Here is a 50869-nt window from a genome sequence, read left to right as displayed (position 1 = left end):
GTCTTGCCGTGGTCAACGTGCCCGATCGTGCCGATGTTGCAGTGCGGTTTGTTCCGCGCAAACTTTTCCTTTGCCATCTTCTAAAGACGCCTCGCCTTTTTCAGGGGCCCTACGTGACCCGGTTTCGCATCGCGGGCCGTTTATTTGCTTGCAATGGGAAAATCAAGCGTTTGATGCATCGCCCGCTCGCAAGATTAGCCGGCGGTTGCCGTCGCGTCCGGCGCGGAGTCGGAAAGCACCGGCTTGCCCGCGTCGGGCCCGCCGAACCAACCCTCGGTTTTCTGCATCCGGCGCATCCATTTTTCGATCTGCAAGGCGACATTGGCCGACAGGTTGCGCATCTGCTCTTGTTTGGACTGGGTCAGGCCAGAGCCCACAGCGGTTTCCGCCGACAGGCTTTCCAGCGCGGTGATCTGCTCGGGCTCGGCGTTGAGCTTGGCCTGAGTCGCGTCGTCCCAGACGGTGACATTCACGATCAGCGCCGATTTCGGGCTGAGCACCAGCGGGATACCCGGCTGCGCCAGCACGTAGCCTTCGACACTCACGCCAAGGTGATAGAACTGATCGCCGTCCTGTCGACGAAACCGCTCTTCGAGCGCGCTGTCCACCGAAGCGATCCAATCCTCGGTGCTGGCCTCGCGCGACAGCGGCCCCATGACCATGTTCGGTGCCACCACCATCGCGTGCCCCAGCTTGAAATCGCCGATCGGCTCCGTCGGTTTGTCCAAGTCTGACTGGCCGTTGGCGCAGGCCGCAAGACCACAGACAAGCGCAAGCGCGGGGAAAAGGCGTGTCAGGGGCATGTTGGATCTCGCTGGGCAATCGGCGTTGTCTTCGCATAGCCCAACCGGCCCCTTGCGCGCAACGCCCCGCCCGGTGCACTGCGTCCTCGCGGCAACGCCTCTGCCCCGCCGCACAGGATTCCTCTTGCCCGCGCCGCCGCGCATGCCAGTTTGCCCGCCGTACCCAGCAGCCGAGACTTCGCCTTGCCCAGACTCCCCCGCCTTGTCGCCGCGCTTTTGTTTGCGCTGACCGCCGCCGCCTGTTCCGTTCCCGACCCGCAGGACCTGCCGCGCCCCGCGCCGCGCGATGTCGCCGCGCTGGCGCAGGCGATCACCGACCTTGGCCCGCAGGTCGACCCCGACGAAGCGCGGCGCATGGCGCGCATCGCCTATGATTACCCGCTGCGTCTGGCCGTCGAGTATCAGGTCGAGGACAGGCCGATCATCCACAACATGAAGGTCAATCAGGGGCTGAAGCCGCGCGGGCTGTGCTATCAATGGGCCGACGATCTTGAATCCCGGCTGAGCGCCGAGGGCTTCCAGACGCTGGAGCTGCAACGCGCCATCGCCAATTCCGAAAGCGCCATCCGGATCGAGCACAGCACCGTCATCGTCACCGCTCCCGGCGCCAGCCTGTATGACGGCATCGTGCTGGACCCTTGGCGCAATGGCGGCGTCTTGTTCTGGGACAAGGTGCGCGACGATACGCGCTACCCGTGGCTGCCGCGCGAAGAGGTGTTCAAGCGCAAGCGCGCCCGCTTTGGCGAAGCGCGCGCGCAGTGATTCAGCGCAGAACGTGCACGCCGCATTTGGCGTGCCGCACCACCGTGGTCGCGGTCGAGCCTATGAGGATGTCGCTCATTCCCGGCCGGTGCGAGGCGATGACGATCATGTCGACCCCATTTTCCTCGGCATAATCAAGGATGGTGCGCCCGGAGTGGCCTTCGACCACAACGCCGCGCGCATGGTCCAGCCGCGCCGCCAGCGCGTCCAGTTCGGCCTGCACCGCCTTGCGCGAACTGACCTGATAGTCAGGAGGCATGTAGCTGATGGCATAGCCCGGAATATGCTCCATCACATGCAGCAGGGTGATGGTCGAATCGTCATCTGCAAGGCGGCGGGCCACGGCAAGCGCGGCTTCGGCCTTGGCGTCGCTGTCAAAGGCGATGGGCACGAGGATGGTCTTGTACATCTGGGGTCTCCTGTTCTCTCCACCCGCAGGGATGCCCTATTCCAAAAAAGACAGCATTGATCCAAATCACCCCGGGCGCGGCGATGGCCGACCACCTTTGCGCCACAATTGATGTCTAGAACCGGTTTCACTGACGCAGAACGCGCTGCATCCCGACTTGGAACAATTCGAAAAGAATGTTCGTAAACAAAAGGTTGAGATGACCGGCAGACGGGCCTTAGGGCCCGGGCCGATGTAGCCAACGACAAGCGTTCAGGAGCACGAAAGATGCGTTATCTCATTGCCGAAACGAGCTGGAAGATGGTGAGCCTTGCCAAGGCGGTCTCGGATTGCGGAACCCTCGTGACGCATTGCGAGGCCGGCGACGCCATCGAGGATTTCCACAAGATCGGCGAACATGACCTTGTCGCCCTCGATGCCAGCCAGCTGCTGCGCGGCACCTCGCTGTGTCGCCTGCGCGCGCTGCACCCCCACACCCCCATCGTGCTGATCGCCCGCGACCCGGTGCCCGAGCAGATCGCGGCATGGCTGATGGCCGGAGCCGACACCGTCATCGACGAAGCCGCAGCACTGCCCGAGATGATCGCCCAGATCGATTGCGTGGCGCGCCGGGCGCAGGGCATCGCCCGCCCGCTGCTGGAATGCGGCCCGCTGACCTTCGACCTCGAAGCGCGGCGCGCTCATCTGGGCGATGTCACCCTGTCGCTGTCGCCGAAGCTCTATGAGATTCTGGAATACCTGGTGCTGCGTCCGGGTCGGCTTGCGTCCCGAGAGGCCCTGCTCAGCCACGTCTATGGCTTTGAAAACGAACCGGCCCCGCGGGTGTTCGATGTCTACATGTGCAACCTGCGCTCGCATCTTTCGGGCATCGCCGGAACGGTCCGGATCGCGACCGTGCGCGGCGCGGGCTACCGGCTCGACGTGCAGGATCCATCGCGCTCGAACAACCCCCTCGCGGCCTGACCCGATCCCGCAGCTGCCGCACGGCCCTGCGTGCGGCAGCCCTTCGCAGGAGGCTCAGCCGTACACCGCCGCCACGTCATACATCACCGGCTCGAAGCTGCGGCACATCTCGTGGATGCGCCGGTTGCGTTCCCGCATCTCTGCGCTGCGCAACATGGCCTGGAAATCCTCGCGCCGCTGCCATTGCGAATAATTCGCGATCCGGGTCTGCGCGTCGTTCACATGCAGCCCCGCGCTGATGAACCCCGGCTGTTTCGAGATAAAGGCGGCATAGGCGTCCTGCAGCGCCTCGAGCAGATCATGACAGGTGCCGGGCGTGGTCTCGAAGGTGGTGATCACGGTCTGGCACCCGCTGGGGTGGGTGATGTCGGGCATTATAGCTCCTCCTCTTGCCACGCCAGTCTGGCACGGCGCGCGCGCGGCTCCAAATGCCGTGATCGGGCCGATGCGCAACAATCGGATGAAAGCTGGCGACCGGTTTCGCAAAAAAGGGCGCGCGGCGGCGGGGGCTCTGCTACGGTCGGGTAAAAATCGGCATAAAAATAACAAGCAGACGGACAGGCCATGAGCAGCAGCACCCTGACGATCGACGATTCCCTGCGCGAAGAAATCATCTTGCGCCCGGACATGATACTGGATGACCGCGACCTGATGCAGGCGCTGATCGCCGCCAATGAACGCGCGATGGGCGGCAATATCGTCGATCTGCGCGGCATCGCGATGGAACGACTCGAAGCGCGGCTCGACCGGCTCGAAGACACCCACCGCGGCGTCATCGCGGCGGCCTATGAGAACCTTGCGGGCACCAACCAGATTCACCGCGCCGTGTTGCGGATGCTCGATCCGCTGGAATTCGAACCTTTCCTGCGCGATCTGGGCGGCGAAGTTGCCGACATCCTGCGGGTCGACCGCGTGCGCCTGCTGCTGGAATCGGCGCAAAACGACAGCGACCCGGCGATCCGGCGGCTGGGCGAGGTGCTGTCGGTGGCCGAGCCGGGGTTCATCGAAAGCTATGTTTCGGACGGTCGCGGCGCGCCCCGCCGCCCGGTGGTGCTGCGCCAGTTGGCCGAGGGCGACCCGGCGATCTTTGGCGATGCGGCGGCATGGGTGCGCTCCGAAGCCTGCCTGCGGCTTGATTTCGGCGCGGGCCGCCTGCCGGGGCTGCTGGTGCTTGGCTCGGAAGATCCGCATATGTTCACCCCGCAACAGGGCACCGATCTGCTGGCCTTTTTCGCCGGGGTGTTCGAGCGCGCCATGCGGCGCTGGCTGTCATGACGCTGATCATCACTCCGGCGGCGCGCGACGCGCTGGAGACATGGCTCGAACAGGCCCGCGCGCTCAAGGGCACGTCCGAGAACACCATCACCGCCTATCGCGCCGACGTGGTCGAATTCATCGCTTTCCTGACGGCGCATCATGCCGAGCCGCAGGGGTTGTCGCCGCTGGCGAAGGTGACGACACCGGACATGCGCGCCTTCATGGCGCATCTGCGCGGCACCGGCATCGGGCCGCGCTCGGCGGCGCGCAAGCTGTCGGCGGTCAAGACCTTCTACCGCTGGCTGGCCGAACGCGAAGGCTTCGAGCCGACGGCGGTGCTGCTGGCCCGCGCGCCGAAATTCCAGAAAAAGCTGCCCCGCCCGCTGGAGATCAAGGATGCGCGGGCGATGATCGACACCGTGTCGCTGCAATCGCAAAAAGCATGGGTCGGCGCGCGCGATGCAGCGGTGGTGACGCTGCTATACGGCTGCGGGCTGCGGATCTCCGAGGCGCTGGGGCTGACCGGGCGCGACTGGCCGATGGGCGACAGCCTGCGCATCGTCGGCAAGGGCAACAAGGAACGCATCGTGCCAGTGCTGCCGGTGGCGCGGCGGGCGGTCGCGGCCTATCTCGAGATCGCGCCATGGGCCGTCGAGCCGGACAAACCGCTGTTTCGCGGCGTCAAGGGCGGCGCGCTGAACCCGCGCATCGTGCAAAAGGCGACCGAGCGCACCCGGATGCAGCTGGGCCTGCCCGCCAGTGCGACCCCCCATGCCATGCGCCACAGCTTTGCCACGCATCTGCTGTCGGCGGGCGGCGATCTGCGCGAGATTCAGGAATTGCTCGGCCATGCCTCGCTGTCGACAACGCAGGCCTATACGGCGGTCGATCAGGTGCATCTGATGAAGGTCTACGAGGCGACGCATCCCAAGGCTGGCTGAGTTGCGGGCCAGAACCCCTGGTTAAAAAGCCAGGACGCCCCGCGACCGCGACAAACCGCAAATCTTTTGCAAAAGGAATTGCTCCGCCCTGAGCGCGCGCCTACCTTCCGCGCAAAGCAAGGAAGCCACCGATGAAACTGCTGAAATCCCCCGCCTCGCCCTTCGTCCGCAAGGTCATGGTGACATTGCACGAAACCGGTCAGCTTGACGAGGTCGAGCTGATCGACGTTGCCAACACCCCGCTGTCGCCCGACAGCGCCGTGGCCGCCGCCAACCCTGTCGGCAAGATCCCCGCGCTGATCCGCCACGATGCGCCGACGCTTTACGACAGCCGCGTCATCTGTCGCTTTCTCGACCAGCGCGCCAAGGCCGGGCTGTACCCGGACAAGCGCCTGTTCGACACGCTGACGCTAGAGGCGACCGCCGATGGCATGCTGGAAGCTGCCGTGTTGATCATCTACGAGGAACGCTTCCGCCCGCGCGAGCAGGTGTCGATGGACTGGATCGAAGGCCAGTGGCTCAAGGTCTCGCGGGCGCTGGACGCGCTGGAAACCCGCTGGATGAGCCATCTGGCCGGGCGGCTCGACATGGGGCAGATCGCCATCGGCTGCGCGCTTGGCTATCTCGATTTCCGCCATGACGCCCGCAAATGGCGCACCGGGCACGATTCGCTTGCTGCATGGTACGAAGGTTTCGCGCAGCGCCCGGCGATGATCGCCACCACGCCACACGGCTGAGCAGGGCTTGCAAGCGGGGCCAGCGGCCCCTATCCCGCCCCAATACGCCAGAGGAGGCCAGCCCATGCGGATGCGTGACACGTTCATCAAGCCAATGCACCCCGAAGGACGCAAGTTCGTCGCGATCTTCGCCGTCATATCGCTGATCCTGTTCCTGATCTGGGAGCCGCTTGGCTGGATCGGCGTCGGGCTGACGGTCTGGTGCTATTACTTCTTTCGCGACCCCGAGCGGGTCACCCCCACCCGTCCCGGCCTTGTCGTCAGCCCCGCCGATGGCGTGGTGTCACTGATAGAACCGGCGATCCCACCTGCCGAGCTTGGCATGCCCGCCGAGCCGCTGACCCGCGTGTCGGTGTTCATGTCGGTGTTCAACTGCCACGTGAACCGCTCGCCCGTCGAAGGCGAGCTGGTCACCATGGCCTATCGCCCCGGCAAATTCCTCAACGCCTCGCTCGACAAGGCCTCCGAGGATAACGAGCGTAACGCCCTGCGCATCCGCCTTGCCGACGGGCGCGAAATCGCCGTGGTTCAGATTGCGGGGCTCGTGGCGCGGCGCATCATGTGGTGGAAGAAGGACGGCGACTTCCTGCACCGGGGCGAACGTTTCGGGCTGATCCGCTTTGGCTCGCGGCTGGATGTCTACCTGCCGCACGGGGTCGAGCCGCTGGTGCGCATCGGCCAGACCATGTGCGCCGGGGAAACCGTTCTGGCGGATCTTGGTTTGCGCGATGAATGAACCCCAAGCCACCGAAAAGCTGACGCTGATCCAGCTGCTGCCCAACATGCTGACGGTGATCGCCATTTGCGCCGGCATGACCGCCGTGCGCTTTGGGTTGCAGGGCAGTTACGAGATCGCGGTGCAGCTGATCCTGCTGGCCGCCGTGCTCGATGGCATGGATGGCCGCCTCGCCCGCGCGCTGAAATCGGAATCCGGCATGGGGGCAGAGCTCGACAGCCTCGCGGATTTCTTCAACTTCGGCGTCGCGCCGGGGATGTTGCTGTATAATTGGGCGCTCACCGACAGCCGCAGCTTTGGCTGGCTCGCGGTTCTGGCCTTTGCCGTCTGCGCCTGCGTCCGGCTTGCCCGTTTCAACGTGCAGCGCAAATCCGAAGACAAGGCGCATGACAATGCGTTTTTCACCGGGGTGCCCTCGCCTGCCGGGGCGCTACTGGTGATGCTGCCGATGTACCTGTCCTTCGGGCTGGGCACCGGGCCGCTGCTGCCCGATGTCATTCTGGCGCTGTGGATGGTGATCTGCGGACTGTCGATGATCAGCCGCTTTCCGACATGGTCGTTCAAGACCACCCGCATTCCGCGCAAAAGCGCCAAGTTCTTCCTTGTCGCGGTGGCACTGGCCGGGGCGGCGGCGGTAACCTATGCGTGGATCACGCTGGTGATCTTTTGCATCGCCTATATTGCGGCGGTGATCATCATGCTGCCGCGCGCACGACGCCGTATGGGCAAAGGAGCACCCGAGTGATGTCAGACGAAGACTGGGTCTACAACGAGACAACCGGCGAATGGGGCCCTGCCTCTGACGTAGCCGAAGCGCCGGTGATCGAGGTCCGCGATGCCGCCGGAACGCTTCTGGCGGATGGCGATCAGGTGGTGCTGGTCAAGGATCTGAAGGTCAAGGGCGCGCGGCAGACGCTCAAGCAGGGAACGGTGATCCGGTCGATCCGGCTGACCGACAACCCCGATGAGATCGACTGCCGTCACGACGCCATCAAGGGCCTTGTGCTGCGCACCGAATTCGTCCGCAAGCGCTGAATTTAAAATGAAAAAGCGCCCCTCGCAGGGGGCGCTTTCAACATCGCCGGATGGCGTCAGAATTTCATGGTGATGCCGACGTTCAGCGCGTTGGTCTTGACGTCGACATTCATCGACCCGTCGCCATCAAGATCGGCCTCGTTGCTCGAATAGGTGAACTGGTATTCCCCAAACGCGGCAAAGCGATCGTTGATCGGATAGCTCACGCCCGCGGTCAGACGCATCGCCGGGCCGGTCAGCTGATAGCCATAGGTCTTGTCGCCGCTGGTGGTTTCCACATCGACATGCGGCACTGCGATACCAAGGCCACCGCCGACATAGGGCGTCGCCTTACCCCATTGCATCGGCCAGCGCTTCATCGCGTTCACCGTGACGATGTTCAGACCATCGGTCAGCTCCATCCGCGAAAAGCCGATATCCTCGCGCTCGTCCTCGGGGGCGTAGACCTTGTCATGAGAGAATTCGAGCCCGAAGCCGAGGGTGTCGGTGGTCCACCACGTGCCACGAATACCGTAGTAGATCGGCATCGAGAAGCTCTTGCCTTCCCAGCCGATCAGCTTGTCATAGCTCCCGCCCCCCGGATAATCGCCGGACACCCGGCTGTGCGGCGAGGTCTGGTAGCCGGTGTAGATCGAAAGTTCGAGGTCCTGCGCGGCGGATTGCGACGCAGCAAGGGCGGCCATGGAAACGGTCGCGGCGAGAATCAGTGTTTTCATGGAGGCGCTCCGGGAGCTGTGAGGGCGGGGACAAGGGCACATAACCCCTACCCACTCCGGGTTTCAATTGCGACACATGCGCACGAAAGGCGATCACAACTTCATGATCGCTTTACGGACACATTTCAGACCGCTAAACACGCTGACGGAAAGCCGTATCGGGACGCGGCTACCTAAGGGATTCCGGCCTTGGCCGGAACTGAGGATTGGAGAACACCCCGTGACACAAGCTGAAGATCACGAAGGCACTCGCAGAGACTTTCTGTACTACGCCACCGCCGGTGCCGGCGTCGTGGCAACCGGCGCCGCCGTCTGGCCGCTGGTGAACCAGATGAACCCGTCGGCGGACGTGCGCGCGCTCAGCACCATCCGGGTCGACGTGTCCGGTGTCGAAACCGGCACGCAGCTGACGGTGAAATGGCTCGGCAAGCCGGTGTTCATCCGCCGCCGCTCCGAGGTTGAAATCGAAGCCGCACAAGGCGTCGAGATGAGCGCGCTGGTCGATGCGCAGGCGCGGAATGCCAACGTGCCCGACGGATCGGACGCCACCGACGCCAACCGCACGCTGGATGAGGCCGGCGAATGGCTGGTGATGATGGGCGTGTGCACGCATCTTGGCTGCGTGCCGCTGGGCAACGCTGGCGATTTCACCGCTGGCGGCACGGGCGGCTGGTTCTGCCCCTGCCACGGCTCGCATTACGATACTTCGGGCCGCATCCGCAAAGGCCCGGCGCCGCAGAACCTTCCGGTTCCCGTCGCGGAATTCGTCGAAGAAACCACCATTCTTCTGGGATAAGGGAGGGGCGAATGTCCGGTATTCCGCACGACCATTACGAGCCGAAGACAAGTGCCGAACGCTGGCTGCACAAGCGGCTTCCGATTGTCGGTCTTCTTGTCGACACCATCATGATCCCCACGCCCAAGAACCTGAACTGGATGTGGATCTGGGGCATCATCCTGACCTTCTGTCTGGCGCTTCAGATCATCACCGGCATTGTGCTGGTGATGCATTACACGCCGCATGTGGACATGGCCTTTGCGTCGGTCGAACACATCATGCGCGACGTCAACGGCGGCTATATGCTGCGCTATCTGCATGCCAACGGCGCATCGCTGTTCTTTGTCGCGGTCTACCTGCACATCTTCCGCGGGCTGTATTACGGCAGCTACAAATCCCCGCGCGAGGTGACGTGGATCGTCGGGATGCTGATCTACCTGTGCATGATGGGCACCGCCTTCATGGGCTACGTGCTTCCCTGGGGGCAGATGTCCTTCTGGGGCGCGACGGTGATCACCGGCCTGTTCGGCGCCATCCCCTTTGTCGGCGAGGCGCTTCAGACATGGCTGCTCGGCGGACCGGCTGTCGATAACGCCACGCTCAACCGCTTCTTCTCGCTGCACTATCTGCTGCCCTTTGTCATCGCGGCGCTGGTGGCGGTGCATATCTGGGCCTTCCACACCACGGGCAACAACAACCCCACCGGGGTCGAGGTGCGCCGCGGGTCCAAGGCCGAGGCTGAAAAGGACACCGTGCCGTTCTGGCCCTATTACGTCATCAAGGACGTGTTCGCGCTGGCGATCATCCTCGCGGTGTTCTGGGCCATCGTCGGCTTCATGCCGAACTACCTCGGTCACCCGGACAACTACCTCGAAGCGAACCCGCTTTCGACGCCGGCGCATATCGTGCCCGAATGGTATTTCCTGCCGTTCTACGCGATCCTGCGCGCCTTCACCTCGGAAGTCTGGGTGGTGCAGATCGCCAGCTTCGTCACCGGCGGCATCGTCGATGCCAAGTTCTTTGGTGTGCTCGCGATGTTCGGCGCGATCATTGCCATGGCGCTGGCGCCCTGGCTCGACACCTCGTCGGTGCGCTCGGGCAAGTACCGCCCGCAGTTCAAGTGGTGGTTCTGGCTTCTGGTGATCGACTTCATCGCGCTGATGTGGCTTGGCGCCATGCCCGCCGAAGAGCCCTATGCCAGCTTCTCGCTGATCGGTGCGGCCTACTGGTTCGGCTATTTCTTCGTGATCCTGCCGCTGCTGGGCGTGTTCGAAAAGCCGCTGCCGCAGCCCGCGACCATCGAGGAAGACTTCGAAAGCCATTACGGCAAGTCCTCGACCAAGACACCGGCCGAGTGAGAGAAAGGACAGAAATCATGTTCAGAAAACTTGCCCTTTCGTCCGCAGTGGTCCTCGGCCTTGCCGGCAGCGCCTTTGCTGCCGGAGAAGGCGGCCATGTCGAGGATTTCGACTTCTCGTTCGAAGGCCCGTTTGGTGCCTTCGATCAGGCCCAGCTTCAGCGCGGCTTGCAGGTCTTTACCGAGGTCTGCTCGGCCTGCCACGGTCTGCGCTACGTGCCCTTGCGCAGCCTCGGCGACGAGGGCGGCCCGCATTTCTCGGAAGACGAGGTCCGGGCCTACGCGGCGCAGAACTTCGAGATCTTCGACGCCGAGCTGGATGATTACCGCCCCGCGACCCCGACCGACCATTTCCCGGTCAATGATGGGGTAGGCGCACCTGACCTGTCGCTGATGGCAAAGGCACGCGCCGGCTTTCATGGCCCCTATGGCACTGGCCTGAACCAGCTGTTCAAGGGCATGGGCGGGGCGGAATACATCGCGTCTATCCTCACCGGCTACACGGGCGAGGAAAAGGTCGAAGCAGGCACCACCTTCTACGAGAACACCGCCTTTTCGACCGGATGGATCGCCATGGCCCCACCGCTTATGGGCGAAGACGTGGAATATGCCGACGGCCATTCCAACGCGCTGGACCACGAGGCGCAGGACGTCGCGGCCTTCCTGATGTGGGCGGCAGAGCCGAAAATGATGGCGCGCAAGCAGGCAGGCTTTACCGGGGTGATCTTCCTCGTGATCCTCGCCTCGCTGCTATACCTGACCAACAAGCGTCTCTGGCGTCCGATCAAACACAAGCTCTGAGTTCACGTGAAACAAGATGTCCTGCCGCGCGGCGGCAGGGCATGACCTGAAGCTGGCGCGCGCGCCGCGCCAGTTTGCCCCTCAGCATTTTCGCTGGTGCGACGCTGTGACGGCCTGCCAGCGTTCAGCCACAACAGCCCTCCTCCTCAGTCCTGCCGCCAATGACGCGCTGTCCCGGCACGCCCGTCACCGGATCAACCACCGATCCAAGCGCCAATGTCGATGCGGCTGGCATTCCTGCAAAACCTGTCGCGCCAGCCCCACCTGCATCACGCGGCAGACCGTCCGCACCGTGCCACAGCGTTTACCGGCCCAGATAGGCGCGCAGCGCGTCGGGCGGATCGGCGAACAGGCGCTGCGTGTCCATGGGTGGCTGCGCAGCGCCCTCCGCCACCAGCACCGTTTCCTGCGCAAATCCCAGCGCATCGCCCGGATCATGGCTGACCAGCAGCACCAGCGCGCCCAGCTCTTGTGCCACGTCGCGCACCAGCGCCAGCATCTCGGATTTGAGCGCCGGGCCAAGCGCCGCGAACGGCTCGTCAAGCGCAATCACCGGCCGCGCCTGAAGCAGCACCCGCGCCAACGCCGCGCGGCTTTGCTGACCGCCCGACAAGGCGCCCGGCTTGCGCCCGCTCATGCCGTCGAGCCCGACGCGGGCCAGCGCTGTCTCGATGGCATCGCGCTCGGCCTGCCGCAGCCCGCCGCCATCTGGGCGCAGGGCCAGCCCGAGATTGCGCAGCAGATCGAGATGCGGGAACAGGTTATTTTCCTGAAACAGCATCGCCACCGGTCTCTGGTTCGGCGGCGCGGCGGTGATGTCCTGCCCCTGCCACAGCACCCGCCCCGATACCGGTGCGAGAAACCCGGCCACGAGGTCGAGCAGGGTCGATTTGCCCGCCCCGGACGGCCCGACAATCGCCACGCGCCGCCCCTGCGGCAGGGCGAAATCGGCCCCGATGGAGAAATCGCCCGTCTGGTAGTGCAGCGCCTCAAGCGTCAACATTCACCCGCCCTCCCCTGTCAAAGATCCAGAACGCCCCGAAGCTGAGGACGAGCAGCAACAGCGCCGCCCCCGAGGCCGCCTCCATCCGGTAGGCCCCCATCAACCGATAGACCTGCAACGGTAGCGTCGCGCGGTTCGGGTCGGCGAACAGCGCGATCACCCCGAGATCGCCCATCGACAGCGCCGCCGTCAGCCCCGCCGCAAAGCCCAGCGGGCGGCGCAGCCGGGGCAGCAGGACCAGCCGCAGCCACGCCAGCGGCGTCAGCCCCAGCGCCTGCGACAGGCGCGCATAGTCATGACGCACCGCCTCGGCCTCGGGGCGCAGGATGCGCAGCGCAAACGGCAGCGAGACCAGCGCGTTGACCAGAACCGTCACCGGCAAGGCAACCGACAGCGGGTTGACGAAGGGCTGCACGATCAGGAACAGGCCGGTGCCCAGCACCAGAGGCGACAGCGCGATGCCCAGAATCCCGATCATCTCGCCGCGCCGTGTTGCCAGTGGCAGCGCCCAGCCGATGCACAGCACGGTCGAGGCCAGCGCCACGGCAATCGAATTGCCCGCCGCCTGCCACGTCCCCGCCCCCAGCAACGCCAGTCCCGGAAGCCCCTTCAGAACCACCATCCCAAGCGGCAGCATCAGGAAAAGCGCCGCCAGTGCCAGCCACGCCGCATCCAGCACCGCGCTTCCGTCCCAGCGCTGCTGCGCCCGGTCGAGGCCAGCGCCAAAGCCCGCCCCGGTGCCCAGCTTCAGCGCCACCAGCCCGGCACATAGCGCCAGCACCAGCTGGATCACCGACAGCAGCGCCGCCCGCCCCAGATCGAAATCAAAGCGTACAGCCTGATAGATCGCCAGCTCGACCGTGGTGGCCCGCGGGCCACCGCCAAGCGCCAGGGCGACGGCAAAGCTCGACAGGCAGATCACGAAAATCACCGCAAAGGCGCCGGGAACGATGCGCAGCAGCATCGGCCATTCGAGGGTGCGGAACATCGCCATCGGTGTCAGCCCCAGCGAGGCCGCCAGCCGAAAGCGTTCTGACGGGATCGCCAGCCACGCCTGAAGCAATAGCCGCACCGCCAAGGGCAGATTGTAGAACACATGCGCCACCAGAACGCCTTGCAGCCCGTAAATCTTTACGCTCGGCAGGCCAAGCAGCCCAAGGCCATCGTTCAGCACGCCGCTGCGACCGAACACCGACAGCAGGCCCAGCACCGCCACGATCACCGGCAGGATGAACGGCGCGCCCATCAACGCCACCAGCGCGCCGCGCCCGCGAAACCGGCGCCGCGCCAGCGCCCGCGCTACCGGGATCGCCAGCAGCACGCTCAGCCCCGCCGACAGCAGCGCCTGCATCAGGGTGAACCGGACCGCCAGCCAGTCGGCGGGGCCGGGCGCGCCGAGGCCTTCGGCCCGCCAGAGCACCGCCGCCACCGGACCAAGGGTCAGCGCCGCCACGGCCAGCCCGGCAACAAGGGCGGGGCCCCGCCCCTGCCAGATCGTCAACGCCAGCCCTTACTGCGACAACGCCGCGCGCCAGGCCTCGATGGCCTTGTCACGCAGATCGGCGGCTTCGTCCTCGGAATAGAACAGCACCGTCTCGGGGATCTGCAATTCCTTGAACCCTTCGGGCCATTTTTCCTGCGGCAGCGCCGCCGGGAACGACCAGTCGCCGGTGGCGATCATCGTCTGAAACGGTTCCGACAGGACGAATTGCATGAAGTCATCGGCCAGTTCGGGCTGATCGGTACTGGCGATCTTTGCCGCGAGCTGCACCATAAAGTAATGCCCCTCGGGGAAGATCGCCGCCTTCTTGGTGCGATCCCCTTCGGCGATGATGTGATAGGCCGGGCTGGCGACGTAGCTCATCACCATGTCGGCCTCGCCATCGGTGAACAGGCCATAGCTTTCCGACCATGTCTTGGTGGCGGTCAGGATCTTGGGGGCAAGCTTGCCCCAAGCCTCTTGCGCGCGATCGCCAAACACCTTTTCGACCCAAAGCACCGTTGCCAGACCGGAAATCGAACTGCGCGGATCCTGAATCACGATGCTGATGTCGTCATCCGCCTCCAGCAGCGCCTCGAAGCTTTCGGGCGGGTTCGGCAGGCGCGTTGTGTCGTAGATGAAGGCCGTGGCGCTATAATCATAGGGCAGGAAAATGTCATCTTCCCACGCCACCGGCAGCGTCAGCGGCGACAGGTCAACCCCGTGCGGCGCGAACAAGCCGCTTTCGCGCGCCTTCTTCGTCACGTCGCTGTTCAGCCCCATGACCACGTCGGCCTCTGTGCGCCCGCCCTCAAGCAGCAGGCGCGGCATCAGATCGCCGGGCGAGAATTGCAGATCGCAGCCGCAGGTCTCTTCGAACATCTCTTCGATCTTCGGGCCGGGGCCCCATTCCGAGGCGATGTAATCCGCCGCGTAAACCGTCAGGACAGGGGTGTCCGCCAGCGCGCCGCTGGCCAGAACGCATCCCGCTGCAAAGGTGATGGCCGTGTTCATGGCATCCTCCATTCTTGCGGCGAGAGGGCAAGACTGGGCTATCCCGGTGATCTGGGTGCCGTCACCTTCCCTCCGCCGGTGTTAACCGGGTCAGGTTCAACGGGTTCGCATTGCGCATCTCAGCCCTCTCAGGCACCCCGAGGTGGGCTGACTCGTAGCGGCGCGTAAGGCCTCTGGCAAGGGGATTTCCCTTGAGACGCGGGCGCGGCTGCCCTAACAGAACCCGTCAGCAGAGGAGCCCGCCATGAGCCTGAACAGTTTCGGCCACCTGTTTCGCGTCACCACTTGGGGCGAAAGCCATGGCCCCGCGCTTGGGGCGACCGTCGATGGCTGCCCGCCGGGCGTTGCCATTGATGAGGCGATGCTTCAGCTCTGGCTCGACCGGCGCAAACCGGGCCAGAACAAATACACTACGCAGCGGCGCGAACCGGATGCGGTGAAGATCCTGTCAGGCGTGTTCCAAGGTGAGACCACCGGCACCCCGGTGCAGCTGATGATCGAAAACACCGACCAGCGGTCGAAGGATTACGGCGAGATCGCCGAGAAATTCCGCCCCGGTCACGCCGACATCACCTATTGGCAGAAATACGGCATCCGCGATTATCGCGGTGGCGGGCGGTCTTCGGCGCGCGAAACGGCGGCGCGGGTTGCCGCTGGCGGGCTGGCGCGGGCCGCGCTGGACATGCTGGCGCCGGGGATCGAGATCACCGGCTACATGGTACAGATGGGCCCGCGCGCCATCGACCGGGCGCGGTTCGATTTGGCGCAGGTGGGCGAAAACCCGTTCTGGTGCCCCGATGCCCAGACCGCTCAGGACTGGGCGGGTGACCTTGATGCGCTGCGCAAGTCGGGCGACAGCATCGGCGCGGTGATCGAGGTGGTGGCCCGCGGCGTCCCCGCCGGGCTGGGCGCGCCGATCTATGGCAAGCTCGACACCGATCTTGCGGCGGCGATGATGTCGATCAACGCGGTGAAAGCGGTCGAGATCGGCGATGGCATGGCCGCTGCCCTGCTGCGCGGGTCGGACAATGCCGACGAGATCTCGATGGGGCCAGACGGGCCGGTCTATAACTCGAACCATGCCGGCGGCATCCTCGGCGGTATTTCCACCGGACAAGACGTCGTGCTGCGCTTTGCCGTCAAACCGACCTCGTCGATCCTCACCACCCGCAAGACGATCACCAAGTCGGGCGAAGATACCGAGATCATCACCAAGGGGCGCCACGATCCCTGCGTCGGCATTCGCGCCGTGCCGGTGGGCGAGGCGATGATGGCCTGTGTCCTGCTTGACCATCTGCTGCTGCATCGCGGACAAATCGGCGAAAACCGCGGCAAGATCGGCTGACCATAACCGCGATGATCCGGCGCGCCCCCGGATCATCGCGCGGCTCGATCAAGAGAGCACTTCAGCGCGCTGACGCTTGGCTCGCTCGTCCGTTCAGATCAGACCGACGCCCGCGCCCGCTGCACGGCGAGAATGCCAACGGTGACAATCGCCACGCCGATTGCATCCCACAGGCTCATGGATTCTCCCAGCAGCAGCGCCGCCAGCCCGACCCCGAACACCGGGTTGAGAAAATGGAAGGTCGCGGCCTGTGTCGCGCCGATGCGGTTTACCAGCAGCATCCACATGAAGGTCGCCGCGACCCCCGGCACCAGCACCGTATAGGAAAAGGCCACGCCAAGCTGCCACGACCAGTCGATGGCAAAGGTCTCGAACGCCAGCGCCAGCGGCCACAACAGCGCGCTGCCCACCAGCATCTGAAGCCCCACGATCATCATCACGTTGCCCCCGCCCGACGCCCCCCGGACCGACAGCGTTGCCAGCGCCAGCGACAGCACCCCGCCGATGCACAGCGCAATGCCCAGCGGGTCCGCGCCGCCCGACAGCCGCGCCCCCATGATGATCGCCACGCCCAGCACCCCGGCCATCAGCCCCGCATAGCCGATGGGTTTCATCCGCTCGCCCAGCCACAGCCAGCTTGCCAGCGCCACGATCAGCGGCATCGCCGACGCGATGATCGAGGCCAGCGACGCCTGCACCGTCTGCATCGCAACGAAGTTCAGCCCAAGGTACAGCGCGTTCTGGCAGATGCCGAAGATGATCGTCGCGCGCCATTGCGGCCGCGTCAGCCGCCATGTCTGCCCCAAGGCAAGCGCGATGACGATGGCGATCACCCCCGACACGAAGAACCGCAGCGCCAGCGCCCCCATCGGCGGTGCGGCCAGCACGATGACCCGCGCCGAAGTAAAGGCCGAGGACCACATGACCGCAAAGGCCAGCCCCATCGTGATCGCGCGCAGGTCCATCGTATATCTCCGTTTGTGTGCCACTGAACGCGGATCGCGGGCAGGGTCAAGCGGAAGGCAGGAATAGTTGGCCTTGCAGGCTGGGGCTGGAGAGTGTCCCGCCTGTGCAGGCGCAGGCGTCGCGGGCGGGGCCGTGCAGCAAAAAAAGGCCCCACCCGTGCAGGCACAGGCGGGGCCAGTGGCGCCCGACGTGCGGGCGCTGGCGGTGTCTGGTTGGTGTTCGTGAAACCTTAGTGCGGGCGCTCGGCCATCTCGGCACGGATCTGCTGGCGCAGAACGTCGATGGGCACCTGCTTGCCATCCTTGCGGAAATGCCAATAGGTCCAGCCGTTGCACGAGGGCGCACCTTCGAGATGCGCGCCGACCTGATGGATCGAGCCACGCACATCATCGCCGATCAGCGTACCATCCGCCCGCACCTTGGCGACCTTTCCCGAGGGCGAGACCAGCATTTCACCGGGGCGCAGCATCCCGCGTTCGACCAGCTGGCCGAAAGGAACGCGCGGCTCGGCGCGCTTGGCCCGAGTCACTTCCAGCGCCGAGCGGTCAAACGGGCGGATGTCGGCGATGCGGCGCATCGCCACCTCGCGGTAGGCCGCCTCGCGCTCGATGCCGATGAAATCGCGGCCCAGCATCTTGGCGACAGCGCCGGTGGTGCCAGTGCCAAAGAACGGGTCAAGCACCACGTCGCCGGGGTTGGTCGAGCCCACCAGAACCCGATGCAGCAAGCTCATCGGCTTTTGCGTCGGATGCGCCTTGTCGCCGTTGCCATCCTTCAGCCGCTCGCCGCCGTTGCAGATCGGCAGAACCCAGTCCGAGCGCATCTGGATGCCCTCGTTCAGGGCCTTCAGCGCCTCGTAGTTGAAGGTGTACTTGGCACCTTCGGATTTCGACGCCCAGATCATCGTCTCATGGGCGTTTGTGAACCGCTTGCCACGAAAATTCGGCATCGGGTTGGCCTTGCGCCAGATCACGTCATTCAGGATCCAGTAGCCGGCATCCTGAAGCGCGGCCCCGACCCGGAAGATGTTGTGATACGATCCGATCACCCAGAGCGCCCCGTTGGGCTTGAGCAACCGCTTGGCCGCGGCCAGCCATTCACGGGTGAACTTGTCGTAGACCGCAAAGCTGGAAAACTGGTCCCAATGGTCATCGACCGCATCGACGCGACTGTTGTCCGGCCGGTGCAGATCGCCCTTCAGCTGAAGGTTATAGGGCGGGTCCGCAAAGATCAGGTCGACCGACTCTGCCGGCAGACTGTTCATCCGCTCGATGCAATCCCCATCGAGGATCGTGTTCACCGGGAGCACTGTCGTCCCCTTTGACTTGGTCATCGCGTTCATCTCTGCCTCTGCCCCTCTGGTGCGTTCTCGCACTCTGTGGCTGGGGACAGTTTTGATTCAAACACGAATCAGCGTCAATTTGTTTTTTGAATCAGTCACTTGTGGTTTCGCCTTGCCACAATATGTTGTGGATAGGTCGAAAGGACCGCCTATGGTGTGGGGTGACACCTAGATTTTCCAGCGCTGCCTTGTGGTTTTTCGACCCGTAGCCAGCGTTGGTTTCCCATCCGTAACCGGGATGTTGTTGCGCCAAAGCCCGCATGTGACGATCTCGCCACGTTTTCGCGACGATGGATGCCGCCGCGATGCTCAGCGAACGTCCGTCCCCGCCAATGATCGAGGTCGCCTTGCACGGGAGCTGCGGCGGCAGAAACCGCCCGTCGATCAAGGCGTGATCGGGACGGTTCGGCAGGTTGGTCAGCGCCCGGTGCATCGCCAGCAGGCTGGCCTGAAGGATGTTGATCTCGTCGATCTCTTCGACCGACGCCCAGCCAATGCCGACCTCGGCGCATTCGGTCAGCCATGCGGCGCGTTGGGCGCGGCGCTTGTGGCTCATCTTCTTGCTGTCGTTCATCCCCGGCGGGATGCAATCCGGGTGCAACACCACGGCAGCGGCCACGACAGGGCCGGCCAGCGGCCCGCGACCGACCTCGTCGACACCCGCCACCCGCCTGCCCTTTGCCCAGAAGGGCGCCTCGAAAGAATCGTCCGGCCAATCCATCCGCGAGAGATCCTGCAAAGACAGACCAGACGCAAGCCTTACCCCGGCGGTGGCGGGCCATTCGCTGCCGACAGGCGACCCTCCACCGGCAGGTTCACCGGCGACGAAGCGTGCATCACCGCTGGCGAGACAGGCAATGACAGCGCCGAGACCCGCTGGAGCGGCGGGGCTCACCGCCCCCTCCCCGGGTCAACAGAGCCGCCCGTTTCAAGTTTGCCCCAGCCGTGATGCTGAAACGAAAACAGGGGAGCCCGAAGGCTCCCCTGTCGATGACGAATGGTCATCACTCCTGCAAGGCAGGGGTGATTACATCATGCCGCCCATGCCGCCCATGTCGGGCATGCCGCCACCTGCGGGCGCGCCTTCCTTGGAGGGCTTGTCGGCCACCATGGCTTCGGTGGTGATCAGCAGGCCAGCGATCGAGGCTGCATCTTCCAGCGCGGTACGAACGACCTTTGCGGGGTCGATCACGCCGAACGCGAACATGTCGCCATATTCGTCGGTCTGAGCGTTGTAGCCGAACTTGAGGTCCGACGATTCACGCACCTTGCCAGCAACGACCGAACCGTCGACGCCCGCGTTCTGGGCGATCTGACGCAGCGGTGCCTCGAGCGCCTTGCGCACGATGGTGATACCGGCGTTCTGGTCGCTGTTGTCGCCCGTCAGGCCGTCAAGCGCCTTGGCGCCCTGCACGAGGGCAACGCCGCCGCCGACCACGATGCCTTCCTGAACGGCCGCGCGGGTCGCGTTCAGCGCGTCATCAACGCGGTCCTTGCGCTCTTTGACTTCCACTTCGGTCATGCCGCCAACGCGGATGACGGCAACGCCGCCCGCCAGCTTGGCAACACGTTCCTGCAGCTTCTCGCGGTCGTAGTCGCTGGTGGTCTCTTCGATCTGGGTGCGGATCTGGCCAACGCGGGCTTCGATCTCGGCTTTTTCACCCGCGCCGTCGACGACGGTGGTGGTGTCCTTGGTGATCGAGACCTTCTTGGCGGTGCCAAGCATGTCCATGGTCACGTTCTCGAGCTTCATGCCGAGATCTTCCGAGATCACCTGGCCGCCGGTCAGGATCGCGATGTCCTGCAGCATGGCCTTGCGACGGTCGCCAAAGCCCGGAGCCTTGACGGCTGCGATCTTGAGGCCGCCACGCAGCTTGTTGACCACGAGGGTCGCCAGCGCTTCGCCTTCGACGTCTTCTGCGATAATCAGCAGCGGCTTTTGCGACTGGATCACCTGCTCGAGCAGCGGAACCATCGGCTGAAGCGACGACAGCTTCTTCTCGTGCAGCAGGATCATGCAGTCGTCGAGATCTGCAATCATCTTGTCGGCGTTGGTCACGAAGTAGGGCGACAGGTAGCCACGGTCGAACTGCATGCCTTCGACAACATCGGTCTCGGTCTCGAGGCCCTTGTTCTCTTCGACGGTGATGACACCCTCGTTGCCGACCTTCTGCATCGCGTCCGCGATCTGACGACCGATTTCAGCTTCGCCGTTGGCGGAGATGGTGCCGACCTGAGCGACTTCGCTCGAGTCGTTGACCGGGCGTGCTGCGGCCTTGATGGCCTCGACAACCTTGGACGTGGCAAGGTCGATGCCGCGCTTGAGGTCCATCGGGTTCATGCCCGCTGCGACCGACTTCATGCCTTCCTTGACGATGGCCTGAGCCAGCACGGTGGCGGTGGTGGTGCCGTCGCCCGCTTCGTCGTTGGTGCGGGAAGCGACTTCCTTCACCATCTGCGCGCCCATGTTCTCGAACTTGTCCTCAAGCTCGATCTCTTTGGCGACCGACACACCGTCCTTGGTGATGCGCGGGGCACCGAACGACTTGTCGAGAACAACGTTGCGGCCTTTCGGGCCGAGGGTCACCTTCACCGCGTCGGCGAGGATGTTGACGCCGCGCAGCATACGCGTGCGGGCATCGGTGTCGAATTTAACGTCCTTGGCAGCCATGTTAGCTCTCCTGGATCTGAATTACGGTTAAGGAAGTCGGAGCGGCGCTTACGCGGCCTCGGTCACGCCGAGGATGTCCGATTCCTTCATGATGAGCAGCTCTTCGCCATCGATCGACACTTCGGTGCCCGACCACTTGCCAAAGAGGATCTTGTCGCCGGCCTTGACGGCCATCTCGATCAGCTCACCGCTGTCTTTGCGCGCGCCATCGCCACATGCGACGACGAGGCCCTCTGCGGGCTTTTCCTTGGCGCTATCGGGGATGATCAGACCGCCCTTGGTCTTTTCGTCACTTTCGACGCGGCGAACCAGCACGCGGTCATGAAGCGGTTTGAAAGCCATCTTCGAGTCTCCATTCGCTCAAAGTTATGTATCTGTACGGCCCCGGAAGGGCCGTTAGCACTCAGCCCTGCCGAGTGCTAACGACGCATAGCTAGGCACCGATCCGAGTCGTGTCAACAGGGGGTTGCGCAATTTTCGCGCCATCCTGCCCGACCGACGGCGCGCCCACGCCACTGAGCTAAGCATGATCGGGCGGCGTGAAAGGGGGCGCGCAGGAATGCGCCGAAACTTGTGGGTCGCCCCATGGTCAACCGGCGCGATCCGTGCTTGGTATACCAGAAGCGATCCTCCCCTCAGCTTGCGAGCCCGCCTCATGCCGATCCATCCCACCGCCGCCGCAGCGGTTCCGCACGACCCCGCCCGCAAGGCGCCCGAAAACCTCAAGGGCATCGTGCTGATCACCCTCGGCTTCATCTGCTTTGGGGCGACCGATGCGCTGGCCAAGCTGCTGACATCCGAGCTGCCGCCGCTTCAGGTGGTGTGGATGCGCCAGACCGGGCTTTTCCTTGGGGTGTTGGTGATGATTGCCATCCGTGGCACGCATCTGCTGCGCACGCGCCATCCGGTGGTACAGATCGGGCGCGGCGTGCTGGCGACCGGATCGGCAGCGTTCTTCATCATCGCCATCAGCAACGTGCCGCTGGCCGATGCCACGGCGGTGACCTTCATCGCGCCATTCCTCGTGACAGCGGCGGGCGCGCTATTCCTGCGCGAACCAGTCGGCGTGCGCCGCTGGGCCGCCGTGGCGGTCGGCTTTGTCGGAATGGTGATCGTGATCCGCCCCGGCGCGGGAGTGTTCCATCCGGCGATCTTCATCGTCATCGCCGCGGCGACCTGCTTTGCCATGCGGCAGGTGCTCTCGCGCGTGTTGTCGGGCGAAGACAGCATCGCCACCACGGTTGCCTATACCTCGATCACCTCGACACTGCTGCTGACGCTGCCGGTGCCGTTCATCTGGGAAACTCCGGCGCATGGCTGGGTCTGGATGGTGGTTCCCGCCATGGCGCTGGCCGCTGGCGCCGGAGAGATCTTCATCATCCGCGCGCTGGATGTGGCGCAGGCGGTGGTGGTCGCCCCGCTGCAATACAGCATGATCATCTGGAGCACGCTTTACGGTTTCCTCCTGTTCGCCGATCTGCCCGACGGCTTCACGCTGCTGGGCTGCGCGGTAATCGTCGCCTCGGGGCTGTACACGTTGAACCGCGAACGCATCGTGGCGCGCCAGCAACGCCGGCAGGCTCAGGCCGAGGCAAGGAACGAGGCCGAAGCCGCCGCCCGCATGGAAGAGCTCTAGCCTACCAGCTGTCGCCCCAATGGATCAGCCCGTCGCGCCCCGTGTCGGTCAGGGCGTAGACCCCCTTGGACACCTTGTCGAACCAGCCGTAATGGTTGTCGCGCATCAGCGTGGTGGCGGGCTTGACGCCGGCCCCCCTCGCCACGTCCTGCCCCCGGCTCGGGCCGTGTTCGGCAAGATAGGCGGCGCAGCGCAGCGCATCCTGCCGGTAGCCAGTGACGATGCCATGCCGGGTCGCGCCGCCCTCGTTGGGATCTCCGCTGATCCGCTGAAACGCCCGCAACAGCCGCGCGGCCTTGGCCTTGCTCTTGCGTGGCGCATAGGGGCCGGGGTCGCATTGCACCTCGGCCCGCCCGTCCCGGACCGTGATGAACCCAAGCCCAAGGCGTCGACACAGCGCCAGATTGTCCTTGAGCGCCCGCCGCGCCGTGCGCCCCTCGGGCTTTGGCACCGCGATATAGACCGCATCGCTCAGCGACAGCCGCGCCACCGCCTGATGAAACAGCGCCAGCGAGATCCGCAGCTTCAGCTCGACGATCACCGGCGGCTCGTCGCCACGGATCGCCACCAGATCGGCAGCGCCGACCTCGCCCTTCACCTCGTAGCCCTGCGCCACCAGCAATGCCTTCACCGGCGCGTATAGCTGAGATTCCCGTTCCATCGCCCGGACCCTAAGCAGCCGCCATTGCCGCTGTCCATCCCTTGCCATAGCCTGCGCCGTGCAACCGCTGAAAGCTCGCCCCATGCATCGCAGTATTCTCGCCTTTCTGCTGCTCGGCAGCGCCGCCCACGCCCAATGTCAGGGCGAGGATCTGCGCCTGACGCTGACTGCCGCAGAGCGCGCCGACCTTGACGCGCGCATCGCCGACATGCCTTACGCGCAGGGCAATCGCTGGCGCGCCGAGAAAGACGGCGAGGTGATCCACCTTGTCGGCACCATGCACCTGTCGGACCCGCGGCTGGATGCGCCGGCCGAACGGCTGCGCACCGTCATGCAGGGCGCGGGCGCGCTGCTGCTTGAAATGCCCGCGCAAGAGCAGACCAAGCTGACAGCGGCGCTGGGGCAGGATCCGGCGCTGATCCTGCTCGACGGCACAACCCTGCCCGAGTTGATGGACGAGGACGACTGGCAAAGCCTGTCCGCCGCCGCCAAGGCACACGGGCTTCCGGCGGTGATGGTGGCGCGGATGCGCCCTTGGTATCTGTCGATGCTGCTCGCCCTGCCCGCCTGCGCCAAGGCACAGATGACCCAGCAAGACGGGCTGGATGTCCGGCTGGAAGCGCAGGCTGGTGAATACGGCGTGCCCAGCGTGGCGCTGGAACCCTTCGACACCACCTTTGCCATCTTTAACGCCGAGCCGCTGGACGATCAGCTTGAGATGATCGGCATGACGCTGGCCCAGCAAGAAGACGGCGCCAGCGGTTTTGCCACCACCATCGCCGCCTATTTCGACGAGGCCGCCGCCGAGATGTGGCAGCTCTCGGCCATCCTCGCCGCGCGCAGCCCGCTTTACACGGCTCAGCAGGCGTCAAAGGCGATTGAACAGACCTCCGCCGCGCTGCTGGATCAGCGCAACCACGACTGGATTCCGGTGATCCTTGCCGAGGCGGAAAAGCGCGCCGCCCCGATCGTCGCCGCCTTTGGCGCGGCGCATCTGCCCGGCAAGAACGGCGTGCTGCAACTGCTCGCGGATGAGGGCTGGACCCTCACCCGCGTAGCTTTTTAGGCCGCCAGCCCGCGCCCTTTCAAAAGCGCCTCGACCCCCGGCATCCTCCCCCGAAAAGCGGTGTAGAGCTCTTGCGCATCGACCGACCCGCCCTTGGACAGGATGAATTTCTCAAGCCGCGCCGCAATCGCCGGATCGAACGCCCCGCCAGCCTCTTCGAAGGCGGCAAAGGCGTCGGCATCCATCACTTCGGACCACATGTAGCTGTAATAGCCCGAGCTGTAGCCATCGCCGGAAAACACATGGGCGAAATGCGGTGTGGCATGGCGCATGGTGATCGCCTGCGGCATGCCCATCCCGGCAAGGATCTCGGCCTGTTTCGCCATCGGATCGGCAGGCGCCGGGCCGTTGTGGAATTCCAGATCCACCATCGCCGAGGCGACATATTCCACCGTCTGGAACCCCATGTCGAAGGTCGCGGCGGCCAGAACCTTATCAAGCAGCGCCTTGGGCATCGGCTCGCCGGTGTCCGCATGGGTGGCAAATTCCGCGAGCACCTCGGGCACCTCAAGCCAGTGCTCATACAGCTGACTTGGCAGCTCGACGAAATCGCGCGCCACCGACGTGCCCGACACCGAGCCGAACTCGACATCCGACAGCATCTGATGCAGCGCATGGCCGAACTCGTGGAACAGCGTGCGCGCGTCGTCATAGGACAACAGCGCCGGCTTGCCCTTGGGCGGCTTGGCGAAATTGCACACGTTGATGACCACCGGGCTCAGCACCTTGGGCCGCTTGGCCTGGCTGCGCATCGCCGAACACCACGCCCCCGACCGCTTGGACGCCCGCGCAAAATAATCGGCGATGAACACCGCGACATGCTTGCCGTCCTTCGTCACCTCCCACGCCCGGCAATCGGGGTGATATAGCGCAATGTCGAGCGGCTTGAACGCCAGCCCGAACAGACGGGACGAACAGGTGAACGCCGCCTCGATCATCCGCTCGAGCTGCAGATAAGGCTTCAGCTCGGCCTCATCGAGATCATGCAGCGCGCGCCGCCGTTTTTGCGAATAATAGCGCCAGTCCCACGGCTGGAAGGCATCGTTGATGCCATCGTCGCGCAGCATCTGTTCCATTTCGGCGGCGTCCTGCAGCGCCTGTGCCTTGGCCGGCTCCCAGACCGCCATCAGCAACTCTCGCACGCGCTCCGGCGTGCCGGCCATCTCGGTTTCCAGCTTGTAGGCCGCGAAATCGTCATAGCCGAGCAGCTTTGCCCGCGTCTCGCGCAGCGCGAGGATCTCGGCGGCAATGCCGCGGTTGTCACTGTCGCCACCATTGGCCCCGCGCGCGGCCCAGGCCTCGAACGCCTTGCGCCGCAGATCCCGCCGGGGCGAGAATTGCAGGAACGGCACGATCAGCGAGCGCGACAGCGTCACCACCGGCCCGTCCTGCCCCAGTGCTTCGCCAGCAGAGCGCGCCGCATCCACCACGAAGCCCGGCAGCCCCTCAAGGTCGGCCTCGGCCAGTGGCATGAACCACGCCGCCTCGTCCTTCAGCAGGTTCTGGGTGAACTCGGTGCCCAGCACCGCAAGGCGCGACTTCACCTCCTTCATTTGCTCCGCCTCGGCCCCGTCCAGCGCCGCGCCGGAACGCACAAAGCCGCGATGCGTCAGGTACAATACCCGCATCTCTTCCTCGCTCAGCCCCAGCGCGTCGCGCCGCTCCCACAGATCCGCGATCCGCGCAAACAGCGCCTTGTTGTTCGAGATCGCCGAAGAATGCGCCGACAATTTCGGCGAGAATTCCCGCTGAAGCGCTTGGCGCTGATCGTTGCTGTCGGCGCCAGAAACGGAAAAGAACACCGACAGCACCTTGTCGAGCGCCTCTCCCGCGCCCTCCATCGCCTCGACGGTATTGGCAAATGTCGCGGGCTCAGGGCTCGATGCGATCGCCTCGACCTCGGCCAGATGCGCCGCCAGCGCCTCGTCAAAGGCAGGGCGGAAATCCTCGTCGGAAATGGCATCGAAAGGGGCGACCCCGAATGGCGTCTCCCAGTCGGCAAGCAGCGGATTGGTCATGCATCAAACTCCTTTTCCCAGAAGCTAAGCTCCACGCGCGCCCCCCGCAATCCCGCGTCCCATCTTCTTCTGGCCTGAAATATCCCGGGGGTGTGGGGGCTGGCCCCCACCTTCTGCTGCGTGTGGGGGATGGGCCCACCCCGTGCTGCGTGCAGGAGCTGGCCCGGCTACTCCGCGCCGCCCGGCCGGTCGCGCAAATGCCGCTCCAGCCGGCGCAAACCCAAGGACAGCGACACCGTCATGGTCAGATACACCAGCGCCACCACGTTATAGGTCTCGAAATAGCGGAAATTCCCTGCCGCCGTGACCTTTCCCAGTTGCGTCACGTCCAGCACCCCCAGCACCGACACAAGCGAGCTGTCCTTGACCATCGCCACGAAATCATTGCCCAAAGGCGGCAGGATCGTGCGGATCGCCTGCGGCAACATCACCAACCGAAAGCGCTGCCAGCCCGACAGCCCCAGCGCCTGCGCCGCCTCGATCTGCCCCTCGTCGACCGACAGGAACCCGGCCCGGAATACCTCGGCGACAAAGGCCGAATAGCCCAGCGTCAGTGCCATGATGGCCCGCCAGATCAACGGGAAATCCCGCGTGCGTGCAGGCTCCAGACCCAGCGTTCCAGCAACCCAGTTCCACCCAGCGACCAAAGCCGGGGCCATCACAAAGGCCACGTACAGCAGCAACACCAGCATCGGCACGCCGCGCAGGATCTCGGTATAGAACCGCGCCAGTTGCCGCAGCAGGCGCAGCCGCGACAGCGACATCAGCGCCACGCCCATGCCCAGCACCGAGGCCAGCACAAACGCCACCAGCGTCACGAACACCGTCACCTGAACGCCCCGCGCCAGCGTCATCAGGACCCGCGCCTGCAGCTCGTCGGCCAGCACCGCGCCATAGCCCGCCAGCCCCAGCAGGCAGACGGCGACCAGCCACCACGGGAAATCGCCGTCCTTCAAGCGATCACTCGCCCATCTTGTAATCGAGGAACCACCGGGTGTTCAGCGCATCCAGCGTGCCATCGGCCTGCATCGCGGCAATCGCCGCGTTCACCGGCGCCAACAGATCCGCCCCCTTGGGAAAGATAAAGCCGAAATCCTCGGCCCCAAGCGTCTCTCCGACGACCTTCAGTGCCCCGTCCGAGGCCGCGACATAGCCCCGCCCCGCCGTGCCGTCGGTCAGCACCAGATCGACATCGCCCGTCCTCAGGGCCTGCACCCCGGCGCCGAAGGTCTCGAACAGCCTGATGCGCGGGTTGGCCTCGTCGCCATCCAACACGTCATAGACCCCGACATAGAACGGCGTGGTGCCCGGCTGCGCTGCCATCAGCAGATCGTCATCGGCGGCAAAGCCCGCCGCATCGCTGAAACGCGCCTCGTCGCCGCGCACCAGCATCACCATTTCAGAGCGCATGTAGGCATCCGAAAAATCGACCATTTCGGCGCGGTCCTCGCGGATGGTGATGCCGGTCATGCCGATGTCATACTGGCCCTCGGAGACCGCCGGGATCATCGCATCCCAGCTGATGGTCTCGTAACTGACCGCCATGTTCAGGCGCTGCGCGATCTCGGCCATGGCATCGTATTCCCAGCCGATGGCCGCACCGCTGGCGGGCTCGATGAATTGCAGCGGCGGATAGGCGTTCTCCACGGTCACGACGACCTCGCGCCCCCCAAGATCGGGCAGATCCTGCGCCAGCGCGGGCGAGGCAAGCAAAAGGGCGGCGGCTAGAAGCTGTTTCATGTCTCGGATTCCCGGTGAGGTCCGCGTCAGAGTACCCGCCACCGCACGCCGGGTGCAAGATCAGCCGCCGCAGGTGGCGCAGCCCGTCCGGCGCTTGAGCGCGATCTTGCGGGTCTCGCCCCAGAGCGCGTCATAGATCAGCATCTCGCCCAGCAGCGGCTGGCCCGCGCCCGCGATCAGCTTGACTGCCTCGACCGCCATCATCGCCCCGATCACCCCCGGCAGCGGCCCCAGCACGCCCGCCTCGGCGCAGCTTGGCGCCAGCCCGGCGGCGGGCGCTTCGGGAAAGATGCAGCGATAGCACGGCGCCCCGCGCGCGGGCGCAAACACCGAAATCTGCCCTTCCCATTGGCTGAGCGCCCCGGAAATCAGCGGCTTGCCCATCGCCACCGCGGCGTCATTGGCAAGATAGCGCGTGGTAAGATTGTCGGTGCCGTCAAGGATCAGATCATAATCGGCAAACAGCGCCTCTGCCGTCTCCGCGTCGAGCCTGCGATGATAGGGGCGGACCGTCACGAACGGGTTCAACGCCTCCATCGCCGCCTGCGCCGAGAACACCTTGGGCATGCCGATGCGCGCATCGGAGTGGATGATCTGCCGTTGAAGGTTGGAATTCTCGACCGTATCGCCGTCTATCACGCCGATGGTTCCGACCCCGGCCGCCGCAAGATATTGCAGCGCCGGCGCACCAAGCCCGCCTGCGCCGATCACCAGCACACGGGCCTCGCGCAGGGCCTTCTGCCCCGGCCCGCCCAGCTCGCGCAGCATGATGTGGCGCGCGTAGCGGTCCAGCTCGGCGGCGGAAAAGCTGCCGGGCCGCTCGGGCGGGGCCGCCTGCGCCGTTGCCCGCGCCCTCAGCCGCCGCAAGACCAGCGCATAGCCCGCGCCAAGCGCGCCAAAGCCGCCAAGGATCAGCCATGGCGCAACGCTGCCCCCGGTCTGCGCCCGGATCGGATGACCGTCGGGCAACACCAGATGGGTCAGCAGCAGCACAAGATACAGTCCGGCCAGCAACACCAGCCGCGCCTTGCGCGACGCCCCCATCAGATGCCCCAGCCCCCAGATCCCCGCAACGATGACGATCAGCGCCAGCATCAGCATCAGGCCCCCGTGGACCCGAACCCGCCGCTGCCGCGCGCGGTGTCGGACAGCCTCTCGACCTCGACCACCTCGGGCAGCGCGATGCGCTCGATCACCAGCTGCGCCACCCGCGCGCCGTGCTCGACCACGTAAGGCGCCGGGCCGTTGTTCACCAGCACCACGTGCAACTCGCCGCGGTAATCCATGTCGACGATCCCCGCCGCGGTATCGACGCAATGGCGCACCGCAAGGCCAGAGCGCGGCCCGATCCGCCCATAGGTCTCGGGCGGCAGCGCCACCGAGATCCCCAGCGGCACCATCGCCCGCGCCCCCGGCTCGATCACCGCGCCGGCTTCGGCAAAGGCCGAGCGCGGCGCGTCGTTCTCGTCGCGCAGGCAGGCTGACAGGTCATATCCCGCAGCGCCGGGCGTGGCCCGGGCAGGCAGCACGGCGGTGGGGCAAAGTTTTCGGATCTCGAGCATGAGCGTCTCCTTTGATCACGATTGATGACGGTCCGCGCCCCGGCAGGCAAGTCAGATCCGACCTCGAAGCGCTGCGGCCATCAGCCCTGCCCTGCGGCGGAATTCCGAAAGCTGCAAGGCTCCGGCCGCCACCCGGCCCGGCTCGCGCGCCGCCTGCCGCAGCAATGGACCAGCCTGCCAGCAGGCCAGTATCGCCGGGTTTCGTACCCCCGAGGCGCGCACCCGTGCCAGCCGTTCAAGCCCGCCGCGCGCCAGCGCCGCCACCGCGTCAAGGCGGCCATCGACCAACGGCACCCGCCCCTGCGCCTCGAGATCGGGCACCGCGCGAAAGTACTGCGCCAGCCCCGATGCATAGCCTGCATCCAGCGCCACCTGCTCGGGCAGCCCACCAAGCGCACGCCCTGCGGCAAGCACCAGATGCCCCGAGGTTTCCTCGATATAGCGGGTGAAATGCGCCGCGTCCTCGAAGGCGTCCTTGTAGATATCCCAGCGCCGCGCGCCGACCAGCCGATCCAGCAGCGCCGCGCCCTCTGCGTCCAGAACACCGGCCAGCGGCGTGACCACCTCGTGGCGGCGCACAGTGCCGCCCTCGCGGATCTCCTCCAGCGCATCGCGCCACCATTGCAGGCGCATTTCGGCGATCATCGTCTCTTGCGTGACCCATGGCGCGCGGGCGACCTCGAGATTGAAGGCGTAAAGCGGAAACAGCACAGCCCGCGCCGGGGCAGGCGCAGCCATGGCGGCGGCAAAGCGATCCGGATCGCCGCGCTCGACCAGCCCGGCACAGGCGGTCAGGTCGTCGTCAAACTGCATGGCCGCGCACGCCCATCAAGCCACCTCGCCGCAATCGCGGATCAGCTTCCAGCGCACCGCATCCAGCAGCGCCTCGAACGAGGCATCGACGATGTTTGCGCTGACGCCAACCGTCTGCCAGCGCCGCCCGCGCCCGTCCTGACTGTCGATGATCACCCGGGTGACCGCCTCGGTGCCGCCCTGCGTGATCCGCACCTTGAAATCCACCAGACGCATGTCGTCGATGATCGACTGATAGCGCCCCAGATCCTTGGCCAGCGCCTTGGACAGCGCATTCACCGGCCCGCGGTCAAAGCCCTCGTTGTCAAGACTGTCCGACACCGAAAGCTTCTTCTCGCCGTCGACCTTCACCACCACCACGGCTTCGGACAGAGACACCATCCGGTCGTACTTGTTCTTGCGCCGCTCGATGGTGACGCGGTAGCGCTTGACCTCGAAATAGCTCGGCAGCCGCCCGAGAATCTCGCGCGCCAGCAGCTCGAAAGACGCCTGCGCGGTGTCATAGGTATAGCCCTGCGCCTCGCGCGTCTTGATCTCGTCAAGGATGCGGGCCAGCGCCGGATCGCCCGGCGCAACCTCCAGCCCCGCCTCGGCCAACCGACGGCGCAGGTTCGATTGCCCCGCCTGGTTCGACATCGGAATCACCCGGCGATTGCCAACCGTGGCAGGATCGACATGCTCGTAGGTCGTCGGGTCCTTGAGGATCGCGCTCGCGTGCAGCCCCGCCTTGTGGGCAAAGGCCGAAGAGCCGACATAGGGCGCCTGCCGCATCGGCACCCGGTTGAGCACCTCGTCCAGCATCCGGCTGGTCTGGGTCAACGCCTCAAGCGCATCGCGGCTGACATTGATGTCGTAGCGACTGGCATAAGGCTCCTTGAGCAGCAAGGTCGGGATCAGCGAGGTCAGGTTGGCATTGCCACAGCGTTCGCCCAGCCCGTTGAGCGTGCCCTGCACCTGCCGCACCCCGGCATCGACAGCGGCCAGCGAACAGGCCACGGCGTTCTCGGTGTCGTTATGAGTGTGGATGCCGAGCCGCTCGCCGGGGATGCCGCCCGCGATCACCTCGGCCACGATCCGATAGATCTCATGCGGCAGCGTGCCGCCATTGGTGTCGCACAGCACGATCCAGCGCGCCCCCGCCTCAAGCGCCGCCTGCAGGCACTCCAGCGCGTAGGGCGCATTCGCCTTCCAGCCGTCAAAGAAATGCTCGGCGTCAAACAAAGCCTCGCGGCCCTGCGCCACGATATGCGCAACCGAGGCCCGGATATTCGCAACATTCTCCGAAAGCTCGATGCCAAGCGCGGCGGTCACATGGAAATCATGCGTCTTGCCAACCAGACAGACCGCCGGCGTCCCGGCATTCAAAACCGCCGACAGCACATCGTCATTCTCAGCCGAGCGCCCGGCTCGCTTGGTCATCCCAAAGGCCGTCATCACGGCGCGGCTCGCCGGAGCCTCCTCGAAAAAGGCACTGTCCGTGGGGTTCGCCCCCGGCCAGCCGCCCTCGATATAATCGACGCCAAGCGCATCCAGCGCCTCGGCAATGCGCAGTTTCTCGGGGGTGGAAAACTGCACCCCCTGCGTCTGCTGCCCATCCCGAAGCGTGGTGTCGTACAGATAAAGCCGCTCCGCCATCAGCCGCGCCCCTGTTCTTCTGGCGAAAAATATCCTCGGGGGGGATCGGCCCTGCCGAGCGGGGGGCAGACAGCCCCCCTCCCCCGCGCCTCACACGCGCCACACCACCGCATCAAAGCCCCTCCAGCTTCGCAGCGTCGAACCCCGGCCCAGGCACCAGCTCGACCCCGGCCTTCGACATACGCACCTCGACTCCAGCGGCGACCAAGGCCTTTTTCAGGCGGTCCACCTTCGAGAAATCTTTCGTCTGCATCGCTTCCGCGCGCAGGGCCACCATACTTTCACTGTATACCGTCAGATCGACATTTTCGGCTTCATCGTACCACTGCCCAAGGTCCGGATCGAGAAGGCCAAGCAACTGAGCACTTGCGACAAACTCCCCTTCGATTTGAGCAGCAGAGCGGACGAGATCCTTTACGTTATGCTCTTCCCAGAACTGGTATTGCCGAAGGTTGTCCGCCATCCTTCTTAGCCAGTATATTGCCTTTGAGGTATTCAGATCATTCCCGAGGTCCCTAAGAAGGTCGTCACTAGGCGAGGTTGGTGCAACACCCGTCAGCAAAGCGCGCCAGTTACTCAATGTCTCCTGAGCCTCCCGCACCTTCTCCGCCGTCCAGTCCATCGGCTTGCGGTAATGCGTGGACAGCATCACAAAGCGGATCACCTCGCCCGGGATGCCCTGATCCAGCAAGTCGCGCACGGTGAAGAAATTGCCAAGGCTCTTGGACATCTTCTTGCCCTCGACCTGCAGCATCTCGTTGTGCAGCCAGACATTCGCCATGACCTCACTGTGGTTTGCACAGCAGCTCTGGGCGATCTCGTTTTCGTGGTGCGGAAAGGCCAGATCGTTGCCGCCCCCGTGAATGTCGAAGACATGCGGATGCCGCCTCGCTTCGTCGGACAGCCGGCCTTGTTCCAGCGGCCTCCGCCACAGCAGATCTTCGGCCATCGCCGAGCATTCGATATGCCAGCCCGGACGCCCCCGCCCCCATGGGCTTTCCCAGCCCGGCAGATCCTCCGAAGACGGCTTCCACAGCACGAAATCCATCGGATCGCGCTTGTAGGGCGCCACCTCGACCCGCGCCCCGGCGATCATGTCATCCACCGACCGCCCCGACAGCGCGCCGTAGCGCTCGTAGCTCGATACCGAGAACAGCACATGCTCGTCAGCGGCATAGGCATGGCCGCTGTCGATCAGCCCCTCGATCATGGCGATCATCTGCGGGATGTATTGCGTCGCGCGCGGCATGTGATCAGGCTCAAGCACCCCGACCGCCGCCATGTCATCGAGATACCATTGCGCCGTGCGCGCGGTGATCGCCGAAATCGGCTCTCCGGTCTGCGCGGCACGCGCGTTGATCTTGTCGTCCACGTCGGTGAAATTGCGCACGTAGGTGACATGATCGGGGCCGTAGACATGCCGCATCAGCCGCACGAGCACGTCGAACACGATCGCCGCCCGCGCATTGCCCATATGGGCGCGATCATAGACGGTCGGCCCGCAGACATAGATCCGCACGTTCATGGGATCGATGGGAGAGAACAACTCCTTCGCCCGGGTACGGGTGTTGGTCAGGAAGATATCCATGGCGCGCTCCTTCGCACGGAAGATCGCGGCGGGGGTATCAACTTCGGGGCCCGAAGGAAATAGATGACCGTCCCGCCACAGGTCGGGCGGACCCGACAGGTGTCAGCAGGGAATGCAGCAGGTAATGAATGCGCATCTGATCATGCCGCGTTGCCTAGCAGCGAAACCACCCGATGTCGAGCGCCGAGGGGGCGCTGCCCCCGCGCTTCGCGCCCCCCCGGGATATTTGAGGCCAGAAGAAACCCAGGCGCCGCGTCCCATCTTCTTCTGGCAAAAAATATCCCCGCCGGAGGCAGGCCGTTCGTTGCGGCCGGGCACAGGTCAGCGGCGTGGGCGCCAGTGGGTTGGCACGATGATCAGCGCCCCGATCGAGCTGGCGATCGCGTTGAGGCCCGGCGAGCCGAAACCGATCCCGAACATCAGCCGCACGAAATAGGCAAGAAATGCACCGCCGATACAAATGATGATGCTTTGCAGGATTCCATTGCGGGTAAAGCCGGTACGTTCGGATGCGTAGCCGACGATGCCTGCGATCACGACCGTACCGATCATCACCGGGAACATCAGCTCGCCCCCAGCTTGCTGCCGCGCCTTATGGCCATGCCGCGCAGAAAGGTCTCGGCATCCTGCGCGCCCTTGCCGGCCCGCTGTGCGCGGGTGATCCTCAGCGCTCCGGTTCCGCAGGCGAGCGTGAAGGCATCATCGAGGGCCTCGCCCGGAACACCTGCACCGTCGGCCTGGCGAGCCCCGAGCAGTTTGATGCGCTCATTTCCGAACATGGTCCACGCGCCCGGGAACGGGGACAGGCCGCGGATCTGGCGCGAGATATCCTCTGCCGGGCGGGTCCAGTCGATGGCCGCCTCGGATTTGTCAATCTTGTTGGCGTAGGTCACACCGTCTTCGGCTTGCGGCGTGGGCGTGAGGGTGGTCAGCGCATCTAGCGCCTTGGTAATCAGTGTCGCGCCCAGTGCCGAAAGCCGGTCGTGCAGCTCGCCGGTGGTGTCTTCGGCGCCGATCGGAATGCTCTTGCGCATCAGCACAGGGCCGGTGTCGAGCCCGGCTTCCATCTGCATGATGCAGATGCCGGTTTGTGCATCCCCAGCCATGATGGCGCGGTGGATCGGCGCGGCCCCGCGCCAGCGGGGCAGCAGCGAGGCGTGGATATTGAGACAGCCCTTCGACGGTGCGTCCAGCACCGCCTGCGGCAGGATCAACCCGTAGGCGACCACCACCGCCACATCCGCATTCAGCGCCGCAAACCGGGCCTGTTCTTCGGCGGATTTCAGGCTGACCGGGTGTCGGACCGTCAGACCCAGCGCCTCGGCGCGGGCGTGCACCGGCGTCGGCCGGTCCTTTTTGCCGCGTCCGGCAGGGCGGGGCGGCTGACAGAAGACGGCAGCGATCTCGTGCCCGGCCTCGATCAGCGCATCCAGCACCAGCACCGAAAACTCGGGGGTTCCCATGAAGATCACGCGCATCCTGTCCATCCTCTTGCAGCCCTCCCCCCCTGAGATAGAGGCTTGGGTGCAAGGATGCCAGACGCCTAGCGTTCTTTCACATAGGGTTCGCCGCCAGCGCGGGGCGGGATCGCCTTGCCGACAAACCCCGCGAGGATGATCACCGTCAGGATATAGGGCAGCGCGTCCATCACCTGTACCGGGATGGTGATGCCTCCAAGATGGATGTTCTGATAACGCAGCGCCACCGCCTGCAGCAACCCGAACAGCAGGCAGGCCCACAGCGCATAAACCGGCCGCCACTTGGCAAAGATCAGCGCCGCCAGCGCGATATAGCCGCGCCCTGCCGTCATCTCGCGTACGAACCCAGCCTGCAATCCGGTGGCAAGATAGGCCCCCGCCAGCCCGCAGAGCACGCCGCAGATCAGCACCGCCGCATAGCGCATCCCGGTGACCGAGACGCCCGCCGTATCGACCGCCTCCGGCGATTCGCCCACCGCGCGCAGGCGCAGGCCAAAGCGGGTGCGGAACAGGATCCACCAGCTCAGCGGCACCATCGCGAAGGCGACGTAGACAAGGATGCTGTGCCCCGAGATCAGCTCGGCGTAGATCGGGCCAAGCACCGGAACCCCCGACACCGCCTCGGCGAATGGCAGGGTGATCGGATCGAACCGTCCCGCGCCGATCAGCGACGGCGTGCGCCCGCCCTGCCCGAACAGATCCTGCGCGATCAGCACCGTCAGGCCGGAGGCAAGGAAGTTGATCGCCACGCCGGAAATCAGCTGGTTGCCCCGGAAGGTGATCGAGGCCAAGCCGTGAATGATGCTCATCAGCACCGAAGCGACGATCCCCGCCAACAGGCCCAGCCAGACCGACCCGGTTAGTGCCGCCACCGCCGCCGAGGCGAAGGCGGCTGCCAGCATCTTACCTTCGAGCCCGATATCCACCACGCCCGAGCGTTCGGAAAACAGCCCCGCAAGGCAGGCCAGCAGCAGCGGCGTGGCCAGCCGCACGGTGGAATCCAGCACCTGAAGCAGCGTCGCAAGATCCATCAGGCGTCCTTTCTGCGGGCGGCGAAAAGCTTTTCAAGCGGCATCCGCACCATGTTGTCGAGAGCCCCGGTGAACAGGATCACCAGCGCCTGAATCACGGTGATCAGCTCGCGCGGGATCGAGGTCCAGAGCGCCAGCTCGGCCCCGCCCTGATAGAGAAATCCGAACAAAAGCGCCGCAAGGAAGATGCCGACCGGGTGCGAGCGCCCCATCAGCGCCACGGCAATGCCGATGAACCCTGCGCCCTCGGTGGCGTTCATCACCAGCCGTTCCGCCTCGCCCATGGTGGTGTTCAGCGCCATCAGCCCGGCCAGCCCGCCCGAGATCAGCATCGCCACCACGGTGATGCGCACCGGCGAGATGCCGGCATATTTCGCCGCCGTTTCCGAATGGCCAAAGGCGCGGATCTCGTAGCCCAGCCGGGTGCGCCACATCAGCACCCAGAAGGCGATGCAGGCCAGTACCGCAAGGAAAAAGGTGACATTGGCGGGCGAACCCCGGAACAGCGGGTTGTCCGCCGTGGCGAACATGTCCTGAAAGGTCGGCAGATGGGTTGCTTCGGGGAAATTCGCGGTCGCCGGGTCCATCGCGCCCACCGGGCGCAGAAGGTTGACCAGCACATAGTTCAGCACGGCGGCGGCGATGAAGTTGAACATGATCGTGGTGATCACGATATGGCTGCCGCGTTTCGCCTGCAAATAGGCCGGGATCAGCGCCCAGAGCGCGCCAAAGGCCCCTGCAGCCAAGGCAGCCACCAGCAACGCCAACGACCAATGCGGGAACGGGATGTAGAGACAGACCAGCGCCACCCCGAGCCCGCCCAGCATCGCCTGCCCCTCGCCGCCGATGTTGAACATCCTAGCGTGAAAGGCGATGGCGACGCAGAGTCCGGTGAAGATGAAATTCGTGGTGTAATACAGCGTATAGCCCCAACCCGAGGAGCGCATCAGCGCGCCCTCGATCATCAGGCTCAGCGCATCCAGAGGCGACTCCCCAATGGCAAGGATCACCAGCGCTGACAGGATCGCTGCCAGAAGAATCGAGATCAGGGGCACAAGCACCGTATCGGCCCAGGCCGGCATCTTATCCATAGTTTGCCTTCCGATTTCGGTGGGGCGCGCCCTGCGGGCGCGATGGCCTCCGGCGGGGATATTTAGGGCCAGAAGAATCCAGGGCGCGGCGCCCGAGGCCTCTTCTGGCATAAAATATCCCGGGGGAGCCGAAGGCGGGGGCGGAGCCCCCTGCAGCCTCGGCCAGGCGCGGGGCGAGCGGGGTTGCCGTGCCGGAGCGGGGCCGGAAGAAATGGGCGGTCATCTGCGCTGCCCCCGTGCCTCGGGCAGCGGATCGCGGGACCGCGGCTCGGTCACGCCTGCCATCAGTAGCCCCAGTTCGCGCTGGTCAGTTTCCGAGGCAAGCCGTTCGCCCATAATCTCGCCATCGAACATCACCGCGATGCGGTCGGACAGTGCGAATATCTCGTCCAGTTCAACCGACACCAGCAAGATCGCCTTGCCAGCATCGCGCAGGCGGATGATTTCCTTGTGAATGAATTCAATCGCTCCGATATCCACGCCCCGCGTCGGCTGGCCGATCAGCAGCACGTCGGGGTCGCGTTCGATCTCGCGAGCCAGCACGATCTTCTGCTGGTTGCCGCCAGAGAAATTGCGCGCGGCAAGGCCCGGATGTGGCGGGCGCACATCGTAGCGCAGCATCTTGTCCTCGGCTTCGGAGCGGATGGCGGCGTTGTTCATCAGCGGCCCGGTCTGGTATTTCGGATCGCGGTGATAGCCGAACGCGATGTTTTCCCACGCGGCATAAGCCATGATCAGACCTTCGGTCTGGCGGTCCTCGGGGACATGGGCGATGCCCGCTGCGCGCCGCGCCGCGCCGTCCGACCCTGTGCCGCTCAGCGGCAGCGGTGTGCCATTCACCATGACGCTGCCGGTGGCCTGCGCACAACCGCCCAGCACCTCGAGCAATTCCGATTGCCCGTTGCCTGCCACCCCGGCGATGCCCAGCACCTCGCCCGCGCGCACCGTCAGCGACACGCCCTTGAGCCGCTCAACGCCATGAGCGTCGGTATGGCAAAGATCATGAACCTCTAGGATCGGCTTGCCGGCTTTCGCGGGTGCCTTGTCGACGCGCAGCAACACCTTGCGCCCCACCATCAGCTCGGCCAGCTGTTCGGGCGAGGTCTCTGTCGTCTTGACCGTCGCCGTCATCTCGCCGCGCCGCATCACCGAGACGGTGTCGGTGATTTCCATGATCTCACGCAGCTTGTGGGTGATCAGGATGATGGTCTTGCCCTGCGCCCGCAGCCCGTCGAGGATGCGGAACAAATGGTCGGCCTCGGCCGGGGTCAGCACGCCGGTCGGCTCGTCGAGGATCAGGATATCCGCCTGCCGGTACAGCGCCTTGAGGATCTCGACCCGCTGCTGATGCCCGACGCTGAGATTTTCGATCAGCTGGTCGGGATCGACGTTCATCTCGTAATCCTGCGACAGCTGCTTGAGAACACCGCGCGCCCGCGCCAGCGAGGGGCGCAGCATCGGGCCATCCTCGGCCCCGAGAATCACGTTTTCCAGAACGGTGAAATTCTGCACCAGCTTGAAATGCTGGAAGACCATGCCGATGCCCACCGCGATGGCGTCTTGGCTGCCATTGATCTCGGTCTTGCGGCCCGAGATGAACACCTCGCCCACGTCGGCCTTGTAAAACCCGTACAGGATCGACATCAGCGTCGATTTTCCCGCGCCGTTTTCACCGATGATGCCGTGGATTGTCCCGGGCATCACGCGGATCGAGATATCCTTGTTGGCCTGAACCGGGCCGAAGGCCTTGGAGATGCCTTTCAGTTCGATGGCAGGGGCCTGAGAGGGGGCCTTGGTCATGTCGGACACGCCTGTCGGAGAGGGAAAAGGAGGCCGCGTACACGGCCCCCTTCGTAATCACAAGATCAGAAGCTCAGCGCCGGGCAGCTGTCATCCGAGGAATAATCGTGAACCACGATCTCGCCCGCGATGATCTGTTCGCGCGCCGTATCGACAGCGGTCTTCATCTCGCCCGACACCAGCGGCGCGTTGTTGTCATCCAGCGCATAGCCGACGCCGTTCTCGGCAAGGCTGAGCATCATGACGCCGGTTTGCAGATCGGCGCCCTGCGTCATCGCATCGTTGACGGCGACATCGACGCGCTTGAGCATCGAGGTCAGCACCTTGCCGGGATAAAGATGGTTCTGATTGCTGTCGACGCCGATCGACAGGATGTCCTCGTCGGCGGCGGTTTGCAGCACGCCAAGCCCGGTGCCCCCGGCGGCGGCATAGATCACGTCGGCGCCCTGACCGATCTGCGCCTTGGCCAGTTCCGACCCTTTCACCGGGTCGTTCCACGCGGCGGGGGTGGTGCCGGTCATGTTGCTGATCACCTTGGCATCGGGATTGACCGCCAGCGCGCCCTGCGCATAGCCGCAGGCGAACTTGCGGATCAGCGGGATATCCATGCCGCCGATGAAGCCGACCGTGCCCGTTTCCGACGCCATCGCCGCCATCATGCCCACAAGGTACGATCCCTGATGTTCGGCAAACAGCACCGAGAGCACGTTGGGATGTTCGGCCGGATCGACATAGCCGTCGATGGTGACGAACTTGGTGTCGGGATAATCCGCCGCGACCGACGCGATCGGCGAGGACATCGAGAAGCCGGTGGTCACGACGGGGTTGAACCCGGCCTCGGCAAAGCGGCGCAGGGCCTGTTCGCGCTGCGCTTCGGACTGAAGTTCGATGTCCTTGTAGCTGCCGCCGGTTGCCTCGGCAAAAGCCTCCGCCCCCATGAAGGCGGCCTCGTTGAACGATTTGTCGAACTTGCCGCCGAGGTCGTAGATCAGCGCCGGGTCGGCCTGCGCGGCACCCGCCGTCAGGGCCAGCGCGGCGCTGGCGCCGAGAAACTTGGTGAAAAGACTCATGTCGTGCTCCCAGGTGTGGTGGCGGGCGGTCGCGCGCCCTGCTCTTTTCCTGATCCATGCAGATCGTGCCCGATCAAAGCTTTGGCACCGGGACGGGTCAACCGCTTTCTTTCGCGGCTGACGCCGGGTCTTTGCGCATACGCGATGGACGTCAGGTCAACGCCTTCGACATGAGCAGGGCATCGGTCCGCCCACCGCCCGGTTTTGCGTAGTAATCGCGGCGGCGTCCGGTCTGCGCATAGCCCTGCGCCAGATAGAAGGCGCAGGCCGGCGCATTCGACGCCGCCACCTCGAGAAACACCTTGATCGCGCCGCGCTGTCGCGCCTGCGCCTCAAAAGCCGCAAGCACGGCGCGCCCCTGCCCGGCGCGCTGCTGCGCGGGGTCGGTGGCAAGCGCAAGGATCTCGGCCTCGTCCACGATCACCCGACCCAGCGCAAACGCCCCGTCCCTGCACGCCAACACTCTCGTCGGATGGGCGAGGCTGTCGGTAAAATCGGCCTCGGCCCAGGGGTGCATGTAGATGTAGGCGCGGGCGCTGATCGCCGCCAGCTCTGCCGCCGTCACGTCAGGATCGTCGGCGGTGCGTCGCGGGCCGGTGCCGCATCGGCCGGGCGCAGATACAGCGGCGCGGGGCGGGCGCCGGGGACCTTGACCGCCGCCAGCCGGGCGATGCGGACCGCAAGCTCTGCCGGTTCCGGCGGCAAGGTCGCGCCGTTCAGCGTTTCCATCGCCACGGTGCGGATCTGCCCCACCTGCCCTTCGACATGGTAAAGCCCTTGCGGCGCGGGCACCGCCGCCGCCCCCTGCGCATCCATGCGGATCGCCTCGAAGGTGGTGACGCCAAGCGCCGGAATCCCCAGCGACAGCGCCAGCCCGCGCGCCGCCGCAACAGCGATGCGGATGCCGGTGAAATTTCCCGGCCCGGTGCCAACGCCGATCCGGGTCAGGTCGGGCCAGCCGACGCCCTGCGCCGCCAGCAGCTCTTCGAGCAGCGGCATCAGCCGCTCGGCCTGACCGCGCGACATGTCTTCGGAATGGCGCGCGATCACGACGCCGTCTTTCAGCAAAGCGGCCGCGCAATGCGCGGCCGAGCTGTCGAACCCAAGCGTGAGGGTCACTGGATCAAACCGCGACCGGGCGCACCTCGGACACCTCCGGGATGTAATGGCGCAGCAGGTTCTCGATGCCCATCTTCAGCGTCAGCGTCGACGACGGGCAGCCCGCGCAGGCCCCCTGCATATGCAGGTAGACCACGCCCCGATCAAAGCCGTGGAAGGTGATGTCGCCGCCATCCTGCGCCACTGCCGGGCGCACGCGCGTGTCGAGCAATTCCTTGATCTGAGTCACGATTTCAGCATCTTCGCCATCAAAAGCCGCATGACCAGATGCGCCACCCTCGCCCTTCATCACCGGATCGCCCGACTGGAAATGTTCCATGATCGCGCCCAGCACGGCGGGTTTGACATGATCCCAGTCGGCAGCTTCGTCTTTCGTAACGGTAACGAATTCCGAGCCAAGGAACACGCCGGTCACGCCGGTCACGCCGAACAGGCGATGCGCCAGCGGAGACACCTCGGCGCCCTCGGCGCTGGGGAAATCCGCAGTGCCGGCCCCAAGCACGGTCTGGCCGGGCAGGAACTTCAGCGTCGCGGGGTTCGGGGTCGATTCGGTCTGAATGAACATCGTAGGGGTACCTTTTGCGGGGGCACCCCATATATGCGCCTGCCGGGCGCACAGGTCAAGGTTTGGAACGGTTCTAAACTTTGCTCAAAAACCTCAGGTGATCATCTCCAGCCGCTCCTTGGACATATCGCCCGGAACGATGGTTACCGGAATCGGCAGGCTGCCCGAAGACCGGGTCATCTGGCTGACCAGCGGCCCCGGCCCCTTCTTGCCCGAGGCAGCCCCAAGCACCAGCACGCCGATCGCCTTGTCCTGCGTCACCTGATCGAGGATCTCGGTCACCACATCGCCCTCGCGGATCACCAGCTCGGGGTCGACGCCATGCCGGTCACGCATCCATTTGGCGAACACCTCGTAATGCGCGTGAATGCGCTCGCGGGTCTCTTCGCGCATGATGTCGCCGACACCGATCCAGTGGTTGAACTCGTCCGGCGGAATGATCGACAGGATGATCACCCCGCCAGAGGTGTTTTGCGCCCGCATCGCAGCAAAGCGCATGGCATTGAGGCATTCCCGGCTGTCGTCGAGGATCACGAGGAACTTGCGCATCGGTGTCTCCCTTTCGGCGGGATCATGTCGCAGCGGCGGGGGCGGCGCAATGGGCAGGGCAGCACGTGGGCTCAGACCGTACTATGCGCCCAGTCCCAGTACAATTCGCGGGCGCGCCGGGTCAGCGGGCCCACCTGATAGGTGGTGTCCTCGAACCCTGTCACCGGCGTCACCTTGTTGAGGTTGCCCGACAGGAACACCTCGTCCGCGGTTTCGAAATCGGTGTAGGTCAGAACGCGCTCATGGACCGTCACACCATCGGCCCGAAAATTGGCGATGTGACGGGCGCGGGTGATGCCCGACAGAAAGGTGCCGTTGGCGATGGGGGTGAACAGCTCACCGTCCTTGGCCATGAAGACGTTGGCGGTGGCACTTTCGGCGACATTGCCCATGGCATCGGTCACAAGCGCGTTGGAAAAACCTCGCGCACGGGTTTCGACCAGCATCCGCCCGTTGTTGGGATAAAGACACCCTGCCTTGGCATTGCAGACGGCATCGGACAGCACCGGGCGCCGGAAGCTGGTCTTGCCCAGCGTCTGCGTGGCCTCTGGAGAAGCCATCGGGATCTCTTCTAGCGAGATCGCAAAGCCGGTCGCCTCCTTCGACGGCACCAGCACCGTCTCGTCGCCGTGGATGGCCCAGTACATCGGGCGAATGTAGACGGCCGCGTCTTTCGAAAAGGCCGACAGCCCTTCCCAGACGATCTGCACCATATCCTTGGGGGCGATGGTGGGCCTGAGCATCAACGCCTCGGCCGAGCGATTCACCCGCGCACAATGCAGATAGAGATCCGGCGCCAGCCCGTCCACGAAACGTGCGCCATCGAAAACCGAGCTGCCCTGCCACATGCCGTGATCGGCGGCCTTCATGACCGCAAGGTCACCCTCGTGCCAGGTGCCTTCGAAATAGGTGCGAATCCTCGATCCTGCGGACATGGGGGCGTACTCCAGTATATGCACGCCAACGGTATGCCTGTCGTCGCCGAAGGTCCATCCCTTGCCATGCCGCGCCCGGCCCGGATGCTGGATGCCTCCGGCGGGGATATTTAAGGCCAGAAGAAACCCGGGCGCGGCGCCCCTGCTTCTTCTGGCCCCAAGTATCCCGGGGGAGTCTCCGTCAGGAGGCGGGGGCAGCGCCCCCTCTGCCCTATCCGACGATGTTGAACGCCGGGCCATAGGGGTAGGCCGTGATGTTCTCGTTGCCGCTGTCAGTGATTACCAAGATGTCGTGCTCGCGGTAGCCACCCGCTCCAGGCGTCCCTTCTGGCAAGGTCAGCATCGGCTCCATCGAGATCACCATGCCAGGCTCAAGCACCGTGTCGATGTCTTCGCGCAGCTCGAGCCCAGCTTCGCGGCCATAATAATGCGACAGCACACCGAAGCTGTGACCATAGCCGAAGGTCCGATATTGCAGCAGATCCCGTTCTGCGAAGAAACTATTGATCTGCTCGGTCACCTCGGCGCAAGACGCCCCCGGCTTCAGCAGCGACATGCCAAATTCATGCGCCGCCACATTGGCCTCCCAGATCCGCCGCGAGGCATCATCGACCTCGCCCACGAACAAGGTGCGCTCCAGCGCCGTGTAATAGCCCGAGATCATCGGGAAGCAGTTCAGCGACAGGATGTCGCCGCGCTCCAGCGCCCGCGCCGTCACCGGGTTGTGCGCCCCATCCGTGTTGATGCCCGATTGGAACCAGACCCATGTGTCGCGGTATTCCGCATCGGGGAAGCGTTTGGCGATCTCCAGTTCCATCGCATTGCGCCCGGCCATCGCCACGTCAATCTCGCGCGTACCGACCCGGATCGCATCGCGGATGGCATAGCCGCCGATGTCGGCAACCTGTGCGCCATGGCGGATCAGGGCGATCTCGGCCGCAGACTTGTGCATCCGCTGGCGCATGGTCGCGGCGGCCACATCTTCGGTTCGCGACGGCGCAAGAAAGCTGTCCAGCAACGCCTTCTGGCTCAGCGTCGCGTGATCGGCCTCGTAGCCGATCACCTTGCCGGGCCCGGTCACCGACAGGATCGCGCGCCAGTAGTTGTTGCGCGCCCAGTCTGTATAGGTGATGTTGTCGCCATGGCTGCGCCGCCATGGCTGCGCCGCGTCGATCCCCGCAGATATCGTCACGCTGTCGGCCTTGGTTACCACCAGGGCATAGGGCCGACCGAAGCTGCAATAGAGAAAGCCCGAGTAATACGCGATGTTGTGCATCGAGCTGAGCACGCAGGCGTCGATCCCGGCCTCGGCCATGATCGCACGCAACCCGGCGAGGCGGGCGTCATATTCTTCGGGGGTAAACGGCAACACGCGGTCGCCTTGGTGGAAACGGTAAAATGCCGGTCGGTCCATCACTGGCCCTCCTTCATCGGCGCGGAGGGCCGGATCCGACCCTGCCGCTGTGGCAAAGCAAGATCCCGGCGTTCAGGATGAGTTTTGGGCTGCATGAAGCTGGCGACGCCATCGCCTTGCCCGGCTCTCATTGTGCCGCGATGCTGCGGACAAGGCAAGCAACCGATGCGCCTTGGCCACCCGAAAGGCACTTGCGGCGAGCATCTTTGCCCCGGTGCCTTGTTTCCCTGATGAGCGGTCTCTACATCGCAACAGATGAAACTCTGGAACCGTCTTCGCAAGCGCAGGCCCGTTGTTGCTGTTGTCCGTCTTCAGGGCACGATCGGGACATCGGCTCGCGCATTGTCCGATGCCTCGCTGCGGGCCCTGCTGGAGCGGGCATTCCGCAAGGGGAAGCCTGCTGCCGTTGCTCTTGAGATCAACTCGCCCGGCGGCTCTCCGGTGCAAAGCTCGCTGATCGGCGCGCGCATCCGGCGGCTTGCCGAGGAAACCGGCGTGCCGGTCTATGCCTTCACCGAGGACGTGGCCGCATCCGGTGGCTATTGGATCGCATCCGCTGCCGATGAGATCATCGTCGATCCCAGTTCGATCATTGGCTCGATCGGGGTGATCTCGGCGGGGTTCGGCGCGCAGGAGTTCCTTGCGCGGCAAGGATTCGAACGGCGCGTACACACCGCCGGAGAATCGAAATCCATGCTGGATCCGTTCCGCCCCGAGCGCCCCGAGGACGTGGCCCGGCTGGACCGTTTGCTGGGGCATCTGCACGAGACCTTCAAGGCACAGGTGCGCAGCCGGCGCAGCGACAAGCTGGCCGAAGAACCGGCGCTGTTCACCGGGGAGGTCTGGATCGGACAATCGGCGGTGGATGTGGGGCTTGCCGATCGCGTCGGCCACCTTGTGCCCGTCATGAAAGAGACCTTCGGCGACAAGGTGCGCTTTCGCCGCCTTGAGCAGAAGCGGCGGCTGCTCCCGATGCTCGGACTTCAGATTGCCGAAGACGCCCTGAGCGCGCTCGACGAGCGCGCCGCCTGGGCCCGGTTCGGATTGTAGAATGCTCGCCAAGATCGCCCTGCTGTTTCTCGTCGTCATGGCCGTACTTGGCATTTTCGGAAAACTTCGGGTGCCCGGCGCGGCACGTCTTGCAAACAGGAAATGCCCGCGCTGCGGCCGCTACCGGATTGGCAGCGGCCCCTGCGATTGCGGCAAGAACAAGGGCTGATCTATGGTTTTCCTTTACGCGGGCATCGGATTGGTGATCCTGCTTCTGGCCGGGGATGCGCTGGTGAAAGGGGCAGTGAACCTGTCGCTGCGCATCGGTATTCCGGCGCTTATCGTCAGCCTGACCATCGTCGCCTTCGGCACGTCGGCGCCCGAACTGCTGATCTCGATTCAGGCGGCATTGCGCGACGCGCCGGGCATCGCGCTTGGCAATGTCGTTGGGTCGAACACCGCCAACATATTGATCGTTTTGGGCATTCCTGCCCTGATCACGGTGATGCACACCTCTGGGCATGACACCCGCAAAAGCTACGTGGTGATGATCGTCTCGACGCTGTTCTTCATCGCGCTGGCGTTTCGCGGCGTGTTCGATGCCTGGGCTGGGGTGGCGCTGCTGGTCGCGCTGGCGCTGGTGCTGGGCGATTCCGTGCGCGATGCGCTGCGCCACCGCCGCGATGCGAAAAACGCCATCGACGAGGAAGAGCCCGAAGGCGCCGACCCCGACATGCCATGGTGGAAAATTGCGCTGTTCATCGTGCTGGGCCTGATCGGCCTGCCGCTTGGCGCCGATCTGCTGGTCGACAGCGCCACCGAGATCGCCCAGATGTTCGGCGTGTCGGACACGGTGATCGGCCTGACGCTGGTGGCGCTTGGCACCTCGCTGCCTGAACTGGCGACCACGGTCATGGCGGCGATCCGCCGTCAGGCCGATGTGGCGCTCGGCAATGTCATCGGCTCGAACCTGTTCAATCTGCTGGCAATCATCGGCGTCGCCTCGCTGATCTCGCCGATGCCGGTCGACCCTGCCTTCCTGCGGTTCGATCTGTGGGTGATGCTGGCCGCCTCGCTGCTGCTGATCCCCTTCGTGTTCCTGAAACAGGATCTCGGGCGGGTCTGGGGCGCGATCCTGTCGACGCTCTACGTCACCTATGTCGTGTGGGTGCTGATCTGATGCCGCGCGCGCTGGTCACAGGGGGCGCGAAGCGCCTTGGCCGCGCCATGGCGCTGGAGCTTGCCCGTCGCGGCCATGACGTGGCAGTGCATTACGCCGGCTCGGCCGAGGCCGCCGCCGAGGTGGTGGCACAGATCCGTGCCATGGGCCGCCACAGCGTCGCGCTGCAGGCCGATCTGCTGGACGAGGATGCAACCCATGCCCTGTTGTCCCGCGCGGCCGAGGCGCTTGGCGGGCCGATCACGGGGCTGATCAACAACGCCTCGATCTTCGAATACGACAGTATCGGCTCTGCCACGCTCGACAGCTGGACCCGTCATATGGGCTCGAACCTGCGCGCGCCTTTCGTGCTGACGCAGGCGCTGGCCGCGCAGGTGCCCGAGCCGCTGACCGACGAGCGCGGCGAGCCGGTGGCGCAGGGCGTCGTCGTCAACATGATCGACCAGCGGGTGCGCAAGCTGACGCCCGAATTCATGACCTACACACTGGCCAAGGCGGCGCTGTGGACGCTGACGCAGACCTCGGCTATGGCGCTGGCACCGCGCGTGCGGGTCAACGCCATCGGCCCCGGCCCGACGCTGCAAGGCTCGCGCCAGAGCGCCGCCCATTTCGCCGCGCAGCGCGCTGCGACGGTGCTCGAGAGAGGGTCGAACCCGGCGGATGTTCTGGCGGCGCTGGGGCTGATCCTCGACTCGCCCGGCTTTACCGGACAGCTTTTGTGCATGGACGGCGGGCAGCACCTTGGCTGGCGCACGCCCGACGTGCTGGGGGTCGAATGAGATGACCCATCGTCAAGTTTTGCACCGGTTACAAATCTGTTAATCTATATTTACAAAAATGTTTCATATTCAATGACTTAGCCCACAGGTTCAAATTCTTTCGTTTAATAACAATAACTTATATTTTTGCCTGTTTTTTAATCTCGTTAATGAAGCGGCTTGGAATCAAGGGAAACTCTGCGCTCCCGGAGATTTGCCTACAGAGTTGTCCACAGAAACGGTGGATGTAAATGCCCTTGATCTCGGGCTTTGGCAGTTGCAGCAAACCGGGGAGAATCGCGCCCCGAAACGTGACGATACGGAAAGCGGATGACCGACGCCGAGACCCCACAGACCACCCCGCCCAAACGCGGCCACGAGGTGATCCAGGCCTATCTGAGAACGCTGGAAACCAGCCCCGGCGTCTACCGGATGCTGGATGACCAGAGCCGGGTTCTGTACGTCGGCAAGGCGCGCAACCTGAAGGCGCGCGTATCGTCCTATGCGCGCCCCGCGGGACATTCCCGGCGTATTGAACGGATGATCTCGGAAACCGCGTCGATGATGTTCCTGACGACGCGGACCGAAACCGAAGCGCTGCTGCTGGAACAGAACCTGATCAAGCAGCTCAAGCCCAAGTTCAATGTGCTGCTGCGCGACGACAAGAGCTTTCCGCAGATACAGGTGACCACGGAACATGCCTTTCCGCAGATCCGCAAGCACCGCGGGTCTAAGACCGAAAAGGCCGCCTATTACGGCCCGTTCGCGTCCGCCGGGGCGGTGAACCGCACGCTGAACCAGCTGCAAAAGGTGTTCCTGCTGCGCAATTGCAGCGATTCTCAGTTCACTGGCCGCACCCGGCCCTGCCTGCTCTACCAGATCAAGCGCTGCTCAGGGCCCTGCGTCGGGCTGATCTCTGAGGAAGATTACCGCGCCAGCGTCCGCGACGCGCAGCGGTTCCTTGCGGGCAAATCAACCACGGTGCAGGAAACGCTGGCGGCGCAGATGGCCGAGGCCTCGAACGAGATGGAATTCGAACGCGCCGCCGCCCTGCGCGACCGCATCCGCGCGCTGACGCAGGTTCAGACGGTGCAGGGCATCAACCCGCAGGGCGTGGCCGAGGCCGACATCATCGCGCTGCACATGGAACATGGGCAGGCCTGCGTGCAGGTGTTCTTCATCCGGGCCAACCAGAACTGGGGCAACAAGGATTTCTATCCCCGCGTGGGCGAGGACGTGGACGCCGCCGAGGTGCTCGAGGCCTTCATCGGCCAGTTCTACGACACCAAGGAACCGCCCCGCCTGCTGCTGCTCAGTAACGAGATCGAGAACCCCGACCTTATGTGCGACGCCCTGTCCGGCAAGGCAGGCCGCAAGGTCGACATCGCGGTGCCCCTGCGCGGCGAAAAGGCCGAGCTGATCGAAGGCGCGGCCCGCAATGCCCGCGAAAGCCTCGCGCGGCGGATGTCAGAAACCGCGACGCAGGCAAAGCTGCTGCGCGGCGTGGCCGAAGCCTTCGGGCTGGACGCCCCGCCACAGCGCATAGAGGTCTACGACAACTCGCATATCATGGGCACCAACGCCGTCGGCGGCATGATCGTCGCAGGGCCGGAAGGCTTCATGAAAAACCAGTACCGCAAGTACAACATCCGCGGCGACGAGCTGGTCCCCGGCGACGATTTCGGCATGATGAAAGAGGTGCTGGGCCGCCGCTTCACCCGCCTGCTGAAGGAAGATCCGGGCCGTGACAAAGGCCTGTGGCCCGACCTGCTGCTGATCGACGGCGGCGCGGGACAGGTCTCGGCAGTGGCCGAGATCATGCGCGAACATGGCGTGCAGGACATACCGATGGTCGGGGTCGCAAAAGGCGTCGACCGAGACGCTGGCAAGGAAGAATTCCACCGCACCGGCCAGCGCCCCTTTGCGCTTCGCCACAACGATCCCGTGCTCTACTTCATCCAGCGCCTGCGCGACGAGGCCCACCGCTGGGCCATCGGAACCCACCGCGCCAAGCGGGCGAAATCGCAAATGGCCAACCCGCTTGATGAGGTGCCCGGCGTGGGCGCCTCGCGAAAGCGCGCCCTGCTGGCGCATTTCGGCTCCGCCAAGGCGGTCTCGCGCGCCAATCTCGCCGATCTCAAGGCGGTCGATGGAGTCAGCGCCGCCCTCGCCGAGCGGATCTATGCGTTTTTCCAGGATCAGGCGTAGCAAGGGGGGCGCTGCCCCCGCCGCCTAATCGGCGACTCCCCCGGGATATTTGGAGCCAGAAGAAGCTCAGGCGCCGCGCCGTTGTTTCTTCTGGCCTTAAATATCCCCGCCGGAGGCAGGCCGACCACCGCTGTCAGACACACCTTTTGACTGACGCACCAGTCTTCGAAACGAGCCGTCATTTCGAAATCCATAGCTTCGAGAAAGGGCTTTCGACTTGCCTCAGCCGGGCCATCAATCTGTACTGGAATGCTGCTGGCGATCCGACCCATGGCTTGCCCGGACCGGCGTTGCTGCCGCAACCGCGCCCCCGACGGCATCGATATCTCAGGCTGGGATCGCAACACACCATATTGGGAGGCGGTCATGTTGGAGAGTATCACGGTCGAGCTGGATCTGGCGAAGACTGTGTTCTAGGTTCATAGCGTTGACAGCAAGGTCACTGATATCTAACGCACGGCGCTCCGAAGTGCCCAGGCGCTTGAGGTCTTCTTCAGGTTTCCACACCTGCCTAGTGGCGATGGAGGCTTGCGGAGGCGCGTAAGTCCGGGGCCGAATGCCGGCCGCGGCATCAGTCTCAAGCCCGCCTTTATGAAGCTCTTCCACAAGCGTCAGAAAAGCGATGGTGGCGAGAACCGTAGCTGCTTTGCAGCTACGTACGTTGACGAACGACGCCAAGGCGATGTTCGAGGCGGCGCAGAGACCGAATATGCGCTTTGTTCCCGGCGAAGAGCATTGTGGCAGAATTCGTCGTTGGAACGCGCGTCCCCCTCTTATCTTTCCCGGTAGGACGTCCCCGTTCGCGGAACGTCTCCCCGGAGCGCCTGCAATGTGGGATGTCTGGGT

52 protein-coding genes, 1 pseudogene and 1 riboswitch are annotated in these 50869 nt (G+C 64.8%); of the genes and pseudogenes, 19 read left to right on the top strand and 34 right to left on the bottom strand.

The genetic code is table 11. The features are described from left to right. Together Q4543_RS16420 and Q4543_RS16415 are read right to left on the bottom strand one after the other, a co-directional pair. Nucleotides 1–77: pseudogene (locus tag Q4543_RS16420) on the bottom strand (elongation factor Tu); the annotation flags it as partial. Nucleotides 78–194: 117 nt separating this feature from the next. Further along, nucleotides 195–803: a hypothetical protein gene (locus tag Q4543_RS16415; protein WP_368502163.1), complete on the bottom strand. Its 609-nt coding sequence runs from the start codon at nucleotides 801–803 to the stop codon at nucleotides 195–197. A 183-nt stretch (nucleotides 804–986) separates the two neighbouring features. Here Q4543_RS16415 and Q4543_RS16410 point away from each other — a divergent pair, with 183 nt between their 5' ends. Next, complete coding sequence (locus Q4543_RS16410; protein WP_303439950.1) at nucleotides 987–1565, top strand: hypothetical protein; 579 nt, start codon at nucleotides 987–989, stop codon at nucleotides 1563–1565. A gap of 1 nt (nucleotide 1566) precedes the next feature. Here Q4543_RS16410 and Q4543_RS16405 read toward each other — a convergent pair whose 3' ends face one another. After that, complete coding sequence (locus Q4543_RS16405; RefSeq protein WP_303439947.1) at nucleotides 1567–1974, bottom strand: universal stress protein; 408 nt, start codon at nucleotides 1972–1974, stop codon at nucleotides 1567–1569. A gap of 267 nt (nucleotides 1975–2241) precedes the next feature. On the opposite strand from Q4543_RS16405, the gene Q4543_RS16400 reads away from it, so the two are divergent. Then, nucleotides 2242–2937, top strand: coding sequence for a response regulator transcription factor (locus tag Q4543_RS16400; protein ID WP_303439944.1), 696 nt, complete (start codon nucleotides 2242–2244; stop codon nucleotides 2935–2937). A gap of 54 nt (nucleotides 2938–2991) precedes the next feature. Here Q4543_RS16400 and Q4543_RS16395 read toward each other — a convergent pair whose 3' ends face one another. Then, nucleotides 2992–3312, bottom strand: coding sequence for an antibiotic biosynthesis monooxygenase (locus Q4543_RS16395; RefSeq protein ID WP_303439942.1), 321 nt, complete (start codon nucleotides 3310–3312; stop codon nucleotides 2992–2994). A gap of 189 nt (nucleotides 3313–3501) precedes the next feature. On the opposite strand from Q4543_RS16395, the gene Q4543_RS16390 reads away from it, so the two are divergent. The 6 genes from Q4543_RS16390 (at nucleotide 3502) to Q4543_RS16365 (ending at nucleotide 7643) form a co-directional block, all read left to right on the top strand. Further along, nucleotides 3502–4212 carry a DUF484 family protein gene (locus Q4543_RS16390; RefSeq protein WP_216002073.1) on the top strand — a complete coding sequence of 237 codons (711 nt, stop codon included), beginning with the start codon at nucleotides 3502–3504 and terminating at the stop codon, nucleotides 4210–4212. After that, nucleotides 4209–5135, top strand: a complete 927-nt coding sequence (locus Q4543_RS16385) for a tyrosine recombinase XerC (RefSeq protein WP_303439939.1) — start codon at nucleotides 4209–4211, stop codon at nucleotides 5133–5135. The genes Q4543_RS16390 and Q4543_RS16385 overlap by 4 nt, the downstream gene beginning before the upstream one ends. A 131-nt stretch (nucleotides 5136–5266) precedes the next feature. Beyond that, nucleotides 5267–5872 carry a glutathione S-transferase gene (locus tag Q4543_RS16380; RefSeq protein WP_303439938.1) on the top strand — a complete coding sequence of 202 codons (606 nt, stop codon included), beginning with the start codon at nucleotides 5267–5269 and terminating at the stop codon, nucleotides 5870–5872. Between the two features lie 64 nt (nucleotides 5873–5936). Next, complete coding sequence (locus tag Q4543_RS16375; protein ID WP_303439935.1) at nucleotides 5937–6608, top strand: phosphatidylserine decarboxylase; 672 nt, start codon at nucleotides 5937–5939, stop codon at nucleotides 6606–6608. Beyond that, nucleotides 6601–7353 carry a CDP-diacylglycerol--serine O-phosphatidyltransferase gene (gene pssA / locus Q4543_RS16370; protein ID WP_216002069.1) on the top strand — a complete coding sequence of 251 codons (753 nt, stop codon included), beginning with the start codon at nucleotides 6601–6603 and terminating at the stop codon, nucleotides 7351–7353. The genes Q4543_RS16375 and pssA overlap by 8 nt, the downstream gene beginning before the upstream one ends. Next, complete coding sequence (locus Q4543_RS16365) at nucleotides 7353–7643, top strand: alkylphosphonate utilization protein (RefSeq protein ID WP_303439932.1); 291 nt, start codon at nucleotides 7353–7355, stop codon at nucleotides 7641–7643. The genes pssA and Q4543_RS16365 overlap by 1 nt, the downstream gene beginning before the upstream one ends. A gap of 56 nt (nucleotides 7644–7699) precedes the next feature. Here the strand turns inward: Q4543_RS16365 and Q4543_RS16360 are convergent, their stop codons facing one another. Continuing rightward, complete coding sequence (locus Q4543_RS16360) at nucleotides 7700–8359, bottom strand: outer membrane protein (protein ID WP_303439931.1); 660 nt, start codon at nucleotides 8357–8359, stop codon at nucleotides 7700–7702. A 220-nt stretch (nucleotides 8360–8579) separates the two neighbouring features. Here Q4543_RS16360 and petA point away from each other — a divergent pair, with 220 nt between their 5' ends. The 3 genes from petA to Q4543_RS16345 are packed head-to-tail and all read left to right on the top strand — an operon-like array spanning nucleotide 8580 to nucleotide 11295. Continuing rightward, entirely contained in the window at nucleotides 8580–9155 is a 576-nt protein-coding gene (gene petA / locus Q4543_RS16355) for a ubiquinol-cytochrome c reductase iron-sulfur subunit (RefSeq protein WP_303439929.1), read from the top strand. An 11-nt stretch (nucleotides 9156–9166) separates the two neighbouring features. Beyond that, a complete protein-coding gene (petB, locus tag Q4543_RS16350) occupies nucleotides 9167–10495 on the top strand; it encodes a cytochrome b (RefSeq protein WP_303439925.1) in 1329 nt (442 codons plus the stop codon). Nucleotides 10496–10512: 17 nt separating this feature from the next. Next, nucleotides 10513–11295, top strand: a complete 783-nt coding sequence (locus Q4543_RS16345; protein ID WP_216002064.1) for a cytochrome c1 — start codon at nucleotides 10513–10515, stop codon at nucleotides 11293–11295. 304 nt (nucleotides 11296–11599) lie between these two features. Here Q4543_RS16345 and Q4543_RS16340 read toward each other — a convergent pair whose 3' ends face one another. Genes Q4543_RS16340 through Q4543_RS16330 form a run of 3 tightly spaced genes read right to left on the bottom strand, consistent with a single transcriptional unit; the run spans nucleotide 11600 to nucleotide 14792 of the window. Continuing rightward, on the bottom strand, nucleotides 11600–12298 hold the full coding sequence (locus Q4543_RS16340; protein ID WP_303439919.1) for an ATP-binding cassette domain-containing protein: 699 nt from the start codon (nucleotides 12296–12298) through the stop codon (nucleotides 11600–11602). After that, nucleotides 12285–13799 (bottom strand): thiamine/thiamine pyrophosphate ABC transporter permease ThiP, encoded by a 1515-nt coding sequence (locus Q4543_RS16335; RefSeq protein WP_303439917.1) that lies wholly within the window; start codon nucleotides 13797–13799, stop codon nucleotides 12285–12287. The genes Q4543_RS16340 and Q4543_RS16335 overlap by 14 nt, the downstream gene beginning before the upstream one ends. A gap of 9 nt (nucleotides 13800–13808) precedes the next feature. Beyond that, nucleotides 13809–14792 carry a thiamine ABC transporter substrate binding subunit gene (locus Q4543_RS16330; RefSeq protein ID WP_303439914.1) on the bottom strand — a complete coding sequence of 328 codons (984 nt, stop codon included), beginning with the start codon at nucleotides 14790–14792 and terminating at the stop codon, nucleotides 13809–13811. 50 nt (nucleotides 14793–14842) lie between these two features. Beyond that, nucleotides 14843–14942: riboswitch (TPP riboswitch) on the bottom strand. Nucleotides 14943–15036: 94 nt separating this feature from the next. On the opposite strand from Q4543_RS16330, the gene aroC reads away from it, so the two are divergent. Further along, complete coding sequence (gene aroC / locus Q4543_RS16325; RefSeq protein ID WP_303439912.1) at nucleotides 15037–16137, top strand: chorismate synthase; 1101 nt, start codon at nucleotides 15037–15039, stop codon at nucleotides 16135–16137. Nucleotides 16138–16235: 98 nt separating this feature from the next. Here the strand turns inward: aroC and Q4543_RS16320 are convergent, their stop codons facing one another. From Q4543_RS16320 to Q4543_RS16300, 5 genes are all read right to left on the bottom strand, one after another. Next, the gene (locus Q4543_RS16320) at nucleotides 16236–17102 is read right to left on the bottom strand and encodes a DMT family transporter (protein WP_303439909.1); all 867 of its coding nucleotides are present in this window, start codon (nucleotides 17100–17102) and stop codon (nucleotides 16236–16238) included. A 230-nt stretch (nucleotides 17103–17332) separates the two neighbouring features. Continuing rightward, nucleotides 17333–18445, bottom strand: a complete 1113-nt coding sequence (locus Q4543_RS16315; RefSeq protein WP_303439906.1) for a site-specific DNA-methyltransferase — start codon at nucleotides 18443–18445, stop codon at nucleotides 17333–17335. 91 nt (nucleotides 18446–18536) lie between these two features. After that, entirely contained in the window at nucleotides 18537–19166 is a 630-nt protein-coding gene (locus tag Q4543_RS16310; protein ID WP_216002058.1) for a ribonuclease HII, read from the bottom strand. Between the two features lie 306 nt (nucleotides 19167–19472). Then, complete coding sequence (groL, locus tag Q4543_RS16305; RefSeq protein ID WP_303439904.1) at nucleotides 19473–21116, bottom strand: chaperonin GroEL; 1644 nt, start codon at nucleotides 21114–21116, stop codon at nucleotides 19473–19475. A gap of 48 nt (nucleotides 21117–21164) precedes the next feature. Next, complete coding sequence (locus Q4543_RS16300) at nucleotides 21165–21458, bottom strand: co-chaperone GroES (protein WP_216002056.1); 294 nt, start codon at nucleotides 21456–21458, stop codon at nucleotides 21165–21167. Nucleotides 21459–21771: 313 nt separating this feature from the next. Here Q4543_RS16300 and Q4543_RS16295 point away from each other — a divergent pair, with 313 nt between their 5' ends. Further along, a complete protein-coding gene (locus Q4543_RS16295; RefSeq protein WP_303439900.1) occupies nucleotides 21772–22752 on the top strand; it encodes a DMT family transporter in 981 nt (326 codons plus the stop codon). 1 nt (nucleotide 22753) lies between these two features. Here Q4543_RS16295 and Q4543_RS16290 read toward each other — a convergent pair whose 3' ends face one another. After that, nucleotides 22754–23413: a DUF2161 domain-containing phosphodiesterase gene (locus tag Q4543_RS16290; protein WP_303439899.1), complete on the bottom strand. Its 660-nt coding sequence runs from the start codon at nucleotides 23411–23413 to the stop codon at nucleotides 22754–22756. An 82-nt stretch (nucleotides 23414–23495) separates the two neighbouring features. On the opposite strand from Q4543_RS16290, the gene Q4543_RS16285 reads away from it, so the two are divergent. Beyond that, on the top strand, nucleotides 23496–24479 hold the full coding sequence (locus tag Q4543_RS16285; RefSeq protein WP_303439897.1) for a TraB/GumN family protein: 984 nt from the start codon (nucleotides 23496–23498) through the stop codon (nucleotides 24477–24479). Here Q4543_RS16285 and Q4543_RS16280 read toward each other — a convergent pair. From Q4543_RS16280 to Q4543_RS16185, 20 genes are all read right to left on the bottom strand, one after another. Further along, a complete protein-coding gene (locus Q4543_RS16280) occupies nucleotides 24476–26497 on the bottom strand; it encodes a M3 family metallopeptidase (RefSeq protein ID WP_303439895.1) in 2022 nt (673 codons plus the stop codon). The two genes, Q4543_RS16285 and Q4543_RS16280, sit on opposite strands and share 4 nt — an antisense overlap. A 167-nt stretch (nucleotides 26498–26664) precedes the next feature. Beyond that, nucleotides 26665–27453: an amino acid ABC transporter permease gene (locus tag Q4543_RS16275; protein ID WP_303439892.1), complete on the bottom strand. Its 789-nt coding sequence runs from the start codon at nucleotides 27451–27453 to the stop codon at nucleotides 26665–26667. Between the two features lie 4 nt (nucleotides 27454–27457). Next, nucleotides 27458–28237, bottom strand: a complete 780-nt coding sequence (locus Q4543_RS16270) for a transporter substrate-binding domain-containing protein (RefSeq protein ID WP_303439890.1) — start codon at nucleotides 28235–28237, stop codon at nucleotides 27458–27460. A 60-nt stretch (nucleotides 28238–28297) separates the two neighbouring features. After that, nucleotides 28298–29332 carry a HesA/MoeB/ThiF family protein gene (locus tag Q4543_RS16265; RefSeq protein WP_303439952.1) on the bottom strand — a complete coding sequence of 345 codons (1035 nt, stop codon included), beginning with the start codon at nucleotides 29330–29332 and terminating at the stop codon, nucleotides 28298–28300. 5 nt (nucleotides 29333–29337) lie between these two features. Then, the gene (dut, locus tag Q4543_RS16260; protein ID WP_216002050.1) at nucleotides 29338–29799 is read right to left on the bottom strand and encodes a dUTP diphosphatase; all 462 of its coding nucleotides are present in this window, start codon (nucleotides 29797–29799) and stop codon (nucleotides 29338–29340) included. Nucleotides 29800–29850: 51 nt separating this feature from the next. Then, nucleotides 29851–30612 (bottom strand): squalene/phytoene synthase family protein, encoded by a 762-nt coding sequence (locus Q4543_RS16255; protein ID WP_303439887.1) that lies wholly within the window; start codon nucleotides 30610–30612, stop codon nucleotides 29851–29853. A gap of 15 nt (nucleotides 30613–30627) precedes the next feature. Further along, nucleotides 30628–32247, bottom strand: coding sequence for a citramalate synthase (gene cimA / locus Q4543_RS16250; RefSeq protein ID WP_303439885.1), 1620 nt, complete (start codon nucleotides 32245–32247; stop codon nucleotides 30628–30630). A gap of 112 nt (nucleotides 32248–32359) precedes the next feature. Then, complete coding sequence (gene cysS, locus Q4543_RS16245) at nucleotides 32360–33835, bottom strand: cysteine--tRNA ligase (protein WP_303439881.1); 1476 nt, start codon at nucleotides 33833–33835, stop codon at nucleotides 32360–32362. A gap of 321 nt (nucleotides 33836–34156) precedes the next feature. Beyond that, nucleotides 34157–34399 carry a hypothetical protein gene (locus Q4543_RS16240; RefSeq protein ID WP_216002046.1) on the bottom strand — a complete coding sequence of 81 codons (243 nt, stop codon included), beginning with the start codon at nucleotides 34397–34399 and terminating at the stop codon, nucleotides 34157–34159. Next, on the bottom strand, nucleotides 34399–35313 hold the full coding sequence (gene fmt / locus Q4543_RS16235) for a methionyl-tRNA formyltransferase (protein ID WP_303439878.1): 915 nt from the start codon (nucleotides 35311–35313) through the stop codon (nucleotides 34399–34401). Before fmt ends, Q4543_RS16240 begins: the two co-directional genes overlap by 1 nt. Before the next feature lie 65 nt (nucleotides 35314–35378). After that, nucleotides 35379–36344, bottom strand: coding sequence for an ABC transporter permease (locus Q4543_RS16230; RefSeq protein WP_303439876.1), 966 nt, complete (start codon nucleotides 36342–36344; stop codon nucleotides 35379–35381). After that, on the bottom strand, nucleotides 36344–37435 hold the full coding sequence (locus tag Q4543_RS16225; protein WP_303439874.1) for an ABC transporter permease: 1092 nt from the start codon (nucleotides 37433–37435) through the stop codon (nucleotides 36344–36346). The genes Q4543_RS16230 and Q4543_RS16225 overlap by 1 nt, the downstream gene beginning before the upstream one ends. A 219-nt stretch (nucleotides 37436–37654) precedes the next feature. Continuing rightward, nucleotides 37655–39235 (bottom strand): ABC transporter ATP-binding protein, encoded by a 1581-nt coding sequence (locus Q4543_RS16220; RefSeq protein ID WP_303439871.1) that lies wholly within the window; start codon nucleotides 39233–39235, stop codon nucleotides 37655–37657. A gap of 65 nt (nucleotides 39236–39300) precedes the next feature. After that, nucleotides 39301–40305, bottom strand: a complete 1005-nt coding sequence (locus tag Q4543_RS16215) for a BMP family protein (protein ID WP_303439869.1) — start codon at nucleotides 40303–40305, stop codon at nucleotides 39301–39303. Between the two features lie 151 nt (nucleotides 40306–40456). Then, complete coding sequence (locus Q4543_RS16210) at nucleotides 40457–40870, bottom strand: GNAT family N-acetyltransferase (protein ID WP_303439865.1); 414 nt, start codon at nucleotides 40868–40870, stop codon at nucleotides 40457–40459. Beyond that, entirely contained in the window at nucleotides 40867–41424 is a 558-nt protein-coding gene (gene tsaB / locus Q4543_RS16205; RefSeq protein WP_303439862.1) for a tRNA (adenosine(37)-N6)-threonylcarbamoyltransferase complex dimerization subunit type 1 TsaB, read from the bottom strand. The genes Q4543_RS16210 and tsaB overlap by 4 nt, the downstream gene beginning before the upstream one ends. A 4-nt stretch (nucleotides 41425–41428) precedes the next feature. Continuing rightward, nucleotides 41429–41989: a NifU family protein gene (locus Q4543_RS16200; RefSeq protein ID WP_216002038.1), complete on the bottom strand. Its 561-nt coding sequence runs from the start codon at nucleotides 41987–41989 to the stop codon at nucleotides 41429–41431. A gap of 93 nt (nucleotides 41990–42082) precedes the next feature. After that, a complete protein-coding gene (locus tag Q4543_RS16195; RefSeq protein WP_216002037.1) occupies nucleotides 42083–42538 on the bottom strand; it encodes a universal stress protein in 456 nt (151 codons plus the stop codon). 71 nt (nucleotides 42539–42609) lie between these two features. Then, nucleotides 42610–43473, bottom strand: a complete 864-nt coding sequence (locus Q4543_RS16190) for a branched-chain amino acid aminotransferase (RefSeq protein ID WP_303439860.1) — start codon at nucleotides 43471–43473, stop codon at nucleotides 42610–42612. 211 nt (nucleotides 43474–43684) lie between these two features. Beyond that, nucleotides 43685–44887 carry an aminopeptidase P family protein gene (locus tag Q4543_RS16185; RefSeq protein ID WP_303439857.1) on the bottom strand — a complete coding sequence of 401 codons (1203 nt, stop codon included), beginning with the start codon at nucleotides 44885–44887 and terminating at the stop codon, nucleotides 43685–43687. Nucleotides 44888–45142: 255 nt separating this feature from the next. On the opposite strand from Q4543_RS16185, the gene Q4543_RS16180 reads away from it, so the two are divergent. From Q4543_RS16180 to uvrC, 5 genes are all read left to right on the top strand, one after another. Then, nucleotides 45143–45937 carry a S49 family peptidase gene (locus tag Q4543_RS16180; RefSeq protein WP_303439855.1) on the top strand — a complete coding sequence of 265 codons (795 nt, stop codon included), beginning with the start codon at nucleotides 45143–45145 and terminating at the stop codon, nucleotides 45935–45937. A 1-nt stretch (nucleotide 45938) separates the two neighbouring features. Further along, nucleotides 45939–46106, top strand: coding sequence for a hypothetical protein (locus Q4543_RS16175; RefSeq protein ID WP_216002033.1), 168 nt, complete (start codon nucleotides 45939–45941; stop codon nucleotides 46104–46106). Nucleotides 46107–46109: 3 nt separating this feature from the next. Next, nucleotides 46110–47057 (top strand): calcium/sodium antiporter, encoded by a 948-nt coding sequence (locus Q4543_RS16170; RefSeq protein ID WP_303439851.1) that lies wholly within the window; start codon nucleotides 46110–46112, stop codon nucleotides 47055–47057. Beyond that, nucleotides 47057–47836 (top strand): SDR family oxidoreductase, encoded by a 780-nt coding sequence (locus tag Q4543_RS16165; RefSeq protein WP_303439848.1) that lies wholly within the window; start codon nucleotides 47057–47059, stop codon nucleotides 47834–47836. The genes Q4543_RS16170 and Q4543_RS16165 overlap by 1 nt, the downstream gene beginning before the upstream one ends. Before the next feature lie 309 nt (nucleotides 47837–48145). Then, nucleotides 48146–50023, top strand: coding sequence for an excinuclease ABC subunit UvrC (gene uvrC / locus Q4543_RS16160; RefSeq protein WP_303439845.1), 1878 nt, complete (start codon nucleotides 48146–48148; stop codon nucleotides 50021–50023). Nucleotides 50024–50869: the final 846 nt, after the last annotated feature.

Source organism: Salipiger sp. 1_MG-2023 (genome assembly GCF_030547555.1).
Lineage (GTDB): Bacteria > Pseudomonadota > Alphaproteobacteria > Rhodobacterales > Rhodobacteraceae > Salipiger.
This window is presented reverse-complemented; position numbering and strand designations above follow the sequence as displayed.

What these genes read in the sequence shown, in the direction of transcription:
- Q4543_RS16415 (WP_368502163.1), bottom strand. Translation starts at nt 803, where the DNA reads ATGCCCCTGACACGCCTTTTCCCCGCGCTTGCGCTTGTCTGTGGTCTT.
- Q4543_RS16405 (WP_303439947.1), bottom strand. Translation starts at nt 1,974, where the DNA reads ATGTACAAGACCATCCTCGTGCCCATCGCCTTTGACAGCGACGCCAAG.
- Q4543_RS16400 (WP_303439944.1), top strand. Translation starts at nt 2,242, where the DNA reads ATGCGTTATCTCATTGCCGAAACGAGCTGGAAGATGGTGAGCCTTGCC.
- Q4543_RS16395 (WP_303439942.1), bottom strand. Translation starts at nt 3,312, where the DNA reads ATGCCCGACATCACCCACCCCAGCGGGTGCCAGACCGTGATCACCACC.
- Q4543_RS16390 (WP_216002073.1), top strand. Translation starts at nt 3,502, where the DNA reads ATGAGCAGCAGCACCCTGACGATCGACGATTCCCTGCGCGAAGAAATC.
- Q4543_RS16385 (WP_303439939.1), top strand. Translation starts at nt 4,209, where the DNA reads ATGACGCTGATCATCACTCCGGCGGCGCGCGACGCGCTGGAGACATGG.
- Q4543_RS16380 (WP_303439938.1), top strand. Translation starts at nt 5,267, where the DNA reads ATGAAACTGCTGAAATCCCCCGCCTCGCCCTTCGTCCGCAAGGTCATG.
- Q4543_RS16375 (WP_303439935.1), top strand. Translation starts at nt 5,937, where the DNA reads ATGCGGATGCGTGACACGTTCATCAAGCCAATGCACCCCGAAGGACGC.
- pssA (WP_216002069.1), top strand. Translation starts at nt 6,601, where the DNA reads ATGAATGAACCCCAAGCCACCGAAAAGCTGACGCTGATCCAGCTGCTG.
- Q4543_RS16365 (WP_303439932.1), top strand. Translation starts at nt 7,353, where the DNA reads ATGTCAGACGAAGACTGGGTCTACAACGAGACAACCGGCGAATGGGGC.
- Q4543_RS16360 (WP_303439931.1), bottom strand. Translation starts at nt 8,359, where the DNA reads ATGAAAACACTGATTCTCGCCGCGACCGTTTCCATGGCCGCCCTTGCT.
- petB (WP_303439925.1), top strand. Translation starts at nt 9,167, where the DNA reads ATGTCCGGTATTCCGCACGACCATTACGAGCCGAAGACAAGTGCCGAA.
- Q4543_RS16345 (WP_216002064.1), top strand. Translation starts at nt 10,513, where the DNA reads ATGTTCAGAAAACTTGCCCTTTCGTCCGCAGTGGTCCTCGGCCTTGCC.
- Q4543_RS16340 (WP_303439919.1), bottom strand. Translation starts at nt 12,298, where the DNA reads ATGTTGACGCTTGAGGCGCTGCACTACCAGACGGGCGATTTCTCCATC.
- Q4543_RS16330 (WP_303439914.1), bottom strand. Translation starts at nt 14,792, where the DNA reads ATGAACACGGCCATCACCTTTGCAGCGGGATGCGTTCTGGCCAGCGGC.
- aroC (WP_303439912.1), top strand. Translation starts at nt 15,037, where the DNA reads ATGAGCCTGAACAGTTTCGGCCACCTGTTTCGCGTCACCACTTGGGGC.
- Q4543_RS16320 (WP_303439909.1), bottom strand. Translation starts at nt 17,102, where the DNA reads ATGGACCTGCGCGCGATCACGATGGGGCTGGCCTTTGCGGTCATGTGG.
- Q4543_RS16315 (WP_303439906.1), bottom strand. Translation starts at nt 18,445, where the DNA reads ATGAACGCGATGACCAAGTCAAAGGGGACGACAGTGCTCCCGGTGAAC.
- Q4543_RS16310 (WP_216002058.1), bottom strand. Translation starts at nt 19,166, where the DNA reads ATGGATTGGCCGGACGATTCTTTCGAGGCGCCCTTCTGGGCAAAGGGC.
- groL (WP_303439904.1), bottom strand. Translation starts at nt 21,116, where the DNA reads ATGGCTGCCAAGGACGTTAAATTCGACACCGATGCCCGCACGCGTATG.
- Q4543_RS16300 (WP_216002056.1), bottom strand. Translation starts at nt 21,458, where the DNA reads ATGGCTTTCAAACCGCTTCATGACCGCGTGCTGGTTCGCCGCGTCGAA.
- Q4543_RS16295 (WP_303439900.1), top strand. Translation starts at nt 21,772, where the DNA reads ATGCCGATCCATCCCACCGCCGCCGCAGCGGTTCCGCACGACCCCGCC.
- Q4543_RS16290 (WP_303439899.1), bottom strand. Translation starts at nt 23,413, where the DNA reads ATGGAACGGGAATCTCAGCTATACGCGCCGGTGAAGGCATTGCTGGTG.
- Q4543_RS16285 (WP_303439897.1), top strand. Translation starts at nt 23,496, where the DNA reads ATGCATCGCAGTATTCTCGCCTTTCTGCTGCTCGGCAGCGCCGCCCAC.
- Q4543_RS16280 (WP_303439895.1), bottom strand. Translation starts at nt 26,497, where the DNA reads ATGACCAATCCGCTGCTTGCCGACTGGGAGACGCCATTCGGGGTCGCC.
- Q4543_RS16270 (WP_303439890.1), bottom strand. Translation starts at nt 28,237, where the DNA reads ATGAAACAGCTTCTAGCCGCCGCCCTTTTGCTTGCCTCGCCCGCGCTG.
- Q4543_RS16265 (WP_303439952.1), bottom strand. Translation starts at nt 29,332, where the DNA reads ATGCTGGCGCTGATCGTCATCGTTGCGGGGATCTGGGGGCTGGGGCAT.
- dut (WP_216002050.1), bottom strand. Translation starts at nt 29,799, where the DNA reads ATGCTCGAGATCCGAAAACTTTGCCCCACCGCCGTGCTGCCTGCCCGG.
- Q4543_RS16255 (WP_303439887.1), bottom strand. Translation starts at nt 30,612, where the DNA reads ATGCAGTTTGACGACGACCTGACCGCCTGTGCCGGGCTGGTCGAGCGC.
- cimA (WP_303439885.1), bottom strand. Translation starts at nt 32,247, where the DNA reads ATGGCGGAGCGGCTTTATCTGTACGACACCACGCTTCGGGATGGGCAG.
- cysS (WP_303439881.1), bottom strand. Translation starts at nt 33,835, where the DNA reads ATGGATATCTTCCTGACCAACACCCGTACCCGGGCGAAGGAGTTGTTC.
- Q4543_RS16240 (WP_216002046.1), bottom strand. Translation starts at nt 34,399, where the DNA reads ATGTTCCCGGTGATGATCGGTACGGTCGTGATCGCAGGCATCGTCGGC.
- fmt (WP_303439878.1), bottom strand. Translation starts at nt 35,313, where the DNA reads ATGCGCGTGATCTTCATGGGAACCCCCGAGTTTTCGGTGCTGGTGCTG.
- Q4543_RS16230 (WP_303439876.1), bottom strand. Translation starts at nt 36,344, where the DNA reads ATGGATCTTGCGACGCTGCTTCAGGTGCTGGATTCCACCGTGCGGCTG.
- Q4543_RS16225 (WP_303439874.1), bottom strand. Translation starts at nt 37,435, where the DNA reads ATGGATAAGATGCCGGCCTGGGCCGATACGGTGCTTGTGCCCCTGATC.
- Q4543_RS16220 (WP_303439871.1), bottom strand. Translation starts at nt 39,235, where the DNA reads ATGACCAAGGCCCCCTCTCAGGCCCCTGCCATCGAACTGAAAGGCATC.
- Q4543_RS16215 (WP_303439869.1), bottom strand. Translation starts at nt 40,305, where the DNA reads ATGAGTCTTTTCACCAAGTTTCTCGGCGCCAGCGCCGCGCTGGCCCTG.
- Q4543_RS16200 (WP_216002038.1), bottom strand. Translation starts at nt 41,989, where the DNA reads ATGTTCATTCAGACCGAATCGACCCCGAACCCCGCGACGCTGAAGTTC.
- Q4543_RS16195 (WP_216002037.1), bottom strand. Translation starts at nt 42,538, where the DNA reads ATGCGCAAGTTCCTCGTGATCCTCGACGACAGCCGGGAATGCCTCAAT.
- Q4543_RS16190 (WP_303439860.1), bottom strand. Translation starts at nt 43,473, where the DNA reads ATGTCCGCAGGATCGAGGATTCGCACCTATTTCGAAGGCACCTGGCAC.
- Q4543_RS16185 (WP_303439857.1), bottom strand. Translation starts at nt 44,887, where the DNA reads ATGGACCGACCGGCATTTTACCGTTTCCACCAAGGCGACCGCGTGTTG.
- Q4543_RS16180 (WP_303439855.1), top strand. Translation starts at nt 45,143, where the DNA reads ATGAAACTCTGGAACCGTCTTCGCAAGCGCAGGCCCGTTGTTGCTGTT.
- Q4543_RS16175 (WP_216002033.1), top strand. Translation starts at nt 45,939, where the DNA reads ATGCTCGCCAAGATCGCCCTGCTGTTTCTCGTCGTCATGGCCGTACTT.
- Q4543_RS16170 (WP_303439851.1), top strand. Translation starts at nt 46,110, where the DNA reads ATGGTTTTCCTTTACGCGGGCATCGGATTGGTGATCCTGCTTCTGGCC.
- Q4543_RS16165 (WP_303439848.1), top strand. Translation starts at nt 47,057, where the DNA reads ATGCCGCGCGCGCTGGTCACAGGGGGCGCGAAGCGCCTTGGCCGCGCC.
- uvrC (WP_303439845.1), top strand. Translation starts at nt 48,146, where the DNA reads ATGACCGACGCCGAGACCCCACAGACCACCCCGCCCAAACGCGGCCAC.